This window comes from Rhodovibrio sodomensis (assembly GCF_016583645.1).
Lineage (GTDB): Bacteria > Pseudomonadota > Alphaproteobacteria > Kiloniellales > Rhodovibrionaceae > Rhodovibrio > Rhodovibrio sodomensis.
In genome coordinates, this window is the sequence record NZ_NRRL01000032.1 from 1 (window position 1) to 54,770 (window position 54,770).

The 54,770-nt window shown below is 70.1% G+C and carries 48 protein-coding genes and 1 other RNA gene; 29 read left to right on the top strand and 20 right to left on the bottom strand.

What is annotated here, in order from left to right; genetic code table 11:
• Window positions 1-106: 106 nt before the first annotated feature.
• Window positions 107-2,032 (bottom strand): ABC-F family ATP-binding cassette domain-containing protein, encoded by a 1,926-nt coding sequence (locus tag CKO28_RS12780; protein ID WP_200341174.1) that lies wholly within the window; start codon window positions 2,030-2,032, stop codon window positions 107-109.
• A gap of 208 nt (window positions 2,033-2,240) precedes the next feature.
• Between CKO28_RS12780 and ndk the strand changes: the two genes are divergently transcribed.
• On the top strand, window positions 2,241-2,663 hold the full coding sequence (gene ndk / locus CKO28_RS12785; RefSeq protein WP_200341175.1) for a nucleoside-diphosphate kinase: 423 nt from the start codon (window positions 2,241-2,243) through the stop codon (window positions 2,661-2,663).
• A 294-nt stretch (window positions 2,664-2,957) separates the two neighbouring features.
• Here the strand turns inward: ndk and CKO28_RS12790 are convergent, their stop codons facing one another.
• The 3 genes from CKO28_RS12790 to purM form a co-directional block, all read right to left on the bottom strand.
• A complete protein-coding gene (locus CKO28_RS12790; protein ID WP_200341176.1) occupies window positions 2,958-3,098 on the bottom strand; it encodes an aa3-type cytochrome c oxidase subunit IV in 141 nt (46 codons plus the stop codon).
• Window positions 3,099-3,195: 97 nt separating this feature from the next.
• The gene (gene purN / locus CKO28_RS12795; protein ID WP_200341177.1) at window positions 3,196-3,891 is read right to left on the bottom strand and encodes a phosphoribosylglycinamide formyltransferase; all 696 of its coding nucleotides are present in this window, start codon (window positions 3,889-3,891) and stop codon (window positions 3,196-3,198) included.
• Entirely contained in the window at window positions 3,879-4,982 is a 1,104-nt protein-coding gene (gene purM, locus CKO28_RS12800) for a phosphoribosylformylglycinamidine cyclo-ligase (protein ID WP_200341216.1), read from the bottom strand. Before purM ends, purN begins: the two co-directional genes overlap by 13 nt.
• Window positions 4,983-5,175: 193 nt before the next feature.
• Between purM and CKO28_RS12805 the strand changes: the two genes are divergently transcribed.
• The 6 genes from CKO28_RS12805 (at window position 5,176) to CKO28_RS29310 (ending at window position 11,224) form a co-directional block, all read left to right on the top strand.
• Entirely contained in the window at window positions 5,176-6,534 is a 1,359-nt protein-coding gene (locus CKO28_RS12805) for a DUF2066 domain-containing protein (RefSeq protein ID WP_200341178.1), read from the top strand.
• Between the two features lie 67 nt (window positions 6,535-6,601).
• Entirely contained in the window at window positions 6,602-7,780 is a 1,179-nt protein-coding gene (locus tag CKO28_RS12810) for an AI-2E family transporter (RefSeq protein WP_200341179.1), read from the top strand.
• Between the two features lie 2 nt (window positions 7,781-7,782).
• Window positions 7,783-8,544, top strand: coding sequence for an HdaA/DnaA family protein (locus CKO28_RS12815; protein ID WP_200341217.1), 762 nt, complete (start codon window positions 7,783-7,785; stop codon window positions 8,542-8,544).
• Entirely contained in the window at window positions 8,522-9,301 is a 780-nt protein-coding gene (locus CKO28_RS12820) for an SDR family oxidoreductase (protein WP_200341180.1), read from the top strand. Before CKO28_RS12815 ends, CKO28_RS12820 begins: the two co-directional genes overlap by 23 nt.
• Before the next feature lie 172 nt (window positions 9,302-9,473).
• Window positions 9,474-9,750 (top strand): CYTH domain-containing protein (locus CKO28_RS29305; protein ID WP_367575743.1); only part of this gene is annotated, 277 nt, incomplete at its 3' end.
• 13 nt (window positions 9,751-9,763) lie between these two features.
• On the top strand, window positions 9,764-11,224 hold the full coding sequence (locus CKO28_RS29310; RefSeq protein WP_367575744.1) for a CYTH and CHAD domain-containing protein: 1,461 nt from the start codon (window positions 9,764-9,766) through the stop codon (window positions 11,222-11,224).
• Between the two features lie 163 nt (window positions 11,225-11,387).
• Here the strand turns inward: CKO28_RS29310 and CKO28_RS12835 are convergent, their stop codons facing one another.
• Window positions 11,388-11,906: a SixA phosphatase family protein gene (locus CKO28_RS12835; protein WP_200341183.1), complete on the bottom strand. Its 519-nt coding sequence runs from the start codon at window positions 11,904-11,906 to the stop codon at window positions 11,388-11,390.
• Between the two features lie 337 nt (window positions 11,907-12,243).
• On the opposite strand from CKO28_RS12835, the gene CKO28_RS12840 reads away from it, so the two are divergent.
• The 4 genes from CKO28_RS12840 to gst all read left to right on the top strand — a co-directional run bounded on the left by CKO28_RS12840 (window position 12,244) and on the right by gst (window position 18,592).
• Window positions 12,244-14,376, top strand: a complete 2,133-nt coding sequence (locus tag CKO28_RS12840; protein ID WP_200341218.1) for an RNA degradosome polyphosphate kinase — start codon at window positions 12,244-12,246, stop codon at window positions 14,374-14,376.
• Between the two features lie 38 nt (window positions 14,377-14,414).
• On the top strand, window positions 14,415-15,941 hold the full coding sequence (locus CKO28_RS12845; RefSeq protein WP_200341184.1) for a Ppx/GppA family phosphatase: 1,527 nt from the start codon (window positions 14,415-14,417) through the stop codon (window positions 15,939-15,941).
• Window positions 15,942-16,256: 315 nt separating this feature from the next.
• Window positions 16,257-17,651: an esterase-like activity of phytase family protein gene (locus CKO28_RS12850; protein WP_242480536.1), complete on the top strand. Its 1,395-nt coding sequence runs from the start codon at window positions 16,257-16,259 to the stop codon at window positions 17,649-17,651.
• Window positions 17,652-17,896: 245 nt separating this feature from the next.
• The gene (gene gst, locus CKO28_RS12855) at window positions 17,897-18,592 is read left to right on the top strand and encodes a glutathione transferase, Atu5508 family (protein ID WP_200341185.1); all 696 of its coding nucleotides are present in this window, start codon (window positions 17,897-17,899) and stop codon (window positions 18,590-18,592) included.
• Window positions 18,593-18,615: 23 nt separating this feature from the next.
• Here the strand turns inward: gst and CKO28_RS12860 are convergent, their stop codons facing one another.
• Together CKO28_RS12860 and rnd are read right to left on the bottom strand one after the other, a co-directional pair.
• The gene (locus tag CKO28_RS12860) at window positions 18,616-19,527 is read right to left on the bottom strand and encodes a lytic transglycosylase domain-containing protein (RefSeq protein WP_338050123.1); all 912 of its coding nucleotides are present in this window, start codon (window positions 19,525-19,527) and stop codon (window positions 18,616-18,618) included.
• Between the two features lie 228 nt (window positions 19,528-19,755).
• Window positions 19,756-20,943: a ribonuclease D gene (gene rnd, locus CKO28_RS12865; protein WP_200341187.1), complete on the bottom strand. Its 1,188-nt coding sequence runs from the start codon at window positions 20,941-20,943 to the stop codon at window positions 19,756-19,758.
• A 208-nt stretch (window positions 20,944-21,151) separates the two neighbouring features.
• Between rnd and aspS the strand changes: the two genes are divergently transcribed.
• Complete coding sequence (gene aspS, locus CKO28_RS12870; RefSeq protein ID WP_200341188.1) at window positions 21,152-23,035, top strand: aspartate--tRNA ligase; 1,884 nt, start codon at window positions 21,152-21,154, stop codon at window positions 23,033-23,035.
• A gap of 229 nt (window positions 23,036-23,264) precedes the next feature.
• Window positions 23,265-24,260, top strand: a complete 996-nt coding sequence (locus CKO28_RS12875) for an agmatine deiminase family protein (RefSeq protein WP_200341189.1) — start codon at window positions 23,265-23,267, stop codon at window positions 24,258-24,260.
• Between the two features lie 219 nt (window positions 24,261-24,479).
• On the opposite strand, the gene ssrA is transcribed toward CKO28_RS12875, so the two are convergent.
• From ssrA to CKO28_RS12890, 3 genes are all read right to left on the bottom strand, one after another.
• Window positions 24,480-24,856, bottom strand: a transfer-messenger RNA (tmRNA) gene (gene ssrA, locus CKO28_RS12880).
• 68 nt (window positions 24,857-24,924) lie between these two features.
• Complete coding sequence (locus CKO28_RS12885; protein ID WP_200341190.1) at window positions 24,925-25,635, bottom strand: GGDEF domain-containing protein; 711 nt, start codon at window positions 25,633-25,635, stop codon at window positions 24,925-24,927.
• Between the two features lie 229 nt (window positions 25,636-25,864).
• A complete protein-coding gene (locus CKO28_RS12890) occupies window positions 25,865-26,830 on the bottom strand; it encodes a 2-hydroxyacid dehydrogenase (RefSeq protein WP_338050124.1) in 966 nt (321 codons plus the stop codon).
• 262 nt (window positions 26,831-27,092) lie between these two features.
• Between CKO28_RS12890 and CKO28_RS12895 the strand changes: the two genes are divergently transcribed.
• Window positions 27,093-27,941 carry a cell envelope integrity EipB family protein gene (locus tag CKO28_RS12895; RefSeq protein WP_200341192.1) on the top strand — a complete coding sequence of 283 codons (849 nt, stop codon included), beginning with the start codon at window positions 27,093-27,095 and terminating at the stop codon, window positions 27,939-27,941.
• 136 nt (window positions 27,942-28,077) lie between these two features.
• On the opposite strand, the gene CKO28_RS12900 is transcribed toward CKO28_RS12895, so the two are convergent.
• From CKO28_RS12900 to CKO28_RS12910, 3 genes are read right to left on the bottom strand one after another with little or no spacing between them, the layout of a single operon-like run.
• The gene (locus tag CKO28_RS12900; RefSeq protein ID WP_200341193.1) at window positions 28,078-28,527 is read right to left on the bottom strand and encodes a gamma-glutamylcyclotransferase family protein; all 450 of its coding nucleotides are present in this window, start codon (window positions 28,525-28,527) and stop codon (window positions 28,078-28,080) included.
• Window positions 28,528-28,566: 39 nt separating this feature from the next.
• Window positions 28,567-29,865 (bottom strand): DNA polymerase IV, encoded by a 1,299-nt coding sequence (locus tag CKO28_RS12905; protein WP_200341194.1) that lies wholly within the window; start codon window positions 29,863-29,865, stop codon window positions 28,567-28,569.
• On the bottom strand, window positions 29,862-30,803 hold the full coding sequence (locus CKO28_RS12910) for an ROK family protein (RefSeq protein WP_200341195.1): 942 nt from the start codon (window positions 30,801-30,803) through the stop codon (window positions 29,862-29,864). Before CKO28_RS12910 ends, CKO28_RS12905 begins: the two co-directional genes overlap by 4 nt.
• Before the next feature lie 192 nt (window positions 30,804-30,995).
• Between CKO28_RS12910 and CKO28_RS12915 the strand changes: the two genes are divergently transcribed.
• Both CKO28_RS12915 and CKO28_RS12920 read left to right on the top strand, forming a co-directional pair.
• Window positions 30,996-31,373 carry a response regulator gene (locus CKO28_RS12915; RefSeq protein ID WP_200341220.1) on the top strand — a complete coding sequence of 126 codons (378 nt, stop codon included), beginning with the start codon at window positions 30,996-30,998 and terminating at the stop codon, window positions 31,371-31,373.
• 43 nt (window positions 31,374-31,416) lie between these two features.
• Window positions 31,417-32,823 carry a PleD family two-component system response regulator gene (locus tag CKO28_RS12920; protein ID WP_200341196.1) on the top strand — a complete coding sequence of 469 codons (1,407 nt, stop codon included), beginning with the start codon at window positions 31,417-31,419 and terminating at the stop codon, window positions 32,821-32,823.
• Between the two features lie 69 nt (window positions 32,824-32,892).
• Here the strand turns inward: CKO28_RS12920 and CKO28_RS12925 are convergent, their stop codons facing one another.
• From CKO28_RS12925 to CKO28_RS12940, 4 genes are all read right to left on the bottom strand, one after another.
• Complete coding sequence (locus CKO28_RS12925) at window positions 32,893-34,077, bottom strand: 4-hydroxybenzoate 3-monooxygenase (protein WP_200341197.1); 1,185 nt, start codon at window positions 34,075-34,077, stop codon at window positions 32,893-32,895.
• A 27-nt stretch (window positions 34,078-34,104) separates the two neighbouring features.
• The gene (locus tag CKO28_RS12930; RefSeq protein WP_200341198.1) at window positions 34,105-35,493 is read right to left on the bottom strand and encodes a TRAP transporter large permease; all 1,389 of its coding nucleotides are present in this window, start codon (window positions 35,491-35,493) and stop codon (window positions 34,105-34,107) included.
• A 6-nt stretch (window positions 35,494-35,499) separates the two neighbouring features.
• On the bottom strand, window positions 35,500-36,000 hold the full coding sequence (locus tag CKO28_RS12935) for a TRAP transporter small permease (protein ID WP_200341199.1): 501 nt from the start codon (window positions 35,998-36,000) through the stop codon (window positions 35,500-35,502).
• Window positions 36,001-36,302: 302 nt separating this feature from the next.
• Window positions 36,303-37,340, bottom strand: coding sequence for a TRAP transporter substrate-binding protein (locus CKO28_RS12940; RefSeq protein ID WP_200341200.1), 1,038 nt, complete (start codon window positions 37,338-37,340; stop codon window positions 36,303-36,305).
• Window positions 37,341-37,568: 228 nt separating this feature from the next.
• On the opposite strand from CKO28_RS12940, the gene pcaD reads away from it, so the two are divergent.
• From pcaD to CKO28_RS12975, 7 genes are all read left to right on the top strand, one after another.
• Window positions 37,569-38,366, top strand: coding sequence for a 3-oxoadipate enol-lactonase (gene pcaD, locus CKO28_RS12945; protein ID WP_200341201.1), 798 nt, complete (start codon window positions 37,569-37,571; stop codon window positions 38,364-38,366).
• Entirely contained in the window at window positions 38,359-38,766 is a 408-nt protein-coding gene (gene pcaC, locus CKO28_RS12950; protein ID WP_200341202.1) for a 4-carboxymuconolactone decarboxylase, read from the top strand. Before pcaD ends, pcaC begins: the two co-directional genes overlap by 8 nt.
• Entirely contained in the window at window positions 38,763-39,482 is a 720-nt protein-coding gene (gene pcaH, locus CKO28_RS12955; protein ID WP_200341203.1) for a protocatechuate 3,4-dioxygenase subunit beta, read from the top strand. Before pcaC ends, pcaH begins: the two co-directional genes overlap by 4 nt.
• Entirely contained in the window at window positions 39,475-40,080 is a 606-nt protein-coding gene (gene pcaG, locus CKO28_RS12960; protein WP_200341204.1) for a protocatechuate 3,4-dioxygenase subunit alpha, read from the top strand. The genes pcaH and pcaG overlap by 8 nt, the downstream gene beginning before the upstream one ends.
• A 38-nt stretch (window positions 40,081-40,118) precedes the next feature.
• Window positions 40,119-40,961, top strand: coding sequence for a 3-oxoadipate:acetyl-CoA acetyltransferase (locus CKO28_RS12965; RefSeq protein WP_200341205.1), 843 nt, complete (start codon window positions 40,119-40,121; stop codon window positions 40,959-40,961).
• Window positions 40,962-40,980: 19 nt separating this feature from the next.
• Entirely contained in the window at window positions 40,981-42,339 is a 1,359-nt protein-coding gene (locus tag CKO28_RS12970; RefSeq protein ID WP_200341206.1) for a lyase family protein, read from the top strand.
• Between the two features lie 69 nt (window positions 42,340-42,408).
• Window positions 42,409-44,070 carry a PAS domain S-box protein gene (locus CKO28_RS12975; protein WP_200341207.1) on the top strand — a complete coding sequence of 554 codons (1,662 nt, stop codon included), beginning with the start codon at window positions 42,409-42,411 and terminating at the stop codon, window positions 44,068-44,070.
• A 16-nt stretch (window positions 44,071-44,086) separates the two neighbouring features.
• Here CKO28_RS12975 and CKO28_RS12980 read toward each other — a convergent pair whose 3' ends face one another.
• Together CKO28_RS12980 and CKO28_RS12985 are read right to left on the bottom strand one after the other, a co-directional pair.
• Window positions 44,087-44,320 carry a superinfection immunity protein gene (locus CKO28_RS12980; RefSeq protein ID WP_200341208.1) on the bottom strand — a complete coding sequence of 78 codons (234 nt, stop codon included), beginning with the start codon at window positions 44,318-44,320 and terminating at the stop codon, window positions 44,087-44,089.
• Between the two features lie 70 nt (window positions 44,321-44,390).
• Window positions 44,391-45,158: an SDR family NAD(P)-dependent oxidoreductase gene (locus CKO28_RS12985; protein ID WP_200341209.1), complete on the bottom strand. Its 768-nt coding sequence runs from the start codon at window positions 45,156-45,158 to the stop codon at window positions 44,391-44,393.
• Between the two features lie 276 nt (window positions 45,159-45,434).
• Here CKO28_RS12985 and CKO28_RS12990 point away from each other — a divergent pair, with 276 nt between their 5' ends.
• The 6 genes from CKO28_RS12990 (at window position 45,435) to metH (ending at window position 52,800) form a co-directional block, all read left to right on the top strand.
• Entirely contained in the window at window positions 45,435-45,674 is a 240-nt protein-coding gene (locus CKO28_RS12990) for a hypothetical protein (protein ID WP_200341210.1), read from the top strand.
• Window positions 45,675-45,678: 4 nt separating this feature from the next.
• Window positions 45,679-45,936 (top strand): DUF1289 domain-containing protein, encoded by a 258-nt coding sequence (locus CKO28_RS12995; RefSeq protein ID WP_200341211.1) that lies wholly within the window; start codon window positions 45,679-45,681, stop codon window positions 45,934-45,936.
• 121 nt (window positions 45,937-46,057) lie between these two features.
• Window positions 46,058-46,516 (top strand): hypothetical protein, encoded by a 459-nt coding sequence (locus CKO28_RS13000; RefSeq protein WP_200341212.1) that lies wholly within the window; start codon window positions 46,058-46,060, stop codon window positions 46,514-46,516.
• A gap of 829 nt (window positions 46,517-47,345) precedes the next feature.
• On the top strand, window positions 47,346-48,338 hold the full coding sequence (locus CKO28_RS13005) for an ArsR/SmtB family transcription factor (protein WP_200341213.1): 993 nt from the start codon (window positions 47,346-47,348) through the stop codon (window positions 48,336-48,338).
• 4 nt (window positions 48,339-48,342) lie between these two features.
• Window positions 48,343-49,221: a methylenetetrahydrofolate reductase [NAD(P)H] gene (metF, locus tag CKO28_RS13010; RefSeq protein ID WP_200341214.1), complete on the top strand. Its 879-nt coding sequence runs from the start codon at window positions 48,343-48,345 to the stop codon at window positions 49,219-49,221.
• A gap of 3 nt (window positions 49,222-49,224) precedes the next feature.
• Entirely contained in the window at window positions 49,225-52,800 is a 3,576-nt protein-coding gene (metH, locus tag CKO28_RS13015) for a methionine synthase (protein WP_200341215.1), read from the top strand.
• Between the two features lie 280 nt (window positions 52,801-53,080).
• Here the strand turns inward: metH and CKO28_RS13020 are convergent, their stop codons facing one another.
• Window positions 53,081-54,643: a peptide chain release factor 3 gene (locus tag CKO28_RS13020; protein WP_200341221.1), complete on the bottom strand. Its 1,563-nt coding sequence runs from the start codon at window positions 54,641-54,643 to the stop codon at window positions 53,081-53,083.
• Window positions 54,644-54,770: the final 127 nt, after the last annotated feature.

Consider the following 54,770-nt stretch of genomic DNA (forward strand, 5'->3'; position numbering starts at 1 on the left):
GTCCTGCCAACTGTACGCGGGGGTCGCGCCGAACGCCAAACGGCGCCCTGGCTTGTTCAAGGGCTAGGTTTACCCGGAGGGCGGGCAGACCTTCCGCGATCTTGCCCTAACTCGCCGCCTCCAGCTGCTCCTGCAGTTCCAGCCAACGGTCCTCCGCCCGGGCGAGCTGGTCCTTGACCTTGCCGTGGGCGACCTGGAGTTCCTGCAGGTCCGCGGTCGGGCCGTTATAGACCTTGGGGTCGGCGAGCTTGGCCTCGATCTCGCGCTGCTTTTCGTTCAGCCGTTCGATCTCGCGCTCGAGCGTCTTCGCCTCGTTGCGCAGTTGTTTGGTCTGTTCGCGCGCTTCCGCCGCCTGCTTGCGCCGTTCCTTCTTGGACAGCCCGTCGTCCTTGGCCGGCTTGCCGGCGCCCGGATCGGCCTTGCCCTTCTCGGCATCCTGCTGGCGCTTGGCGGCGGCCCGCTCGGCCCGGCGCTGCTCCAAGAGCTGCTGGCGGTAGGCCTCCAGGTCGCCGTCGAACTGCTTCGCCTTGCCGTCGGCGACGATCCACAGCCGGTCGACCACCAGCTCGATCAGGTGCGGGTCGTGGGTGATCAGCACGACCGCGCCGGCGAATTCGTTGAGCGCCTCGATCAGCGCCTGGCGCGCCTCGATGTCCAGGTGGTTGGTCGGCTCGTCCAGGATCAGGAGGTGCGGGGCGTGCCGGGTCATCAGCGCGAACAGCAGGCGCGCCTTCTCCCCGCCGGAGAGGTTGCCGACGGCGACGTCCGCCTTCTCCTGGGTGAAGCCGAACCGGCCCAGGTGCGCGCGCACCTGGGTCTTGTTGGCGCTGGGCATGACCTCCGCCATGTGCTGCACCGGCGTGTGCCCGAGGTCCAGCTCGTCCGCCTGGTCCTGGGAGAAATAGCCGATCCGCAGCTTACCGGGCGTGGTCATCTTGCCCTTGAGCGGCTGCAGCCGGCCGGCCAGCAGCCGGGCGAAGGTGGTCTTGCCGTTGCCGTTGGCGCCCAGCAGCGCGATCCGGTCGTCCTGGTCGATCCGCTGGTTGAGGGCGCTCAGGACCGGGTTCTTGGGATCGTAGCCGACGTCGACGTGGTCGAGCGCGATCAGCGGCGGCGGCAGCTCGTCCGGCTGCGGGAAGTCGAACCGGACCGCCTTGTCCTCCTGCACCTCGCCGATCGGCTGCATGCGCTCCAGCATCTTGATCCGCGACTGCGCCTGGCTGGCCCGGCCCGCCTTGGCGCGGAAGCGGTCGACGAAGCGCTGGATGCGCGCGCGCTCCTTCTCGCGCTCCTCGTGCATGTGCTGCTGGCGGCGCAGCTGCTCGCGCCGGGTCTCCTCGAACCGGTCGTAGCCGCCCTGGTAGGTGGTGACCGTGCCGGCCTGCAGATGCGCGATCTTGTCGACGCACTTGTTCAGCAGCCGGCGGTCGTGGCTGACCAGCAGCATCGTCCCCGACCAGTCGCGCAGGTAGCCCTCCAGCCACATCGTGGCTTCGAGGTCGAGGTGGTTGGTCGGCTCGTCCAGCAGCAGCACGTCGGGCTCGGAGAACAGCAGCGCTGCGAGCGCGACGCGCATCCGCCAGCCGCCGGAGAACTCCTTGCAGGCGCGCTGCTGGGCGGCGTCGGAGAAGCCCAGGCCGGACAGGATGCGCGCGGCCCGCGCCTCGGCCGAGTGGGCGTCGATGTCCGACAGACGCATGTGCACTTCGGCGATCCGGTTGGGATCCTCCGCCGTCTCCGCCTCGGCCAGCAGGCGCGCGCGCTCGGTATCCGCGGCCAGCACGGTTTCCAGCAGCGTTTTGTCGCCGGCCGGGGCTTCCTGGCGGATATAGCCGATCTGGCTGTTGGTCGGGACCTGGACGGCGCCGCCGTCCGGCTGCAGCTCGCCGGCGATCAGTTTCAGCAGCGTCGACTTGCCGCTGCCGTTACGGCCGATCAGGCCGACGTTCTCGCCGCCGTTGACGGTGACGTTGGCGCCCTCGAACAGAGGACGGCCTTCGATGCGGTAGGAAAGATCGCGGACGCTGAGCATGGCGCGCGGGTTCTAGCACGCACCGGCCGGGCGGCGGAAGGTGCCGGACACGTCCCGCGCGCCGGCCCGCCGGGCTGCGCGGTTGCCGAGCGGCGGCGGCACGTCTATAAGGCCGCCCGAATTGCACCGCGCGGCCGCCCCGGGCGCGCGCGGCACGCCGTAGCCCAGACGCCGACACCGTACTTATTCGAGGGAGCGAAAGACCGCCATGGCCGTGGAACGGACCCTGTCGATCATCAAGCCGGACGCCACCGAGCGCAACGTCACCGGCAAGATCAACCAGCGCCTGGAGGATGCCGGCCTGCGCATCGTCGCGCAGAAGCGCCTGAAGCTGACCGACGAGCAGGCGAAGGCCTTCTACATCGTCCACAAGGACCGCAAGTTCTATAGCGACCTGGTCAACTTCATGACCAGCGGCCCGGTCGTGGTGCAGGTCCTGGAGGGCGAGAACGCGATCGCCAAGAACCGCGAGGTGATGGGCGCGACCAACCCCGAGGAGGCCGCCCCGGGCACCATCCGCGCCGACTTCGCCCGCGACATCGAGGCCAACTCCGTGCACGGCTCCGACAGCCCGGAGACGGCCGCCGGCGAGATCAGGTTCTTCTTCGCCGACGTCGAGATCGTCGGCTAGAGCAAAATCGATGAAGGTCCAGTCGACCTTCATCGTGAATTTTGCTCTAAGAACCTGATATTCAGGCATAAGAAAGGGCGCGGGGAGGTGTCTCCGCGCCCTTTTTAATGCGCTGTGCCCTGCGCTGCGCCCGTCGGACACCCTTCGACACGGAGGCCTGCGGCGTTCTGCTCGGGATGACGTCTAAAACATTGAAAAGTTTGACCTCATCCTGAACAAGCTGGCGTCGCCAGCGGTGTCGAAGGACGCACGACGCTCACCCCGTCCGCGGGCGCGGCACCACCGGCGTGCACGCTAAACCAGGAACAGCGCCATCAGGGCCAGGACCACCGCGATCACCGCGGTGGACCAGGTGAGCAGCCGGGTGAAGCCACGGAAGGTCTTCTTGTGGCCTTCCATGTCGAACTTGTTGTCGTCGTTGCCGGCCATGGCCATGCCCGTCTCGCCGTCCCGTTGTTGTGCGAACTCGCCGTCATTCCGTCATCCGTCTTACCCGCCCGCCGGAAGGCCTGCAAGCCCGCACGCCCACCGGCTACCCGTCGACCGGCGGGTTCAATAGCGCGGCCCGCGGCGGCTCGGCGCCGTGGAGGCGCACCCGGTTGCCGCTGATCGTCGCCCGCCCGTCGGCGGCCAGCCGGACGCAGTGCGGGTAGAGCCTGTGCTCGGCTGCCAGCACCCGTGCGCCCAGCGTTTCGGCGTCGTCGTCGTCGTGCACCGGTACCGCGGCCTGGCCGATGATCGGGCCCTGGTCGACCTGCTCGCGCACGAAATGGACGGTCGCGCCGGTGATCCGGACCCCGGCGGCGAGTGCCTCCGCGTGCGTGTTGAGCCCCGGGAAGGCGGGCAGCAGGGACGGGTGGATGTTGATCAGACGGTCGCGCCACCGCTCGACGAAGTCGGCGGTGAGGACGCGCATGAACCCGGCGAGGCAGACCAGCCCGCAGTCGGCGGCGTGAAGCGCATCGGTCAGCGCCGCCTCGAAGCCGACCCGGCTCGGGAACAGCCGGTGGTCGACCACCTGGGTCGGGAGGCCGGCCGCCTCCGCGCGTTCCAGGCCGGCGGCCTCGGGCACGTTGGCGATCACCAGCGCGATCTCCGCCGGGTAGTCCGGATGGGCCGCCGCTTCGATCAGGGCCTGCAGGTTGCTGCCGCGCCCGGAGATCAGGACGCCGATGCGGACGCGCCCGCCGGCCTTCGGGCCGCTATTGCCAGAACTTACGCCTGCCATGCCGTCTCCCGATTCGCGATCTCGATCCGGGGGGTGTGGGGGTCCTGGGTGACGATCTCGCCGATTTGGACCGCCTGTTCGCCCTGTTCGCGGAAGTGGGCCAGCGCGTCCTCTGCCCGGTCGCGGGGCACCACGACCGCCATGCCGATGCCGCAGTTGAAGGTGCGCGCCAGCTCGGCCGGTGCCACGCCGCCCGCTTGGCTGAGCCAGCGGAACACGCCCGGCAGTTCCCAGGCGTTCGCGTCCAGGCGCGCGCCCAAACCGTCCGGCAAGACCCGCGGCAGGTTTTCCGGCAGCCCGCCGCCGGTGATGTGCGCGAGCGCACGCACCAGCCCGGCGCGCGCCGCCGCGAGGCATGCGGGGACATAGATTCGGGTCGGCGTCAGCAAGGCGTCGGCGAGGGTGGCGCTGTCGTCGAACGGGCTGCTGCCGTCGAGCGCGAGACCGAGGTCGGCGGTCACCTGCCGGACCAGCGAATAGCCGTTGGAATGCAGCCCGCTGGACGGCAGGCCGAGCACGGCGTCGCCGGGTTCGACGGTCGACCCGTCGAGCATCTGCCCGCGTTCCGCCGCGCCGACGCAGAAGCCGGCCAGATCGTAGTCGCTGCCCTGGTACAGCCCGGGCATCTCCGCGGTTTCGCCGCCGACCAGCGCGCAGCCGGCCTGCTTACAGCCCGCCGCGATCCCGGCCACGACGTCGCGCGCGGCGTCGACGTCCAGCTTGCCGGTGGCGTAATAGTCCAGAAACAACAGCGGCTCCGCGCCCTGGACGACGAGGTCGTTGGCGCACATCGCCACCAGGTCAATGCCGACCGTGTCGTGCCGGCCGCTATCGATCGCCAGCTTCAGCTTGGTGCCCACGCCGTCGGTCGCGGCGACCAGGATGGGGTCGGTGAAGCCGGCTTCCTTGAGGTCGAACAGCGCGCCGAAGCCGCCCAGCCCGCCGGCCGCGCCCGGGCGCGCGGTCGCCTTGGCGAGCGGCTTGATCCGCTCGACCAGGGTATTGCCGGCATCGATGTCGACGCCCGCGTCCTTATAGGTGCGCGCCCGGGCGTCGGGGCCGGCGTTGGTATCGTCGTCAGACCCGGTTATGGCGTTGCCCCCCGGTCGTGTCGTATGTCACTTGCCAAACGTGCTCGGGCCAAACGTGCTCGGGCCAGACTTGAGCCGGACCGCGAAAGCGGCGACCCTGTCGCCCGACGTTGACCGCGGCCCCGGCGCGCGCCGGAGCCGAAGCCTGCCGGGCGGACTCGGCGCGACCATACTTGTTCCAGGACGCTTTGCAATGCCGCTGGTTGGAGCCTTCAAACGCCTGCTGCCGTTCGTCGCCGCGCTGCTCGTCTTACCGGGCGCGCTGGCCGCGCAGGCACCGCTGTACACCGTCGAGAACGTCAAGGTGGACGCCACCGCGGAGAGCGCCACGGCGGCGCGCGCGCAAGGCCTCGATCAGGCGCACGTGAGCGCGTTCAATCGGATGGTCGAACGCCTGGTCCTGCGCTCCGAACTGAACCAGGTGCCGGAGCTGAGCGCCGAGCGGATCGCCAACCTGTTGCGCGACTTCGAGGTGTTCAACGAGCGGACCTCCAACGTGCGGTACCTGGCGGAGGTGACCTTCCGCTTCCGCCCGGAGAGCATTCGGCAGTTCCTGAAGGAGAACGACATCCCGTTCGCGGTAACCCGCAGCAAGCCGGTGGTCGTCCTGCCGGTCTGGGGCGAGGGCGAGGACGCGGTCCTCTGGGACACCCCGAACCCCTGGCGGGAGGCTTGGGCGAACCGGGCCGAGCAAACCGGATTGGTGCCGCTGACGGTGCCGCTGGGCGATCTGGGCGATATCCGCGCGGTCAGTGCGCAGGAGGCGCTGGACGGCGACCGCGGCGCGCTGAAGGCGATCGCCCAGCGCTACGGCGCGACCGACGTGCTGGTGACGCAGGCCCGTCTGGCCGGCGATCCCGAGGCGTTCACCGGTAGCATGCAGGTGATCACCTCGCGCATCGGCACGCCGGAGGTGGCGCGCACGCTGGTCGACAGCATCCAGCAGCAGCGCGACGAGCCGCTGCCCGAGATGCTGGCGCGTGCCGCCGACAGTGTCGCCCGCGACATCGAGGAGACCTGGAAGCGCGCCAACCTGCTGGACTTCGAGCAGCGCAACCGCCTTCAGGTCGAGGTGCCGATCGACGGGCTGCAGCGCTGGGTTACGGTGCGCGAGCGCCTGGACGGCATCGCCCGGATCGAGAGCTTCCGGGTGGCTGCGATGACGCGCACCGCGGCGCGGCTGAAGATGACCTATTACGGCGCGCGCCAGCAACTGGCGCTCGCCCTGCAGCAGAACGACCTGGTGCTGGAACGCACCAATCCGGACGGCAGTACGACCAAGGTCGACACCCGCCGCGGCGACGGCGACGCCGGCGGTGAGGCAAACGGTGCGGCGACCCGCGGCGTCGGCGATCTGACCAGCGACGGCAGCCTGGGGCCGGACCGGATGGGCGAGGCGGACGATCCGAACGACTGGATCCTGCGCGCGGCTGAGATGCGCGCCGCCGCCTCACACGCGGGGCAGGGCGCCAGCCAGCCGACCGAGGGTGCCCAGCCGACCGAGGGCACCCAGGCCGCCGACGGCCCGTCGGAGCAGCCGGCCGCGCAATGACTGTCTCCCGCGCAATGACTGTCTGCCGCGCCGCGCCAGCAGCAGCCGGTTCAGGGGCCGCGCGCGGATGAGTGCCCAGCGTCAACTGATCTACTGGCTGAGCGGCCTGGCGGTCATCCTGTTTTCGTTGTGGCTGCTCAGCGGCGTGCTGGCGCCGTTCCTGATCGGCATGGCGGTCGCCTACTTCCTGGACCCGCTGTGCGACCGGCTTGAGAGCCTCGGCCTGTCGCGCACGCTCGCGACCTCGGTCGTCACCGGCGGCTTCCTGTTGGCGGTGGCCCTGGTGTTCGCGGTGCTGGTGCCGATGATCGCGGGCGAGTTGACCAGCCTTGCCCGGCAGGTGCCGGGCTGGATCGATCTGCTGCGCCAGCAGGTGGTCGCCTTGGCGGAAACGCTGCGCACCGAGGTCGACCCTGCGGTGCTGGAGCGGGTACGCAGCTACGTCGAAGGCCTGCCGGGCAAGCTGTCCGGCTGGGCGGCCGGGCTGGTGCGCAACGTCCTGTCCGGCGGGGTCGCGCTGTTCAACGTGCTGTCGCTGTTGTTGATCACCCCGATCGTCGCGTTCTACCTGCTGCGTGACTGGGACGTGCTGACCGAGGCGGCGGATAGCATGCTGCCGCCGGCCTACGCCGACGTGATCCGTCTGCAGGTGCAGAAGGTGGACGAAACGCTGTCCGGCTTCGTCCGCGGTGTCGGCACGGTGTGTCTGATCCTGGGCACCTTCTACGCGAGCGCGCTGACGATCGCGGGGCTGGACTTCGGGCTGGTGATCGGGCTGATGGCCGGGCTGGTGTCATTCGTGCCGTTCGTCGGCGCCACGCTCGGCTTCATCGCCAGCGTCGGCATGGCGCTGCTGCAGTTCGACGGCTACATCATGGTGCTCGTGGTGGCGGGGATCTTCTTCACCGGTCAGTTCCTGGAGGGTAACTTCCTGCAGCCGATCCTGGTCGGCGACCGGGTCAACCTGCACCCGGTCTGGATCATCTTCGCGCTGCTCGCCGGCGGCGCGCTGCTGGGCTTCGTCGGGGTCCTGCTGGCGGTGCCGGGGGCGGCGGTGATCGGCGTTGCGGTGCGCTTCTTCGTCAACCGCTATCGGGCGACCGTGCTCGGCATCGGCGACGACCCGGGCGACCCCGACACGGCCGCGCGCCTGCGCGCCGAGGCGGCGGGCGCCAAGCCCGGCGGCGCCAAGCCCGGGGGCGCCCAATCCCGGGCCGACAAGTCCGGGGCCAAGGATACGCCGTGACCATGCCCGCCCAGCTGCCGCTCGACCTGCCGCACCGCCCGGCCCTGGGGCGCGAGGACTTCCTGGTCGCGGACGCCAACCAGACCGCCGTCGCCTGGATCGACCTGTGGCCCAGCTGGCCGCAACCGGCGCTGGTGCTGCACGGTCCGGCCGGCAGCGGCAAGACCCACCTGGCTCAGGTCTGGCGCCACACCAGCGGCGCCGCGGAAGCCGACGCCGCGCGCCTGCTGGCGAGCGATCCGCCGGATCTGCTGGGCCCGGGCACCGACCTGCTGCTGGACGACGCCGACCGCGTGATCGCGCAGGCGCACGACCGCGCGGTCGTGGAGCGGCGGCTGCTGCACCTCTACAACGTGGTCCGCGAACGCGGCGGGCACCTGCTGCTGACCGGCCGCAGCCCGCCTGCGCGCTGGGCGCTGCAACTGCCCGACCTGCGCTCCCGCCTGCAGGCGGCGACCTGCGCCGAGCTGGGCGCGCCCGACGACCAGTTGGTTCAAGCGGTGCTGATCAAGCTGTTCGTCGACCGGCAGTTGCGCGTGGCGCCGGAGGTGGTGCGCTTCCTGCTGCTGCGCATGGAACGCTCGTTCGCCGAGGCCGAGCGGATCGTCGACGCGCTCGACACCGCCTCGCTCGCCGCGCGCAAGGAGATCACCGTGCCGCTGGCCCGCCAGGTGCTGAACGCGCCCGGCCCGGACGGTGACACGGACGACGATAACGATAAGGCACCAAGGGAGAGCGACGATGGATCTGGGGATCGCGGGTAAAACGGCGCTGGTCTGCGCGGCCAGCCGGGGGCTCGGCTACGCCTGCGCGCACGCCTTGGCGCGCGAAGGCGTGTCGGTGACGATCGTGGCGCGCACCAAAGCGGACATCGAGAAGGCCGCGCAGGAGATCGCATCCGCGACCGGCAGCACCGTCACCCCGGTCGCCGCCGACGTCACCACCGCCGAGGGGCGCGCCGCCGCGCTCGCCGCCTGTCCGCAGCCGGACATCCTGGTGACCAACGCCGGCGGCCCGCCGCCGGGCGACTTCCGCGACTGGGCGCGCGACGACTGGATCGCCGCGCTGGACGCCAACATGCTCAGCCCGATCGAGCTGATCAAAGCCACCGTCGACGGCATGATCGAGCGCGGCTTCGGGCGGATCGTGAACATCACCAGCGGCGCGGTGAAGGCGCCGATCCCGATCCTGGGCCTGTCGAACGGCGCACGCGCAGGTCTGACCGGCTTTATCGCAGGGCTGTCCCGCGAGACGGTCAAGCACAACGTCACCATCAACAACCTGCTGCCCGGCCCGTTCGAGACCGCCCGGCTGGAAGGCACGCTGAAGGCGGCGGCGGACAAGCAGGGCCAGCCGGTCGAGGAGGTCCGGCGCGAACGCGAACAGGGCAACCCGGCGCGCCGGTTTGGCGATCCCCGGGAGTTCGGCGACGCCTGCGCCTTCCTTTGCGCCGCCTGCAGCGGCTTCATGACCGGGCAGAACATCCTGCTCGACGGCGGCGCCTACCCGGGCACGCTGTAAGGGGTGCGGCTGGCGAGGCGCAGAAGGCCGCGGCCTCCCACGCGGCCCACACGCACCGGGCGAACGTGCGGGCGCGCGCACCGCGGTTTGGCGCGATTGACAGCGTCGTTAACGCCCCACATCTTCCGGGCAGTGTAATCGTTTTGCAATCTTTGAAAGGCGGCCCATCGCGATGGCTGAGGAAGTCGAGCTCAAGCTCGCCCTGGCCCCCCACGATCTCGCGCGTCTGCCGGCGAGCGCGATGGTGCGGGCGCTCGCCGCCGGCAGCGGCACCACCAAGCGCCTGGACGCGACCTATTACGACACCCCCTCGCTCACCCTCCGACGCTACGGCATCGCGCTCAGGGTGCGGCGCGACGGCAACCGCCTGACCCAGACGCTGAAGGCGCCGCTGGCGTTCACCGCCGCCGCGGTGGCGGGCGACGGCCCGTCGCCCAGCCAGATCAACGNCGCCGCTACGGCATCGCGCTCAGGGTGCGGCGCGACGGCAACCGCCTGACCCAGACGCTGAAGGCGCCGCTGGCGTTCACCGCCGCCGCGGTGGCGGGCGACGGCCCGTCGCCCAGCCAGATCAACGGCAACGGCTTGCAGCACCTTCAGGAGTTCGAGGCCGAGCTGGAGACGGCGGAACCTGACCTGGCACGGATCGACGACGCCGATTTGCAGGCGCTGTTCCGGCGGGAATCGCTCGCCGACGAGCTGGAGCCGGTGTTCACCACCACCTTCGACCGCCGCACGGTGCCGCTGGAAATGGCGGACACCGCGGTCGAACTGGCGCTGGACCAGGGCTATATCCGCGGCGCCGACGACCAGGAGCAGATCTGCGAGGCGGAGCTGGAGCTCAAGGCCGGGCGGCCGTCGCGTCTGTACGAGCTGGCGCTGATGCTGGCGCGCGACGTCGGCTTCCGGCTGGAGGGCCGCAGCAAGGCGGCGCGCGGCTACCAGCTCTACGCCGCCGAGCCGCCGAAGCCCTACAAGGCGGCCAAGCCGCTGCTGGAGCCGGGCCAGACGGTGGCAGAAGCGTTCACCCGCCAGGCACGCAGCTGCGTCGACCAGGTGCGCGCGAACGAGGCCGCCGTGCTCGACGGCCGCGATCCCGAGGGCGTTCACCAGATGCGCGTCGGCCTGCGCCGCCTGCGCGCGCTGGTCACGGTCTACAAGAGCGTGTTCGCCGCGGAGCCGTACAGCTACCTGCGCACCGAGCTGCGCTGGCTGCAGCAGCAGCTGGGGCCGGCGCGCGAATGGGACGTTTTCCGGGCGGAGACGCTGGTGCCGCTGCGCAACCGCCTGCCCTCGGAAGACAGCCTGGAGCTGCTGGAGACGGAGGCGCACGGCCTGCAGCGCGAAGGTTACGAGCAGGCGCGCACCGCCGTGACCGACCCGCGCACGGCCGAGCTGCTGCTGCGTCTGGAGCTGTGGCTCGCCGAGGGCGGCTGGCGCGCGTCTTCCGTGCCGGGGCAGGACGATCAAGGCGACCAGCCGGTCGAGCCGTTCGCCCGGGCCACGCTCGCCAAGCGCGCCAAGAAGGTGACCAAGCTCGGACAGCGCCACGACACGCTGAGCGAGGGCGAACTGCACCGCTTGCGCATCCAGTGCAAGAAGCTGCGCTACGCCAGCGAGTTCTTCGCCGGCCTGTTCCCAAAGAAGGCGACCAAGCGCTACCTGAAGGGGCAGGAGGCGATCCAGGACCGCTTGGGCGCGGTCAACGACGCAGCCACCGGCCAGCGCTTGCTGGACGATCTGGACCGGCGGCTGAGCAACAAGCGCGCGCCGGAGGCCGGCGGCAGCGGCGAGGCGCTGGCCGCCAACGCCACCGGCATCGTGCTCGGCTGGCAAGCGGCGCTGATGGACCGCGAACTCGCCGCCTTCCACGCCACCTGGGACGACTTCGCCGCGCAGAAGCCGTTCTGGAAGAAGGGGTAGGGCCGACCTTTTCAAGCCCCCTCCTCCATTGGGAGGAGGGGCTCGGGAGGAGGGACTACGGGGGTCGACGCCGCGGGCCTATGCCGTGGGCAACCTCCTCTCCCCGGCTCTCTCCTCCCAGTGGAGGAGAGGGGGTGCGACAGGCGCAACTGCTCGGCCGGCGCTACTCGGCCAAGTCCTTCGGCCGGACGAACCGGGCCAGATACCCGGTGTCGCGGCCGATCGACTCCCAGGCATCGAGCTCGAAGGTGAACTCGGCCACCGCGGCGGTGGGGTACTTGCTCTGCATCGTGGCCAGCGCCTTGGTGTCGCCGCCGCCGGCCAGCAGCGCCGCGGCCTCTTCCATCGCCGGGTTGTGGCCGACCAGCATCAGGGTGTCGACGCGCGCCGGCGCCCCCTGGGCGATCGCGATCAGCTGGTCCGGGCCGGCGTCGTAGACGCTGCGGCGGATGTCGACCTCGGGCGCCGGCTGCAGCTCCCGGGCGACCAGGTCCCAGGTTTCGTGGGCGCGCGCCGCGCTGGAGCAGATCACCAGATCCGGGCGCCGGGCCTCGGTGCGCAGCCAGACCGCCATGCGCGGGGCCGCTTGGCGCCCGCGCGCCGCCAGCGGGCGGTCGTGGTCGGCGAGCGTGGGATCGTCCCAGCTGGATTTGGCGTGGCGCAGCAGATAGAGCGTCTTCATCGCCGGCTCCGTGGCGGACAGGTTGGCTGACGTCGGCTCGGGGCAACGCAGGGCGGGCACGCGCCGTGTAAACCGGATATAGGTCCGCGCCCGACGCCCTGACACCCGGGGCCCTGACTCCCGGCGCGCTGACACCGGGCCTCGGACATGCGCCCGCGTCCGCCGCGCTGTCATCGGCGGTTCATTTTGCGTTGGCCAGCGAATGCCGTAGTTTGAAAGACTTGACATCGCGAACCAGTAAGAGGCGACGTTGACCGAAAGCCAGTACCCCACGGCCCCGCAGCTTGACGACGAAGCGCGCCTGCATCTGGAAGCCGCCACCGACGGGCGCGTCGACATGGCCGCGAGCGAGGCCGACGCGGAAGGCCGCTACATCAACCGCGAGCTGTCCTGGCTGGACTTCAACGAGCGCGTCCTGGAGGAAGCGTTCAACCAGAATCATCCGCTGCTCGAGCGGCTGCGCTTCCTGTCGATCTCGGCCTCCAACCTGGACGAGTTCTACATGGTCCGCGTGGCGGGCCTGAAGGGTCAGGTGCGCGCCGGCGTGACCACGCCCAGCCCGGACAGCCTGACGCCCGCCCAGCAATTGCAGGCGATCAACAAGCGCGCCGGCGATCTGGTGCGCCGGCAGCAGGCCAGCTGGGTCGAGCTGCGCCGGCTGCTGCGTCAGGCCAATGTCAGCGTGGTCGATTCCAGCGAGCTGACCCCGGACGAGAGCAGCTGGGTGGAGCGCTACTTCAAGGAGCAGATCTTCCCGGTCCTGACCCCGATCGCGGTCGACCCGGCGCACCCGTTTCCGTTCGTCCCCAACGCCGGCTTCGCCATGGTGCTGCAGCTGCGCCGGAAGGAGGACGACGAGAACATCGACGCCTTGATGATGATGCCCCCGCAGCTGGAGCGGTTCATCCGGATTCCGGTCGAGGAGGGCAGCCAGGAGATCCGGTTCCTGCGCATCGAACAGGCGATCGAGCTTTACCTCGACGAGCTGTTCCCGGGCCTGGAAGTGATCTCGATGGGCTACTTCCGGGTGCTGCGCGATAGCGACATCGAGATCGAGGAGGAAGCCGAGGACCTGGTGCGCGTGTTCGAAAGCGCGCTCAAGCGCCGGCGCCGCGGCTCCGCGATCCGGCTGTCGATCAACGCCGAGATGCCCGACGACCTGCGCAGCTTCATCGTGCGCGAACTCAACGTGCTGCAGGAGGACGTGTTCGAGCTGGACGGCCTGATCGGCCTGCCGGACGTCAAGCAGCTGATCGTGGAAGACCGCCGGGACCTGGTGTTCAAGCCGTTCAACCCGCGCTTCCCCGAACGCATCCGCGACTTCGGCGGCGACTGCTTCGCCGCGATCCGGCAGAAGGACATCGTGGTCCACCATCCCTACGAGTCGTTCGACGTGGTGGTGCAGTTCCTGCACCAGGCGGCGAACGATCCCGCCGTGGTCGCGATCAAGCAGACGCTTTACCGGACCAGCGAGGACAGCCCGATCATCGCCGCGCTGATCGAGGCGGCGGAAGCCGGCAAGTCGGTGACCGCGCTGGTCGAGCTGAAGGCTCGGTTCGACGAGGAGCGCAACATCCGCTGGGCGCGCAACCTGGAGCGCGCGGGCGTGCAGGTCGTCTACGGCTTCATTTCGCTGAAGACTCACGCCAAGGTGTCGCTGGTGGTCCGGCGCGAGGGCTGGGGCCTGCGCTCCTACTGCCACTACGGCACCGGCAACTACCACCCGATCACGGCGAAGATCTATACCGACCTGTCGTTCTTCACGACCGACCCGGCGCTGTGCCTGGATGCCGCGCGGCTGTTCAACTACATGACCGGCTATGCCAAGCCGACCCCGATGAAGAAGATCGCGGTCGCGCCGCTCGACCTGCGGGAGAAGCTGGTCCAGGAGATCGACAACGAGATCGCGCACGTCCAGGCCGGCCGGCCGGGGCAGATCTGGGCCAAGATGAACTCGCTGGTCGACATCGGCATCATCGACAAGCTGTACGAGGCGAGCCAGGCGGGCGTGGAGATCGAGCTGGTGGTCCGCGGTATCTGCTGCCTGCGCCCGGGCGTGCCCGGCATGAGCGACAACATCGAGGTGAAGTCGATCGTCGGCCGGTTCCTGGAGCACAGCCGGATCGCCTGCTTCGGCGCGGGCTACGGCCTACCGTCGCCGGAAGCCAAGGTGTACATTTCCTCCGCCGACTGGATGCCGCGCAACCTGGACCGCCGGGTGGAGACGCTGGTACCGATCGAGAACGCGACTGTGCACCAGCAGATCCTGGATCAGATCATGATCGCCAACCTGAAGGACGCCGCCCAGTCCTGGGAGATGAACCCGGATGGCAGTTGGGGCCGCGTCACCACCGACGAGGATGCGTTCAGCGCCCATACCTACTTCATGACCAACCCCAGCCTGTCCGGGCGCGGCAGCGCGCTGCGCAAGGCCAAGAAGGCCCCGCGGCTGCAGCTGGGGCGTAACTAGCTCTCGCCCCGCGCGCGTTCCGGCGGTACCACATCCGCATGGCGCCTTCAGCTTCCAGCCCCCAATCCCTGTCCGCCGCGGACACCGTGCCCGCCGGCCTCGGCGAGGCGCGCGTCGGCGTGGTCGACGTCGGTTCCAACTCGATCCGGCTGGTCGTGTTCGACAAGCTCGACCGCGCGCCGACCCCGGTGTTCAACGAGCGCGTGCTGTGCGGGCTCGGCCGCGGCATGGACGAGACCGGCCGGCTGAACGACGACGGGGTCAAGCTGGCGCTGACCAACCTGGACCGGTTCGCCCGGATCGCGCGGGCGATGGAGGTCGGCCGGCTCGACCTGATCGCCACCGCCGCCACCCGCGACGCGACGAACGGCCCGCAGTTCGTCGCCGACGTGGAGCGGCGCACCGGCTGCAAGGTGGCCGTGCTGTCGGGCCTGTCGGAAGCCCGGCTGGCGGCGCTCGGCGTGGTTTCCTCGATGCCCGAGGCGACCGGGCTGATGGGCGACCTTGGCGGCGGCAGCCTGGAACTGGTCCGGCTCGACCACGGCGCGCTCGGCGACGCCGTTAGTCTGCCGCTCGGACCGCTGCGCCTGGCGGAGGTGTCCGGCGGCTCGCGCGATGCCGCGGTGGCGGAGATCGACCGGCAGCTGGATGCCGTCGAGTGGCTGGCCGAGGCCGGCGGCGCCGACTTCTTCCCGGTCGGCGGGGCGTGGCGCGCGCTGGCGCGCATCCACATGGAGCAGACCCAATACCCGCTGCACGTGATCCACGGCTACACGCTGCAGCGGCGCACCGCGCAGGACATGGCGCGGGTGGTCTCGCGCCTGGGCCCGCGCTCGCTCGCGCGGATCCGCGGGGTGTCGAAACGCCGGCTGGAGACGCTGCCCTACGCCGCGCTGCTGATGGGCCGGGTGCTGCGCCGGCTGCGGCCCGAGCAGGTCACCTTCTCCGCTTTCGGCCTGCGCGAGGGGCACCTGTTCGATCAGCTGAGCCCGGAGCAGCAACGGCGCGACCCGCTGATCGCCGCGGCGAGCGACCTGGCCCGGGCGGAAGGACGGTTCGGCGATCTGGGCGCGGAGATGTTCGACTGGACCGAGCCGCTGTTCCAGGACGAGACCCGCGAGGAGCGGCGCCTGCGCAAGGCGGCCGGGCACCTGGCCGACATCGCCTGGCGCGAACATCCGGACTACCGCGCGGTGCAGGCGCTCTACCGCATCCTGCGCCTCCCGCTGTTGGCGCTGAACCACGCCGAGCGGGCGTTTCTCGCCTATACCGCGTTCGTCCGCTACGGCGGCAAGCCGCACGAGGACGCCGCCCAGACCCCGCGCCAGCTGATGGACACCCGGCAGATCGAACGGGCGGAGATCGTCGGCAACGCCTTGCGCCTGGGTATCACCGTCTCCGCCGGCACCCGCGGGCTTTTGACCAACGCCCGTCTGGAATGGACCGGCGACACCCTGAACGTCCGCCTGCCCGACGACACCAGCGCCGCTCCCGGCGAGGTGGTGGAAAAGCGCCTCAAGGCGCTGGTCAAGGCGGTCGGGGCGCGGCGGGGCGAGGTGTTTTAGGGGATCGGTCGCGGCCCCCTGCGTCCCAGCCGGCGCCCGGGAATGCCTCGGGCGGTTGAGCCGGATCGTCCCGAACCATGTTTCACCGGCCAGCCGTGTCGTGCGTGCGTCCGCCGTGCCGCGCGCGTTCGCCAGCGTCCTTGGCGCGCCGGAAACGTCGCGCGCCCGGAAATTTCGCGCACTTGGAATTAATCAAGGTTAAGTAAACGAATCTTCATCTCGCCGCAATCGGCGTTTCATCGCCGTGCGTTTACCCCGTTTCGCGCCGTTCGGGAACGACGGCGATATGAAATCAATTTCGAGGGGATCGATAGGATGAAGCGCACTTCAATGGTTGCGACCATGATCTTGGCCGCGGGCGCAGTCTCCGCCGCGCCCGCATCGGCGCAGGAGGCGCACGAGGCGACCCTGGCGGGGCATGCCTACCTGGCGGCGGATACCTTCGTGCCGATCCCGGACGACGCGCCGGACGCCCTGGCGATCTCGGCGAAGTTCGCGGGGCCGAACAACCTGCGCACCGAGCAGCTGGAGACCATCGAGACCAGCTCGTTCATGTCGGCCGACGGCGCGCCGCGCCTGACCGGCGCCGACCGGCCGCACGCGGGCCAGCCGGTGCAGGGCTTCTCCGGCATCAAGCCGGCCGGCGACGGCGGGTATTACGTCATGGCCGACAACGGCTTCGGCAACAAGGCGAACTCGCCCGACGCCATGCTGATGGTGCACAAGGTCGATCCCGCCTGGGAGCGCGGCGAGGTCGAGCTGGAGGAGACGATCTATCTCAAGGATCCGAACAAGGTCCTGCCGTTCCAGCTGACCAACGAGAACACCGAGAACCGCTACCTGACCGGCTCCGACTTCGATCCCGAAAGCTTCCAGATCGTCGAGAACGCGAACGGCGAGACCCGCTTCTGGTTCGGCGACGAGTTCGGACCCTACCTGTTCGCGACGACGCCCGAGGGCGTGGTCACCGAGTTCCACCAGGTAAAGGTCGACGGCGAGATCGTGCGCTCGCCGGACCATTTCGCGCTCAAGCTGCCGACCGAACCGGGCGGCTCCGTCGACTTCTCGGTGCGCCGCAGCCGCGGTTTGGAGGGCATGGCCGCCAGCCCGGACGGCAAGATGCTCTACCCGATGTTCGAGGGGCCGCTCTACCGCAACGGCAGCTACGAGGCCGCCCAGGGTGGTCAGTTCCTCCGCATCGTCGAGTTCGACGTGTCCGAGGGTGAATTCACCGGCCGAAGCTTCAAGTACCCGCTCGCTCAGAACGGTCTGTCGATCGGCGACTTCAACATGATCGACGATAACAGCGCGCTGGTGATCGAGCGCGACTGGGGCGAAGGCCGGCCGGCCAAGGCCTGCGAGGGCGAGCCCACGCCCAACTGCTTCAACAAACCGGCGAAGTTCAAGCGCGTCTACACGATCAGCTTCGACGGCGTGAAGGACGGCGGGTTCGTCAAGAAGACCGGCTACGTCGACCTGATGAACATCAAGGACCCGAACGACAACGCGGTCCTGGGCGGCCAGGGTAAGGGCTTCACCTTCCCGCTGGTGACCATCGAGGACGTCCACATGGTCGACGACCGGCACATCATCGTCGGCAACGACAACAACTACGGCGTGTCGATGGGCCGGAAGCTCGGCCAGCAGGACCATAACGAACTGATCCTGCTGGAGACGCCGGAGCTGCTGCAGCAGGCGATGCAGAACTAGAGCAAGATGCTGCAAGGTGAGGCCACCTTTCAGCTGAATCCTGCTCTGCCTTACAGCAGATAGAGCAAAATTGACGATCAATGTCGACTCGACCGTCATCGATTTTGCTCTAGCCGAAGGGAAACCGGCCGGGTGGGCGCAACCGGCCCGCCCGGCCGGCCCGCGTCGCGGCCCAGGCGGCCTTCCGCGGTTGCGCGCCCGGCGGGGCGTCCCGGATAGTGGGCGCGTGACAGGGAGGTCGGCCGATGCGCGACTATACACTTTACTACTGGCCGGCACCGTTCCGCGGCCAGTTCGTGCGCGCCGTGCTCGCCCACGTCGAAGCCGACTGGGACGAGGCGGAGCCCGACGAGATCGTCCAGTTGATGGAGGCCGAGCCCGCTGATCAACCGGTCCCCTTCATCGGGCCGCCGGTGCTGGTCGACCACGCGGCCCAGGTGTCGCTGGCGCAGATGCCGGCGATCCTGGCCTACCTCGGCGATACCTACGGGCTGATCCCGGGCGACCTCGCGCGCGCGGCGCTGACCCACAAGGTCGTCGCGGACGCGAGCGACGTGCTCTACGAGATGACGCGCTATCACGGCGCGCAGGTGTGGACCCAAGCGGCCTGGGACAGCTACCGGCCGCGGCTGACGCGCTGGATGGCCGTGTTCGAGGCGCACGGCCGCCGGTCCGGCCTGACCCCGCGGGACGGCACCCTGCTGGGCACCGAAGAGCCGGGCCTCGCCGATCTGACCGCCCACGTGCTGTGGGGCACGATGACGGCGAAACTGCCCGCGCTCAGACCGCTGCTCGACAGCACGGCGCCGGCGGTGGCGGGGCTGTCGGACCGGATCGGCCAGCAGCCGCAGCTGGCCGACTTGCGCCGGCGCAGCGATGCCGCGTTCGGCGACACCTGGTGCGGCGGAGAGATCGAGGCGTCCCTGCGGGCGGTGCTGTAGCGCCGGTGGCGCCGGGGCGCGGCCTACCGACGGCCGCGGCCGTCGGCGTGCGACCGCACCGGCGGGCCGGCGTAGAGATCGCGGACCTTGCGCACGTAGGCCTGGGTTTCCGGGTAGGGTGGGATGCCGCCGTAGCGGTCCACCGTGCCCTCGCCGGCGTTGTAGGCCGCGAGCGCCGTGTCGAGCTCGCCGTCGAACCGGCGGATCAGCCAGGCCAGGTAGCGCACGCCGCCGGCGACGTTCTGCCGGGCGTCGAACGGGTCCCGCACGCCGAACCGCGCGGCCGTCGCCGGGATCAGTTGCATCAGGCCCTGCGCGTTCTTCGGACTGACGGCGTTGGCGTCGAACGCGGATTCCACCGCGATCACGCTCAACACCAGGTTGGGATCGAGATCGTGGCGCGCCGCGAGCGGGGCGACGATCGCCCGGATCGCGCTCGGCGCGCGCACGGACACGCCGGCGCCAACACGCGCCTCGCTGCCCGGCAAACGCCCCGGCAAACTCTTCGGCAAACTCCGGCAGGCGGCCCGCGCGGCCGGTCTAACGCTGGGGATCAGGCTGCGCAGCCCGGCGGCCGCCCGGGAGCCGTGAGCGGCGGCGTGTTCCAGCCAGGCCGCCGCCTGGCGGTCGTCCGCCGGCACGCCGGTGCCGTGCAGGAACAGCCAGCCGAGCCGGTAGCCTGCGCCCGGATGCCCGCGCGCCGCCGCCCGGCAGTATAGAGCCGCGGCCGTAGCCGGGTCGCGCCCCGGCGATCGCGCGTGTTCGGCCCGGTAGGCCGCGCGGTACAGCGCGTCCGCTTCGCCGTCGCCGGTCAGGTGCACGTGCGGGGGAAGCGGGCCGTGCAGCAAATCGGCCGACCCATTCGCCAGGGCCGCCGGCGAAAGCAGCGTGAGCGCGCAGACGACGGCGCCGGCGGTGCCGCGCAGGCGCCCCACCCTCCATCTCACGCGCAGGTTTCCCGACACCGGCCTGTCCAAGACGATCGCTCCACGCGGGCGTTACCGCACGACCCAGCTTACGGGAACGACGATAGCAACCCGCGGGCCGCCGGCGCGCCCGTGCAAGCGCGTTACGCCTTAAGCGACACTGCGCGGCCACGGGCATCAGCTGCACACGGGCAGCAGCGGCCGTACGGTGGACCAACCTGTCGGCGGAAACTGGCTCTAAAGCTCGATCAGCCTGACCCCGCGGCCCTGGGCTGCCAGGGCGAGCTTGCCGTGCTTCAGGCGCAGCGCGTCTTCGCCGAACACTTCCCGGCGCCAGCCGCGCAGCGCGGCGACGTCGGCGTCGTCGGCGGCGGCGATCTGTTCCAGGTCCTGGCTGGTCGCGACCAGCTTCTGGGCGACGCCGTGCTCCTCGCACTTGGTCTTCAAGAGCACCTTGAGCAGTTCGATCAGCGGGCCCAGCCCGGGCGGGATGTCGGGCTTGTAGGGCGGCTGCGGCCAGGCTTCCTTGGGCTGGCCGAGCGCGCTCTCGACCGCGCCCAGCACGCCTTCGCCCAGCCGGCCGCGGGCGAAGTCGGCGCCCAGGCCGCGCGTGCGGGCGAGACTGGCCTGGTCGCGCGGGGCGTGGGCGGCGATGTCCTGGATCTGCTCGTCGCGGATCACCCGGTTGCGCGGCACGTTGCGCCGCTGCGCCTCGCGCTCCCGCCAGGCCGCGACCTCGCGCAGCACGGCGAGGTACTTGCGGTCGCTCGAGCGGGTCTTGAGCCGCTGCCAGGCGAGTTCCGGGTCGGCGCGGTAGGTCGCCGGATCGGTCAGGATCGCCATCTCCTCGTCCAGCCAGCTGGCCCGGCCGGTGCGCTCCAGCTGCGCCCGGAGCGCATCGTAGATCTGGCGCAGATGGGTGACGTCCGACAGCGCGTAGTTCAGCTGCTTGTCGGTCAGCGGGCGCTTCGACCAGTCGGCGAAGCGCGAGGACTTGTCGATCTGGGCGCCGACCAGCTTCTTCGCCAGCGTGTCGTAGCCGACCTGCTCGCCGAAGCCGCAGACCATCGCCGCGACCTGGGTGTCGAAGATCGGCCGCGGCAGGTCGCCGTCCATCAGGTTGTAGAAGATCTCCATGTCCTGCCGGCCTGAATGGAACACCTTGAGCACGCCCTGGTCGCGCAGCAGGTCGAACAGCGGCTGCATGTCCAGCCCGTCGGCCAGCGCGTCGATCGCGGCGACGTTGTCGTCGCCCCCGGCGGCCGCGGCGGCGTCGTCCGCCAGCGGCCCGCCGATCTGGACCAGGCACAGCTTGGGCCAGTAGGTGGTGTCGCGCAGGAACTCGGTGTCGACCGTGATATACGAAGCGCTACGCAGGCGCGCGCAGAAGTCGGCGAGGGTCTGGCTGTCGGTGATCAGGCTCATCGTCCTCTTCTATACGCGTGTGCGCGGCACTGGGAAACCGCCGATATGGCCGCGGCGCGGGCGGTTCGCGCCGGTTCGCCAGCGCGCCGGCCAGCCGCCGTCGGCGGTCTCTTGACAGGCGGGCGGGTGCACGGTCTTTTGCCCGCGCTTTCGCGCCCAGCGCAAGGCGCGCGACACCCCGGTCATCCGAAGATTACGAGCGAACGTCATGCATCCCTACCGCACGCACACCTGCGGCGCGTTGCGCGCAGATCACGTCGGCGCGCAGGTCCGCCTGTCGGGCTGGGTCCACCGCAAGCGCGACCACGGCCAGCTGCTGTTCCTGGACCTGCGCGACGACGACGGTCTGACGCAGGCGGTGATCGACGTCTCCAGCCCGATCTTCCGCGAGGTCGAGCGGATTCGGGTGGAGAGCGTGGTCTGCGTGACCGGCCAGTGCGTGCGCCGGGATCCGGAGACGGTCAACAGCAAGCTGCCGACCGGCGAGATCGAGGTCCGGGTCGAGCAGTTCGACGTGCTTTCCGCGGCTGCGCAGGTGCCCCTACAGGTCAACAGCGACGAGGACGCCGGCGAGGAGGTGCGCCTGCGCCACCGCTATCTGGACCTGCGCCGGGAGCGCATGCACCGCAACATCCAGCTGCGCTCGGAGGTGATCTTCGCGCTCCGGGAGAAGATGGTCGAGCAGGGCTTCCGGGAGTTCCAGACCCCGATCCTGACCGCCTCCAGCCCCGAGGGCGCGCGCGACTACCTGGTGCCCAGCCGGCTGCACCCGGGGAAGTTCTACGCGCTGCCGCAGGCCCCGCAGATGTTCAAGCAGCTGCTGATGGTGGCGGGCTTCGACAAGTACTTCCAGATCGCGCCCTGCTTCCGCGACGAGGCGAGCCGCGCCGACCGTTCGCCGGGCGAGTTCTATCAGCTCGACTTCGAGATGAGCTTCGTCACCCAGGACGACGTGTTCGACGCGATCGAGCCGGTCCTGGCGGGCGTGTTCGAGCAGTTCGGCGGCGGCCGGACAGTCGACAAGCCGCCGTTCCGGCGCATCCCGTACGACGAGGCGATGCTGACCTACGGCTCCGACAAGCCGGACCTGCGCAATCCGATCCTGCTCGCCGACGTGACCGAGGCGTTCCGCGGCTCCGGCTTCGGCATCTTCGCCAAGGCGGTCGACAAGGGGTCGGTGGTGCGCGCGGTCCCGGCCCCGGGGGCCGGCGGCCGGGCGCGCAGCTTCTTCGACAACTTCAACACCTGGGCGCAGCGCCAGGGCAAGGCCGGGCTCGGCTACATCATCTTCGCCGACGATGGCACGCCCAAGGGCCCGATCGCCAAGAACCTGGAGACCGAGCGCCTGGATCGGATCAAGCAGGCCGCCGGCCTCAAGGCCGGCGACGGCGTGTTCTTCGTCTGCGACAAGGCGAGCGAGGCCGCGGCGTTCGCCGGCACGGTGCGCACCGAGGTCGCCAACGCCCTCGAGCTGATCGAGCCGGACTGCTACCGCTTCTGCTGGGTCGTCGACTTCCCGATGTACGAGTTCGACGAGGAGACCGGGGAGATCGCGTTCTCGCACAACCCCTTCTCGATGCCCCAGGGCGGCATGGAGGCGCTGGAGACCCAGGACCCGCTGACCATCAAGGCCTCGCAGTACGACATCGTCTGCAACGGCGTCGAGCTGTCCTCCGGGGCGATCCGTAACCACCTGCCGGAAGTCATGTACAAGGCCTTCGGGATCGTCGGCTACAGCCAGCAGGAGGTCGACGACCGCTTCTCCGGCCTGATCAACGCGCTCAAGTACGGCGCGCCGCCGCACGGCGGCTGCGCGCCCGGCATCGACCGGATGATCATGCTGCTGGCCGACGAGCCGAACATCCGCGAGGTCATCCCGTTCCCGATGACCCAGCGGGCCGAGGACCTGATGATGGGCGCCCCGGCCGACGTCCCGGAAGACCGGCTGAAGGAACTGCACCTGAAGCTCAGTCTGCCGAAAAAGAAGGCCCAGCCGACCGAGGGCGCAGGCCAGGGCGGCGGCAACAGCGGCAGCGGAGCGCCCGAAGCCGGCAAGGCCGGGGAACCGGGCAAGACCGGCACCGGCGGATGATCCGGGCGCCGCGGGCGCAATTGCACCGCTCGGGCGAACCGGCTTCGAGCGAAATGCGTGAAGGCTGGATCGGCCTTCTGGCTGAAGTTCGCTCTAACCTTTCGAAGAGAGGGCACGATTCAGCTGGAAGGTGTTTCCACCTTTCAGCATCTTGCCCTAGTCTGCCGGGCCGACCGGCAGATCGGAGGACGAGGTGGTTTCCCGTACCCCGCGTGAGGAAGGCTTCCGGATGCCCCCCGAGTGGGCGCCCCACGCCCGCACCTGGATGGCGTGGCCGGTGCGCGAATCGCTCTGGGGCAAGCGGATGGAGAGCGCCCGCGAGAGTTACGCCGCGGTCGCCCGCGCGATCGCCCGGTTCGAACCGGTCACCGTGATCGCCGAACCGTCGAGCGTGGCCGACGTCTCGCTGTACTGCGGCAGCGGGGTCGGCTGCCTGCCGATGGAGCACGACGATTCCTGGATGCGCGATGCCGGCCCGACCTTCCTGAGCGACGGCGCGGGCAACATCGCCGGGGTCGACTGGGTATTCAACGGCTGGGGCGAGCGCTACACGCCCTACGACAAGGACGCCGAACTCGCCCGCCGGCTGTGCGAGCACCTGGATGTCGAGCGTTACGAGTCCCGCATGGTGCTGGAAGGCGGGGCGATCCACACGGACGGCGACGGCACGCTGCTGACCACCGAATCGGTGGTGTTCGACCCCGAGCGAAACCCCGACATCAGCCGCACCGACGCCGAACGCGAGTTGTGCGCGATGCTGGGGTGCGAACACGTGATCTGGCTGGGCGACGGGCTGACCGACGACGACACCGGCGGCCACGTCGACAATCTGGCCTGTTTCGTCGCCCCGGGGGTGGTGCTGGCGCTCTCGACCCGGGATTCGCGCGACAGCAACTACGCCGCCCTGCAGGACAACATCGACCGACTGAAAAAGGCGCGCGACGCCAAGGGCCGGCAGCTGGAAGTGATCGAGATCGAGCAGCCCAAGGCGCGCAAGGGCGACCAGGGCGGGCGGCTCGCGCTGTCCTACCTGAATTTCTACCTGACCAACGCCGGCGTGATCGTCCCGCAGTTCGAGGACGCCCGCGACGACGCGGCGCTGGAGACGATCGCCAGGGCCTTCCCCAGGCGCGAGGCGGTCCCGGTGGTCGCCACCGACCTGGTCCACGGCGGCGGCGGCCTGCACTGCATCACCCAGCAGCAGCCCACGGGCGTTATGGAGTAGGGATATCCCCTCTCCCATGAGGGGAGAGGGCGGGGCCCGCGCGCCGCTTGGCGCGTGGGCGGGTGAGGGTGGCACTCCTCGCCGTAGGCCGGGGAGTTGCACCCGCAACGTCCTCTCCCCTCAAGGGAGAGGGACCCGCCGAAACGACCGCTTAACGCCCGCGATCGGATGCGGACCTTTGCGCGGCAACTCGTACACATCTGTCGCAACAGGGAAAGTGGCGGGGCATTCTGTTGCGAGGGGCCCCGCCGGAACCCCACCAGCGGATGCTAAACCCGCTGGGATTAGAGGTGGAGTTCACCTCCGCTGCTTACGCAGCGGCGGCCATCTCCGGAGCAGCGTTATCGTTCGCAACTCTCTGATGGTCCGATGACGGCGGTACCATGCCGGGTACAAACCTGACCTTTTCCCGCCTGTCGAGCCTGTTTCGGCCCCATGGGGCCGGCGCCGCCCGAGGCGGGCGCCGGCGTGTCTGGTGGAGCCGCCGGGTACTGCCCCCGGGTCCAGTACGAGTAGTTAGTGAGGCGTTCAGCACCATCACCCGGTGCGACCGGGCACTTTCATAGATGCGTCATCCGGCGCGCGAATTCAAGCCCGCAGTCGAAGGGCGGGCGCAGATCGGGCGACGCATCTTCGTATCGGCGCATCAGGGCGGGGCGCGGGGTCAGGCGGTCTTTTGCCGGTAGAGGTCGAGGTCGGCTGTCCGCAGCAGCGCCTCGACCTCGCTGCCGGGCTCGTAGCGGGCCTGACCCAGGGTGGCGCGGACCGGGATTCGGCAATTCTGATGCTGCACCACCAGCTGCGAGAGCGCGGTGCGCAGGCGTAGGACGCGCGGCTGCACCGCCACGGGATCGGCGTTCGACAGCAGCACGGCGAACTCGTCGCCGCCGAGCCGGCCGGTGGCATCGTTCTGCCGCACCGCGCCGTTGAGGACCCCGCCGATAGCGGCCAGCACGGCGTCGCCCGCGCCGTGGCCGTAGGTGTCGTTGATCCGCTTGAAGTGGTCCAGGTCGACCAGCATCAGGATGCCGGTCTCGCCGTCGCGCTCGGCGCGCGCCAGCGCCTTGGACAGCTCGCGGCGGAACCCCCGGCGGTTGTGCAGACCGGTCAGCTCGTCGGTGACCGACAGGCTCTCCAGATGATCCAGCCGGGCGGCGTGCTCGGCCAGCGTCGCCTCGACGTGTTCGGCCGCTTCGCTCAGGCGGGCAAGGGCGGTTTCCCATTCGCTCTGTCCGTGCAGGCCGGCCTGCCGGGTCAGGCGCATCAGATGATCCAGCGTTTCCCCGAGCTGCGATTGGCTAGTCGGTGCTTCGTCCTTCAGTTGTCGAAAGGCATGGATCGTCGCGGTCGCAGTCGCGGCGTCGTTCGCTGCCATAGCCGATTCACCCCGTTTGGTTCGCCCCCGGCCCAACCCCCGGCGGCCTCACGCGTCCGGTTGGTTAAGCAAACGCCGTGCCAGGCCAGAAAGCGGCATTAAGGGTTAATAGGGGGTATACCTGGGCAATTCTTGCCGCGGCGGACGCGGGAACTGGAAACGACTTGCCGACCATGGCAGGCAACCCACCGGCGTCGCGTTGCGACAAAGCGGGGCCCGACCTCGCGGCTCAGGCGACCCGGTCGGGCGCTTCGCGGCCGGTGAACAGGGCGTCCAGGTTGTCCAGGCACTTGAAGCCCATGGCGTTGCGCGTCTCCACGGTGGCCGATCCCAGGTGCGGCAGCAGGTAGGCGTTGTCCAGGTCGTAATAACCCGGATGCAGGTCCGGCTCGCCGGCGAACACGTCCAGCCCGGCGGCGGCGACCCGCGCGCGCTTGAGGGCGTCGATCAGGGCCGCGTCGTCGACCACGTCGCCGCGCGAGGTGTTGATGACCACGCTCGGCGCCGGCAGCGTCTCGATCCGCTGGGCGTTCAGGAAGCCCTGCGTTTCCGGGGTTGCCGGGCAGTGCAGCGACAGCACGTCGGCGACCTCGAGCAGCTGGTCGGGCGTGTCGTGGTAGACCGCCCCCTGTTCCTGGTCGGCCGGCAGGCGCGTGCGGTTGTGGTAATGGATCTCCATGCCGAAGGCGCGCGCCCGCGCCGCCGTGGCCTGGCCGATCCGGCCCATGCCGAAGATCGCCAGCCGCCGTCCGCTCAGCTCCAGGCCGATCAGCTGGGTCGGCTTCCAGCCGTCCCATTCGCGCCGGCGCAGCAGCTTCTGGCCCTCCCAGGCGCGCCGGCAAGCGCCCAGGATCAGCAGCATCGCGATCTCGGCGGTGGCCTCGGTCAAAACCCCCGGGGTGTTGGTGACCGCGATCCCGCGCTGCTTCGCCGCGTCCAGGTCGACGTGGTTGGTGCCGACCGAAAAGCAGGCGATCGCGCGCACGCTGTCGGGCAGGCGCTGGATCAGCTCCGCGCCCATCTTGTCCGGCGGGGTCACGATCAGCGCGTCCATCCCGTCGGCGTGCGCGACCAGTTGGTCGGCGCTGAGCGCGCTGTCGGCGGTGTTGACGGTCGCGTCGTAGTCGCGCTGCAGGCGGTCGGTGACGGCCTCGGGCACGCGGCGGGTGACGAAGATGCGCGGCTTGGCGGACACGGGCGGTCGCTCCACTTTTGTCAACGCTGCCCGGAGGCGGGCGCATGGCCGCGCGCCGAATCGGCCTGGTACCGGCATCGGCCGCGCGGCGTGTCGCTTGGCCCCCGGGTCTGCTAGGGTCCCGCCTACCTTAGCTGCGGTGGGCCGGGTGGCGAAAGACGCGAACCGGGCCCGGCCCAGGTGCCGCGCCGGCCCGGCCACGGGCGAGGGCCGTCAAGCCAGGCGATCGCAGGCGCCGACCGTTCACAGAGATCCGGGTGTCATGACCGACCACGCGACCGTTTCCAGCCTTCCGCTCCGCCGCCGTCTTCGCGCCTGGACCGCCGGCGCCCTGGCCGCCGCGCTCGCCGTCGGCGCGGGTGTGCCGGGGGCGCAGGCGATGGTGCCGCACAAGGCCGTCTACGAGCTGAGCCTGGCGAAGGCGCGCAGCTCGCAGGCGGTCAACGCGATCTCGGGCACCATCGTGTTCACCTGGCGCGACGTGTGCGATGGCTGGTCGGTCGATTACAAGGCGGAGATGCGTGTCTCGTTCGGCGCGCGCGGCACCCAGCAGACCGCCTGGCAGTACAGCGCCTGGGAAGGCGACGATGGCAAGCGTTTCCGCTTCTTCACCCGCCGCGCGACCGCCGGCGGGGAGCCGGAGCGCAGGCGCGGCAGCGCCCGCATCACGCCGGGGGAAGGCGGCACGGCGACCCTGGAACAGCCGGAGGCGCGCACCGTCGACCTGCCGGCCGACACGATGTTCCCGAAGGCGCACAGCGAGGCGATCCTGGAGCGGGCGAAGGCCGGCGAGACCTTCTTCTGGCGCTACGTGTTCGACGGCACCGGGGACGGCGACGGTCTGTTCGGCGTCAACGCCATTATACTCAAGGAACTTGAGGCCAACACGGCGCTGCCGATCGACCATCCGCTGGTGCGCGATCAACGCTCCTGGCGGGTCCAACTCGCCTACTTTCCGAGCGGTCAGGAAGAAAGCACGCCGGAGAGCGAGCAGGTGACCCGTCTGTTCGCCAACGGGGTGGCCGGCTCGATCGAGATCGATTACGGCGACTTCGTGGTCGACGCCGAGCTTTCCGAGCTGACGGAGCTGCAGGCGGAGGCGTGCGAGTAGGCTGCCCAGTTCCTAGGCAGTCCAACAGGTTTTCCGGCTGTTGGCGAGTCGCACCTGGTCATCCACAGGACTGTCCACCGCTTCCGGGGACGCGTGCCGTGGATCGTCAGGGCGGCCCACGTGACCCGCTCTCGCTCTACACGCGGCCGCGCGCCGGCCGGCTTGCGCCGCGCCGGCCGCCGGTCCAGCAGGCGGTGCCGCGGTCGGTAATCCGGTAGCGCGGCACGCCCGGCAGGATCGGGTGCAGGTAGATCCACGCCTGGCGGCCGTCGGCCAGGCTGACGACCTCCCGCCGGTACCAGTCCGGGTGGCCTTCCAGCTGGTCCATCCGCGCCAGTTGCTCGCCGCTGACCGCGACCAGTTCGCCCTTGATCCGGGCGTCGCCGCCGCGGTCGACCGCCGGGATATCGCCGTGCAGCAGCCGGAACCCGGGCGCGGTCTCGCACGGGCCGTGGCGCGCCGCGTCCGCGATCAGGCGGTGGTTGCGCTCGCCCGGCTTGAGCGTGCCGTAGACCAGCGCCAGGGGGCAGCGGCGGACCGCGGCGAACGGCGTGTCGGCCTCGGCGTTCCAGGACGTGCGGGTCATCGCCGGGGTGCCCCCCATCTCGAGCTGGCCATGGTTTCGCTATCGGCCCGGCTTGAAGCCGCGCCCCTTGGTGATGGCGTGGTCGCCCAGGCGTTGGCGGACCGCGTCGATCGCGCTTTCCACTTGCTTGCGCCTTCCGCGGTCGGGGTCCAGCAGGTCGGGCGGGTCGGCGAACACCCCGGCTGTCAGGTCGCCCGCGCCGATCCCGATCAGCCGGAACTTCCGGCCGTCGCATGCGCGCCGCAGCATCGGTTCGGCCGTGCGGTACAGGCGGTCGGCCATGTTGGTCGGGTCGCTCAGCTTGTGCGCGCGGGTGATGATTTTGAAGTCGCGGGTCTTGAGCTTGAGGGTGACCGACTGGCCGGCGAGGTCGGCCGCCTTGAGCCGTCGGGCGACCCGTTCGCACTGCGGCCACAGGCGGCGCAGCAGTTCCGCCGGATCGTCCACGTCGTCGTCGAAGGTGGTCTCGCCGGAGATGCTCTTGGCCGGCTCGTTCGGCGCCACCGGGCGCGGATCGCGGCCCCAGGCGAAGGCGTAAAGCCGCCGGCCCATGGCGCCGTAGCGTGCCATCAGCTCGGTCTCCTCGTAGCGGCGCAGATGGCGGATCAGCGTGATGCCGTCGCGCGACAGCGCGGTCTGCAGCCGGTCGCCGACGCCGGAGATCGCGCCCACCGGCTGTTCGCTCAGGAAGTCGAGGGCTTCCGCCTCGCCGACCACGGCGAAACCGCGCGGCTTGTCGAGTTCCGAGGCGATCTTGGCCAGGAACTTGTTGTAGCTGAGGCCGATCGACGCGGTGACGCCGACCTCCCGTTCGATCCGGCGGACCAGCGCGGCCAGCGTGCGCGCGGGCGGGCCTTGGTGCAGCGCCTCCGTGCCGCTCAGGTCCAGGAACGCCTCGTCGATCGAGATCGGCTCGACCAACGGCGTGCTCGCCTCCATCATCTCGCGGATGCGGTGGCCCTCGACACGGTAGCGCGCCATGTCCGGCTTGATCACGGTCGCGTCGGGGCAGCGCTCGAGCGCCTTGAACATCGGCATCGCCGAGCGCACGCCATAGATCCGCGCGACGTAGCAGCAGGCCGCGACCACCCCGCGCCGGCCGCCCCCGACGATCACCGGCCGGTCGGCGAGTTCCGGGCGGTCGCGCTTTTCCACACTGGCGTAGAAGGCGTCGCAGTCCAGGTGCGCGACCGACAGGCTGGCGAGTTCCGGGTGGCCGACCACCCGCGGCGACTGGCAGTGCGGGCAGCGGCCGTCCGCCGGCTTGCCGTCGAACAGCACCAGGCAATCCCGGCACAGCGCCGTCGGCCGGCGCGCGGGTTCGGACCGTTCGGTCATGGCCGCCCCCGGTCCGCCGGCCAGAGCCAGGCCGCGCCGCGCACGCCGCTGTCGTCGCCGTGCTCGGGCGGCACCACGCGGGTCGCCACCTGGTCGGAGAACACGTAGGCGGGCAGGCGGACGGGCAGCGCGTCGTAGAGCGCCTGGATGTTGCCGACCCCGCCGCCGAGAACGATCCGCGCCGGGTCGAGCAGGTTGATCACGCTGCCGAGCGCGCGCGCCAACCGGTCGATGTAGCGTTCCAGGGCGGCCCGCGCGGCCGGCTCGCCGTCGCGCGCCCGGCGCGCCACCAAGGCGGCGTCGGTGGCTTCGTCGACGGCCGCGGCATCGCCGCCGTCGCGGGCGTAGTCCTGCGCCAGGCCGGGGCCGCTCAGGAACGTCTCGATGCAGCCGGCCCGGCCGCAGTAGCACGCCGGGCCCGGACGCTCGGCGTCGTCCAGCTGGGGCAGCGGGTTGTGGCCCCATTCGCCGGCGATCGCGTTGGCGCCGGTGACCAGCCGCCGGTCGATCACGATGCCGCCGCCGACCCCGGTACCCAGGATCACCCCGAACACCGGGCTGTGGCCCGCGCCCGCGCCGTCGCAGGCTTCCGACAGGGCGAAGCAGTCGGCGTCGTTCGCCAGCCGCACCGGCCGGTCGAGCGCCGCCGCCAGGTCGCGGTCCAGCGGCTTGCCGATCAGCCAGGTCGAGTTGGCGTTCTTCACCAGACCGGTGGCCGGCGAGATCGTGCCCGGAATGCCCACCCCGACGCGCGCCCGCGGCGCCCCAGGCGCCAGCAGGTCGTCTTCCAGCGCCTGCACCAGACCGCGGATCGCGGACAGGGTGGCGGCGTAGTCGCCGCGCGGCGTCTCGATCCGCCGGCGGGCACGCACGCACCCGTCGACGTCGAGCGCCAACGCCGAAATCTTCGTCCCGCCGAGGTCGATCCCCAGTCGCATGGCCAAACGCGGGTGGTGGTTACGAATCGTTAAGGCTATGATCCTAACTTGTTAACCCGGAACGCTGTGCTAAGCGCGTCCGTTTCTAAACGGAGTCCCATCCCGGGCATGGCGATCCGGGAGCACAATCGCAGAGAGCCCAGGAGCATGCTAGAAAGCCCCGCCTCAAACCACGCGGAGTCGGAAACCAAAATGGCCTCGGGCGGCACGAAGACGGTGCTCGTCGTCGAAGACAACGAGCTGAATATGAAGCTCTTCCACGATTTGTTGGAGGCGCACGGTTACGGCATTCTGCAGACCAAGGACGGGATGGAAGCCCTGCAGATCGCCCGCGATCACAAGCCCGACCTGATCCTGATGGATATCCAGCTGCCGGAAGTCTCCGGGCTGGAGGTCACCAAGTGGATCAAGGAGGACGACAACCTGAAGTCGATCCCGGTGATCGCGGTGACCGCGTTCGCCATGAAGGGCGACGAGGAGAAGATCCGCGAGGGCGGCTGCGAGGCCTATATCGCCAAGCCGATCTCGGTGGCGAACTTCCTGCAGACGGTGCAGAAGTTCCTGAACTGAGGCGAAACGGATAAGGGGGGCGGCCCGGAACCGACCCGATCGCATGACCGCACGTATCCTTGTCGTCGACGACATCGCCGCCAACGTCAAGCTGCTGGAAGCCAAGCTTTCGGCCGAATACTACGATGTGATCACGGCCGACAACGGCCGGACGGCGATCGAGGTTGCGGAAAAGCAGGCCCCGGACATCATCCTGCTCGACGTGATGATGCCGGGGATGGACGGTTTCGAGACCTGCTGCGAGCTGAAGGCCAACGCCAAGACCGCGCACATTCCCGTCGTCATGGTGACCGCGCTGTCGGACGTGTCCGACCGGGTGCGCGGCCTGGAATCGGGCGCCGACGATTTCCTGTCCAAGCCGGTCAACGACGTGGCGCTGTTCGCGCGCGTGCGCTCGCTGGTCCGGCTCAAGATGATGATGGACGAATTGCGCGTGCGCCAGGAGACTTCCGGCCGCCTGGGCGCGATCGCGAGCGAGTTCGAGCTCGCCGATTCGCCGGCCAAGGTGCTGGTGGTCGAAAAGAGCCGCTTCACCACCCAGCGGCTGAGCGAATACCTGTCGGAAGCCGAGCACGATGTGGTCTGCGCCGACACTGGCGAGCGCGCCCTCGAGCTCGGCCGGGAGCAGACGTTCGACCTGGTGATCGTCGGCATCGACCTGGGCGGGGAGGACGGCCTCCGGTTGTGTTCGCAGTTCCGCTCCCAGGAGGAGACGCGCCACCTGCCGCTGCTGCTGCTGCTGGAGGACATGGACCTGCCGCGGCTGGCCAAGGGCCTGGACCTGGGGGTCACCGATTACCTGGTGAAGCCGCTCGACCGCGGCGAGCTGCTGGCGCGGGTGCGCACCCAGGTGCGCCGCCGGCGCTACCACGACCGCCTGCGCGAGCGAATCCAGGCCTCGATGTCGATGGCGTTCACCGACAGCCTGACCGGGCTGTACAACCGCCGCTATCTGATGACCCATCTGGATCGCAAGCTGATGGGGATCGCCGAGACCGGCAAGCCGGTGTCGGTCATGCTGTTCGACGTCGACCACTTCAAGGCGGTCAACGATACCCACGGCCACGGCCTGGGCGACGACGTGCTGGTCAAGCTGGCCGAGGTCGCGAGCAACAACCTGCGCTCGGTCGATCTGGTCGCCCGCCTGGGCGGCGAGGAATTCGTCGTGGTGATGCCGGAATCCAACGCGGCCACCGCGATGCAGGTGGCCGAGCGGCTGTGCGCCCTGGTCGCCGAAAGCTCGATCGATCTGCCCGACGGGACGCCGCTCAGCGTCACCATCTCGATCGGCGTGGCGGCCTCGGACAACGCCGAGGAAATGGCCGACGACCTGCTGGAGCGCGCCGACGCCGCGCTCTACGCCGCCAAGAACGCCGGCCGCAACCGGGTGAAACTCGCCGACCCGCCGGCCGCCACGCAACGCTCGTCCGCCGCCGGCGGACACTATTAGGCGCGGCGGGCTGGCACGGTCCCGTTGCCGCGCCACTTTTCGTGACCGCGACCCGGTACCGCTCGGACGTTACTCGGGGACCTCCAGCGGCAACCCGACATAGTTCTCCGCCAGGTGGCGGGCGGCGCTGTCGCTCGCGGCCACGCTGTCCAGCTCGGCCTGCTGCAGGCGCTGCTCGAAGCCGTCCGCGTCCGGCTGGGCGTGCAGCATCCGCGTCATCCAGACCGAGAAGCGCTGGACCTTCCAAATCCGCTTGAGACAGGTGTCGGAGTAGGCGTCGAGCCCGGTTTCATCGGCGCTGTCGAACCAGCGGGCGAGCGCGGGCGCCAGCACCTGCACGTCGGCGAGCGCCAGGTTCATCCCCTTGGCCCCGGTGGGCGGGACGATGTGCGCGGCGTCGCCGGCCAGCAACAGCCGCCGGTAGCGCATCGGTTCGGCGACGAACGAGCGCATCGGCGCGATGTTCTTCTGCAGGATCGGCCCTTCGTTGATGGTCCAGCCATCGCCGGTTTCCAGACGGCGGTGCAACTCGTCCCACAGCGCCCGGTCCGACCAGGCATCCGGATCCTCGTCCGGCCGGCACTGGAGGTAGAGGCGGGTGACCTCGGGCGAGCGCATGGAGTACAGCGCGAAGCCGTTGTCGTGGCGGGCGTAGACCAGCTCGTCGCTGGTCGGCGCGGCTTCCGCCAGCACGCCCAGCCAGGCGTAGGGATAGCTGCGCGCGTGCGTTACGATCTGGCCGGCGGGCACGCTCGCCCGGCTGACGCCGTGGTAGCCGTCGCAGCCGGCGACGAAGTCGCAGGTCAGCGTCTGGTTCCGGCCGTCGTGGGTGTAGCGGATGATCGGCCGGTCGCTGTCCAGTCCCTCGATCCCGCTCACGTCCGCCTCGAACAGGATCTCGCCGGCATCGGCCAGGCGCTGGGCGATCAGGTCCTTCACCACCTCGTGCTGGCCGTAGACCATGATCTTTTTGCCGGTCAGGCGCGCCAGCTCGATCCGGTGGTGGGCGCCGGAGAAGGCGAGATCGATGCTGGTGTGTTCCATGCCCTGGCGGTCCATGCGCGCGCCGACGCCCGCCGCGCGCAAGGCAGCCGCGCTATGGTGCTCCAACACGCCCGCGCGGATCCGGCTTTCGACGTAGTCCCGGCTGCGCCGCTCCAGGATCACCGTGTCGATCCCGCGCGCGGCCAGCAGGTGCGACAGCATCAGGCCCGCGGGCCCGGCGCCGATCACGGCGACTTGGGTACGCTTCATGTCTGGCCTTTCACCTCGCGTGCCGCGCTAACCGGACAGCAGGTGCGGCAGGCCCAGCGTGAGCGCCGGGAATGCCAGCAGCAGCGCCACCCGCAGGATCTCGACGCCGAAGAAGGGAACCACGCCGCGGAAGATCTCCTTCATCGGCACGTCGTGGGCGAGCGCGTTGATGATGAACACGTTCATGCCCACCGGCGGCGTGATCAATCCCAATTCCACCACGACCAGCGCCAGAATGCCGAACCAGATCTTCAGATCGGCGGTGCTCATGCCGAACGCGGCGGTCTCCGCGACCGCGTAGTCGCCGCCGTTGATCGCGACCAGGGTGGGCCACAGGAACGGGACCACGACCAGGATCATCGACAGGCTGTCCATGAAGCAGCCGAGCACGATCAACAGCGCCAGCACCGCGATCAGCACCAGCCACGGGTCCAGGCTGCTGACAGATGCCCAGTTCGCCAGCGCTTCCGGCAGGCCGGCGCGGGTGAAGAAGCCCTTCAGCACCTCCGCGCCGAACAGGATGAAGTAGATCATCCCGCTGGTGACGGCCGAATCCTTGAGCGCGCGCACGATGCCGGACCCGGTCAGGCCGTCGCCGAAGGCGCGCAGGATCAGGCCGTAGACGAGCACGGCGAACACCCCCACGGCCGCCGCGGGGGTCGGCGTGAACAACCCGAAGCCGAGCCCCAGGATGATCGCGGAGAACAGCACCAACACCGGGATCAGCCGGAGCAGGGCGTGCCGGCGCGCCGCCGGCTCCATCGCCCGGGCGGCCGGGGCGACCGACGGCTTCAGCCGCACGGTGAGCGCGATCACGCCCATGAAAAACAGCACCGCGATCCCTCCCGGGACCACGGCGGCCTGGAACATGTCGATGATCGAGGCTTCGACGATGATGGCGTAGATCACCAGCGCCACCGACGGCGGGATCAGGATGCCCAGCACCCCGCCAGCGGCGAGCGAGCCGGTGGCGAGCCGGGGGTGGTAGTCCAACCGGCGCAGTTCCGGCAGCGCCACACGGCCCATCGTCGAGGCGGTCGCGAGCGACGAGCCGCAGACCGCGCCGAAGCCCGCGCACGCGCCCACCGCCGCCATCGCGACGCCGCCGCGCATCCGCCCGAACAGCGCGTTGACCCCGCGGAACAGGTCGCGGCTGAGGTTGGCTTCGGAAGCCAGATAGCCCATCAGCACGAACAGCGGCACGACCGACAGGTCGTAGTTCGCGACCGTGCCCCAGAGCAGCGTCTTGAATTGGTCCAGGTAGGGTCCGAAGCGCAGGTAGGGCGCCACCAGCGACAGCGCGTAGTTGCCGCCGATCCCGACCGCCACCATGGCGAGCCCGACCGGCATGCGCAGCGCCAGCAGCCCGAACAGCACCGCCAGCCCGCCGATCCCGATCGCTTCCAGGGCGCCCATGGCGGTCTAGGCCTCGACCGGCTTGGGGCGCAGGTCGGCCAGCGCGACCGCCGCCCACAGCCCGAGCGAGGCGATCCCCGGGAGGTAGAACGGCCAGACCGGCCAGCCCAGCACGCGGGACAGCGCATGGTCGCTGTAGGTCTCCAGCATGCCGAGCGTCATCTTCCAGGCCAGGAAACCGGCGAGGACCGCGATCAGCAGTTGCCACAGCGTATCCAGGACGCGCTGCACGGCGCGCGGCATCACCGTCTCCGCCAGGATGTCGACGGCGACGTGCCCGCGCCGCGCCTGGCAGTAGGGGAACAGCATCAGCGCGGCCGAACTGACCGCCAGCCGCACGAAATCCTCGTAGCCGGGCAGGCCGCTGACGTCGCGGCCGACCAGGCCCGCGATCCGGTCGAGCGTGAACGCCGCCACGTTGGTGACGGTCACGCCCACGATGGCGAACAGGAGCACGCCGCCCAGGATCGCCCAGGCCGCGGCGGCACGGTGGAGAGCCTGCTGCATGTCGGCGAAACGGGTTCCGCGTGGCGGGGGAGGGCGGCCGGTCTCGGTCCGGCCGCGTCGCGCGCAGTCTAGGACAGGCGAAGCGCGCGCGCATCCGTAGCGGTTAAGGGGTAGGGCGAGCCGCTGATCCCCTCTCCCTTGAGGGGAGAGGGGACCCGCCGGGACGGCCGGGAAGCTAGCTCGGCGCCGTAGGGTGGGGTCGCGCAAGCAACCCACCGTGCGGGGGCGCAATCGGCACGCCCGGGGCGATGGATTGCCGCGTTCCGCGGCGACTCCACCCTACGTCCGGACAGCGGGCGCGCTTACGACCCGCCGTCCTCGTACTTGGCGATCGCTTGCTTGGCGGCTTCGACCAGGGCTTCGCCGGGGATGCCGCGCTGCTTGGCCTGGTCGACCCAGCGCTGGGTCACCGACTGGGTGATCTCGTTGAACGCCTGGGTCTGCTTGGGGCTCAGCTGGATCACCGTGCCGCCGGACTCGCGCTGCAGTTCCTTGCCGGTCTGCTCCACCCGGTTCCACAGCTCGCCCATTTCGCGCGCGAAGGCGCGGTCGGTGGTCTCGTCGATCACCTGCTGCAAGCCGGCCGGCAGCTGTTCGTAGCGGTCCTTGTTCATGGCGAAGAGGAACACGCTGGTGCCGAAGCGGTTGCCGTCGGCGCCCTCGACCGAAAACTCGGTCAGTTGGTGCAGCTTGAGCGGCGCCATGATTTCGAACGGCACCAGTGCGCCGTCGACCGTGCCCTTGGAGAGCGCCTGCGGTAGCGCCGGAACCGGCATGCCGACCGGCTCCGCGCCCCAGGCCTCGATCATCCAGGCGCCGGTGCGCGACGGCGTGCGCAGTTTCAGCCCCTTCACGTCGGCCGGCTTGGTCACCTTGGTCTCGCGCAGGTGCAGGGCGTTGCCGGCGTGGACGTGGACCAGCAGCGGCTTGATCTCCTCGAAGTCGGCTTGCAGCCGGTCGAAGGTGTCCTGGATCGCGAGATTGGTCGCGCGCGCGTCGCCGGTGTGGACGTTGGGCAGCTCGAACACCTCGGTGCGCGGGAAAACGCCCGGGGTATAGCCGATCAGGGTCCAGATGATGTCGGCCGTGCCGTCGCGCGCCTGGCGGTACAGTTCCGGCGGCGTGCCGCCGAGCGACATCGACGGGAAGATCTTGATCTCGATCCGCCCGTTGGAGCGTTTCTCGACCTCCTGGGCCCAAGGCTCGATCATCCGGGTGTGGGTCACCGAGTTGGGCGACAGGAAGTGGTGCACCGTGAGCGTGACCTCCTGCGCCTGCGCGCTGCCGGCGATCAGGGCGCCGGCGCACACACCCGCCGCGCGCTTGAGCAGCCGTGTCATGGGTTGCCTCCCCGTTAGAAGCGTGTCGTGTCGTGCTGGGTCGGACCGGTTCGGCCGGCCTCGTGGCTTGGCAGCGGGTGGCAGCTTAAGCGCTCGCACGGCGGCTGTGAATTGCCGATGGCTGCCGGCTTTACAGCCGCGCCCGCCCGGCGCAGGCTTGGTCCCCGGGGATTGACCCCCGGGATCCGACGGTAATCGACCCGGCCCAAAGGACGGACCCAGCGGACCATGCAGGTGGTGGAAGCGAACGGCACTTACCTGAATAGCCGCCGCGACGGCACCCGCGGCGGTCCCACGGTCGTGTTCGCCAACGCGCTCGGGACGGACCTGCGGCTGTGGGACGGCACGGTCGCCGCGTTGCCCCCGGGCCTGGATGTGCTGCGCTACGACACGCGCGGCCATGGCCTGTCGGGCGCGCCGGAACCGCCCTATGCGATGGCCGACCACGCCCGCGACCTGATCGGCCTGCTGGACGCGCACGGCATCGACAAGGCGGTGGTCTGCGGCATTTCGATCGGCGGCATGATCGCCCTGCAGGCCGCGCTCGACGCGCCGGAACGGATCGTCGGGGTGGTGGCGATGGACACCGGCCACAAGATCGGCTCCGCCGACGGCTGGCAGCAGCGCATCGACAGCGTGCTGGCGGAAGGGCTGGGCAAGCTCGCCGACAGCATCGTGCTGGGCTGGCTGAGCGAGGGCTACCGCCGCGACAACCCCGGGGCGGCGCAGGCGTGGCGCCACATGATCGCGCGCACGCCCGACCCGCGCGGCTACACCGGCAGCTGTGCCGCGCTGCGCGACACCGACCTGACGCCGCGGCTGTCGGAGCTGCGGCAGCCCGCCCTGGTGCTGTGCGGCAGCGACGATCCCTCGACCCCGCCGGACCTGAACCGGGCGCTCGCGGGGCTGCTGGCGAACGCCCGCTACCGGGAGATCGCGGACACCAAGCACCTGCCGTGCATCGAGAAACCGCACGAGGTCGCGGGCCTGATCGCGGCGTTCGTGCAGGAGACGACCGGTGGCTGACCAGCGCTACCAGCAAGGCATGCAGGTCCGCCGCGCGGTGCTGGGCGACGCCCACGTCGACCGGGCGCAGGCGAACACGACCGAAATCGACGCCGACTTCCAGCAGTTCATCACCGAGGTCGCCTGGGGCAGCGTGTGGACGCGCGCGGGCCTGAGCCGGCCGCGGCGCAGCCTGCTGACCATCGCCATGCTGGCCGCGCTCGGCCACCACGACGAACTCGCGATGCACCTGCGCGCCACCGCCAATACCGGCGTTAGCCGCGAAGAGGTCAAGGAAACCCTGCTGCAGGTCGCGGTCTACGCCGGCGTGCCCGCCGCCAACGCGGCCTTCGCCGTCGCCAAGCGGGTGTTCGCGGAGATCGACGCCGGGGCGCACGGCGGGACGGAGGGCGGGTCGTGAGCGTCGGCAGGTTCAGCGCGCGCGACTGGGACAGCCACCCCCCGCTGATCGCGCCGGACTACAAGTCGACCCGCCAGCGCGGGCCCGGCCAGCCGCTGGTGCCGCTCGACGGCGACCTGCCGGAGGCCGCCGGTCCCAGCTTCGACGCAGGGACGATCGACGCCGTCCAGGCCGACCTGACCGCCAACGCCCGGGTCAACGCCGAACCGATCGGCGAGCGCATCGTGGTCGCCGGCCGGGTGCTGGACGAGGCCGGGCGCGGCGTGCCGCACACCCTGGTCGAGGTCTGGCAGGCCAACGCCGCCGGCCGCTACGTCCACACCCGCGACCAGCACGACGCCCCGCTCGACCCGAACTTTCTGGGCGCGGGTCACGCGTTGACCGACGCCGACGGTCGCTATGCCTTCCGCACGATCAAGCCGGGCGCCTATCCGTGGGGCAACCACCCCAACGCCTGGCGGCCGAACCACATCCACGTCTCCGTGATCGGCCCCGCGCTGGCGACCCGGCTGGTGACCCAGATGTACTTCCCGGGCGATCCGCTGCTGGACGCCGACCCGATCTTCCTGGCGACGCCGCGCGCCGCCCGGCCGCGCCTGATCGCCCAGTTCGACTGGTCGCTGACCGAACCGGGCATCGCGCTCGGCTACCGCTTCGACGTCGTGCTGCGCGGGCGCGACCGGACCCCGCCGGACGCAGGGCACGCCGATGGCTGACGGCGGTTTCCCCGGGCAGACGCCGTCCCAGACGGTCGGGCCGTTCTTCGCCTACGGCTTGGTGCCGGGGCAGTACGGCTATCCGCTGCCCGATCCGGTGGGCGCCGACCTGACCGGATCCGACGTCGCCGGGCCGCGGATCTGGCTGACCGGCCGCGTGCTGGACGCAGACGGCGCCCCGGTCGACGATGCGCTGGTCGAGATCTGGCAGGCCGACGCCGACGGCCGGTTGCCGACACGCGCGGGTCTCGGCGGCGGCAACCGGCCGGGCTTCCGCGGCTTTGGGCGCTGCGGGACCGGCACGGACCCGGAGAGCCGGTTCGTCTTCCGCACCGTCAAGCCGGGCGCGGTCGCGGCGGGCGCCGCCCCGCACGTCAGCCTGGTCGTGTTCGCGCGCGGCCTGCTCAACCATCTGTTCACCCGGGTCTACTTCGCCGACGAGGCGGCGGCCAACGCCGCCGATCCCGTCTTGGCCCAGGTGCCGGCCGACCGTCGCGAGACCCTGACGGCGGAGCGCCAGGAGACGCCCGACGGAGCCGTCTACCGGCATGACATCCGGCTTCAGGGGCCGGGCGAAACGGTGTTCTTCGACCTCTGAGCGCGGGTCCCGAGACCCGAGCATCCAAAGGCGGCTTCATGACCGATCCCTGCATCATCACCGTCGCGATCACCGGCTCGGTTCCGCGCAAGGAACACACCTCCGCGGTGCCGATCACGGTGGCCGAGCAGGTCGAGAGCACCCACGCCGCCTGGGAGGCCGGGGCTTCGATCGCCCACGTCCACGTGCGCGACGACGACGAGAGCCCGTCGTCGGATCCCGACAAGTTCGCCCGCTACCAGGACGGCGTGCGCAAGCACTGCCCGGGCATGATCGTGCAGTTCTCCACCGGCGGGCGCGGCCGCGCGGCGGCGGAGCGCGGCAGCATGCTGCAGCTGGCGCCCGACATGGCCTCGCTCGCCACCGGCAGCTGCAACTTCCCGACCATGATCTACGAGAACCACCCCGATCTGGTGGCCGATCTGGCGGCGGCGATGCAGCGTCACGGCGTCAAGCCGGAGATCGAGGTGTTCGACCTGTCGATGCTCTACACCGCGTTCGACATGGCCGCGCGTGGCGAGCTGAGCGCGCCGCTGCACGTGCAGTTCGTCCTGGGGATCAAGAACGCCATGCCGGCCAACCGCGAGGTGCTGGAATTCCAGATCGACCAGCTCGACAAGCACATGCCGGAAGCGACCTGGACCGCCGCCGGGATCGGCCGGCACCAGCTGACCGTCAACCACTGGGCGCTGGAGTTGGGCGGACACTGCCGCACCGGGCTGGAGGACAACATCCGCTTCGACAAGGACCGGCTGGCGGCCAGCAACGCCGAACTGGTGCAGCGCGTCGCCCAGCTCTGCGGCGACTACGGCCGGCACCCGGCGAGCTGCGCGGAAGCGCGCCGGTTGCTGTCGCTGCCGCAAACGGTCCCGGCCGGCTGACGACGGCCGGGAGGTGAGTGTGTCCGCGTTCGATTCCGCCCTGACCGGCGACCTGCTCGCGGACGCGGACGTCCGGGCGCTATTCTCCGACAGCCGCAGGATCGCCGACATGCTGCGGGTCGAGAGCGGGCTGGCGTGCGCCCAGGCCCGGCTGGGCGTGATCCCGCCCGGGGTGGCGTGCCGGATCGTCGATGCCGGCACCGCGCTCCAGCCGGACCTTGCCGCGATCGGCGCGGCGACCGCGCGCGATGGCGTGCCGGTCCCGGAATTGGTCCGCCAGCTGCGCGCCGCGCTGGACGCCGAGGCCGCGGCCTACGTGCACTACGGCGCGACCAGCCAGGACATCGTCGACACCGCGGGCGTGCTGGCCCTGCGCGACCTGTGCGATCTGGTCGACCGGCGGGCCCGCGATCTGGTCCAGCGGCTGGCCGCGCTGGCTGCCCGGCACCGGGCGACCCTGTGTCTGGCGCGTACGCGGACCCAGCCGGCGGTGCCGACCAGCTTCGGGCTGCGGGCGCTTGCCTGGGCGAGGCCGCTGTCGCGCGAACGCGCGCGCCTGGCGGCGCTGCGCGGCGAGGTCCTGTGCGTGCAGTTCGGCGGGGCGGCGGGGAACCTGTCGGCGCTCGGCGATCGTGGGCCGGCGGTGGCGGACGCGCTGGCCGGCGAGCTGGGCCTGGCGCCGTCGGTTCCCGCCTGGCACGGCGAGCGCGACGGACTGCTCGCGCTGACCGACGCCCTGGCGCGGATCGCCGGCGCGCTTGGCAAGCTGGGCCAGGACGTCGCCCACGGCTGCCAGGCGGAGGTCGCGGAACTGCGCCTGTCGAGCGGCGGCGGCTCGTCCACCATGCCGAACAAGGCCAACCCGGTGGCCGCGGAAACGCTGGTCGCGCTGGCCCGGCACGCCGCCGGCAGCCTGGCCGCCGCGCACCAGGCCCAGCTGCACGCGCTGGAGCGCGACGGCGCGGCCTGGACGCTGGAATGGCTCAACCTGCCGCAAGTGGCCATGGCCGCCGGTGGCGGCCTGGCCCGGGCGCGCGCGGTGCTGGACGCGCTTACGGTCGATACCCACCGGATGGCCGCGGCGGTGACCGGCGGGGCCGGCCTGCCGATGGCAGAGGCCGCCAGCTTCGCCCTCGCCGAGCACGTGCCGCGGGTGGACGCCCAAGCGACCGTCGCCGCAGCGTGCCGTACGGCAAGCGACGCGGGCGAACACCTGCTGGACGTGCTGGCCCGGCAGAGCGACGCCGCGGTGGACTGGGCCGACCTGCGCCGAGCGGAGCGCCTGCTCGGCCCGGCGCCGGATCTGGTCGACCGCGCCCTGAGCCAGCTGGCGTCCGACGAGCGCCAAGGCGAAACCGGCAAGCCGCGCACGAAGTGAACGATTTGTTAACGCCCGCGGCGCTACCGTGACGCGCTGCGGCAGGTAGATCGAGCGGGGCGAGACAGGGTGACGGCCACACACCTTTTCGGGGTGATCGCCGTCGCGGTGATGGTAGCCGCGGCGCTGCTGCTGGTCGGCGTCAGCTATCTCGGTGCGACCGTGGCCAGGCTCGGCCGGCAGCACGCCGAAGCGCGTGAAACCCGGCAGCGGCTGGCCGACGTGGTCGAGCTGGCGGCCGACTGGGTCTGGGAAACCGACACCGACAACCGCTTCACCTATTTTTCCCACCGTTTCGAACAGGTGACCGGCCTGTCGCGCGAGCTGTTCGTCGGCTTCAACCGCGAGGGTCTGGCCGCGCGCGATGGCTTCTTCGCCAACGAATGGACCGATCACCTGGAGACGATCCGGGCGCGCGCGCCGTTCTACGGATTCCGCTACAGCTATGTCCACCAGGACGGCCGGCGCTACGTCTTCCAGATCAACGGCAAGCCGCTGTTTGACCGCAAGGGCCGGTTCCTCGGCTACCGCGGCACCGGCACCGACCTGACCGAGACGGTGACCGCCCGGGCCGACGCCGACGCCGCGGAGGCGCACGCCCGCGACGTGCTGGACTCGGCGCTTGACGCGTTTTTCTCGATCGATTCCGACGGCGTGGTCGTCGACTGGAACCAGGCCGCCGAGCAGATGTTCAACTGGTCCCGCGAAGAGGTGCTGGGCCGGCCGGCGGCCGCCCTGATCGTGCCCGGCGCGGAGCTGGATGCGCATTGGTCGATGATGGCGCAGCTGCGCGCCGGCGACGCCTGGTTCCTGAACACCCGGGTCCGCACGACCGCCCGCCGGCGCGATGCCACCGTATTCCCCTGCGAGCTGGCGATCACCGAGACCTGGACGCCGCGCGGGCGGACCTTCAACGCGTTCATGCGCGACATCACCGACCGCGAGGCGCACCAGCAGGCGATCGAGCACGCGCGCTACGAGGCCGAGGTCGCGAGCAAGTCAAAATCCGAGTTCCTGGCGGCGATGAGCCACGAGCTGCGCACGCCGCTCAACGCCGTGATCGGCTTTTCCGACCTCTTGGTCAGCTGTCCGCATCTGCCCGAGGAACAGCGCCTGGAATACCTGTGCGACATCCGGGAGAGCGGCAACCATCTCCTGGAGCTGATCAACGACGTCCTCGACCTGTCCAAGATCGAGGCCGGCCGCCTGGACCTCAGCGAGGAGCCGGTCGACCTGGCCGACCTGGCGAACGCCTGTATCCGGCTGTTGGGCGAGCGGGCGCAAAGCGCGCTGCTCGAACTGCGCCACGACGTGCCCGAGGACCTGCCGCCGGTGCTGGCCGACAAGACGCGGATCAAGCAGGTGCTGATCAACCTCTTGTCCAACTCGATCAAGTTCACCGAGCCGGGCGGGCAGGTCAGCCTGTCGGCCCGGCTGGACCCGGAGGGCCGGATGCGCCTGAGCGTGGCCGACAGCGGCGTCGGCATGGCGCCGGAGGAACTTGCGCGGGCGTTCGAGCCGTTCGCGCAGCTGGACAACGTCTACAGCCGCCGGCAGCAGGGCACCGGACTCGGCCTCGCCCTGGTGCGCACGCTCAGTCAGCTGCACGGCGGCAAGCTGGAGGTCGACACCGAACCCGGTGCGGGGACCACGGCGACCTGCGTCCTGCCGGCGACACGGGTGATGCTGGACCCGGAAACCTACGAAGCGCCGCGGCGCGCGGCCGGGTAGGGGAGGCCCGCGGCCGCTACTGCTGATCGCCCGGGGCCCCGGGGTCCTTCGGGCCGGCGCGTCCGGCTGGCTGCTCCGCGAACGCCATCAGCATGGCGAGGAACCAGCCGACCACCGTCCAGCCGGCGAGGATATTGACCAGCGCGATCGCGCGGGTGCGCCGGTGCTTGAAATAGAGCGCGACGCCGAGCGGCAGCAGGTAGCCGACCATGGCGATCGCCATCACGCTGTAGAACTCCACGACGGGCATGCCTGCCGACCTCCGGTGAATCGCGCTCGATCTGGTTGGATGCTGCTCTGAAACGGGGTTGGGCAGCCGGTCAGCGCAGCATCGCGCCGCCGTTGACCTCGATCACCTGACCGGTGACGTAGCCCGACAGGGCAGGGCTGGCGAGGTAGAGGAAGGTCCCGACGAGGTCTTGCGGCGCGCCCAGCCGGCCCAGCGGGATCTTGCCCTTGGCGCTTTCCAGCTGCTGCGGGGTCGAGGCGACCTCGTGGAAGCGGGTGTCCACCGTGCCCGGCGACACCGCGTTCACCCGGATCGCCGCGTCTGCCAGTTCCTTCGCCAGCGACCGGGTGAACGACACCACGAACCCCTTGGTCCCGGCATAGACGGCGATGCCGCCGCTGCCCCCGGACAGCGCGGCGATCGAACTGGTGGTGATGATCGCCCCGCCGCCGGCCGCGCGCAGGTAGGGCACCGCCGCCTGGCTGGCGACGAACACCGAGCGCTGGTTCAGGTCGACCAGACTGTCGTAGTGCGCGTCGTCGATCTGTTCGATCGGCGTCCGGCCGTGGGTGCCGCCGGCGTTGTTGATCAGGACGTCCAGCCCGCCCTCGGCCCCGGCGAACTCCGAGACGACCGCGCGCAGGGCGGCGGGATCGCGCACGTCGGCCTTGAGCAGGCGGGCGCGGCCGCCGGCGGCCTCAACGTCCTGCGCGACCGCCTGCGCGGGCTCGGCGCTGGCGTTGTAGTGCACGCCGACGCGCGCGCCCTGGGCGCCGAACGCCCGCGCCACGGCGGCCCCGATGCCCGTGCTCGCACCGGTGATCAGCACCCGTTTGTCGCGCAGATCTTCGAACGACATGACCGCTCCCTAGCGTGGCGATGTTGCGGCCGGAGCCTAACCGACTCGGACCCGCGTGTCAGGCCGATGCTCGGGCGGCCTCCGATTGACAGGCCGCGCGTCCCGCCGCTATCTTGCAGGTGAGAATGATCTGCAATTACAGGAGCCGGGCGTGAAACCGACGCCACCCTGGAACGGCAGGCATCCGGGCCGTGGTGACGGTCCTTGGCAGACGCGGCAACCGCGTAACGATGCGCGGCGGCCGCAGGGTTCTCCGGTATGAGGCGCGCGCGCGACATGACCGCAACGCTGGGCGAAACCTACGCGAGCCGCGACGGCCAAACGACCGGCGCGGCCGCCGGACAGACGGCGCCGTACGCGGGCGCGCGCCGGTCCCGGTCGGTGCGTCGGGTGCGGCGGGACCTGACGACCGGGCTCGCGCAGACCGCGGGCAGCCACCGGGTCGCCGCGGCGATGGTCGGCCTGCTCGCCGGGGTCGCGCTCGCCGGCGCGTGTGTCCAGGCCGTCGCGGGGTAGCGGCGTGAGCGGTCTCCTGACGAAGAATCCCTGCGTCGACATCTGCGACTTCGACAAGAAGAAGATCTGCAAGGCATGCGGCCGGACCAAGGCGGAAGAAAAGGGCTGGAAAAAGCTCAGCCCGCAGGAAAAGCACGCCGTCTGGCTGCGTATCCTGGAAACGCACGCCAAGCCGGACAGCAAGAAAGGCCGTAAGCTGATCGCCCGGCACGAGCACGCCAAGGCGCGGGCCAAACCGCTGCCGGACGGTGAGGCCGCCTGATCCGGCGTTTCGGATACATCCCGCGCCACGCGCCCGACTCGTCACCGACGCGCGTGCGACACCTCGCCTGGACAGGCCGCCGCGCCATCTGTACGCCCGGCCGCCAGAGCCTGAGGGCGCCATGACCGATTGCGGTTCCGACCAAACCTGTCACCCGGCCGGCCCGCTCGACGCGGAGGGGCTGCTCACCCTGGCCGTCCTGATGGCGGTCGACGGCGGGCCGTTGAGCGGCTCGGCGATCGCTGCGCGCGTGCGGCGTCTGGCGGCCCCCGGCTTCGATACCGACCACAACCGCGTGGGGGCGGCGGTCGAGCGGCTGCACGCCGACGGCTACCTGGATGCCGACGGCCTGGACCCGGCGGGCGAGGTCACCTGGCGGATCGCTGGGCCCGGACGCGAGCTGGCGACCGAACTGGGCGGGCGCGCGCCGGGGCAGGCCTGCGATGCCACCCGCACCTGCCTGCTGCTGCGCCTGTGTCTGGACGGCACGATGCCGGAGCCCAACCGGCGCGTCCTGGTGGCGAGCCTGCTGCGGCAGGCAAGCGGCGCCGGGCCGGCCCAACTCCCACAAAGCCGTTAACGCGATTAACCGAAAGCCATGCAATCGGGGCAGGGCCGGCGGGCGCCGATTGCAGTTGTCCACAGGTCCCGGGAAGCGCACTTATACGCGTGCCCGGTCGGGTCGGCGCAAGCCGTACCGGCAGGTCACCGTAACCGCATAGCTGGGAGCCCGCGCGCCATGACCCCGTTCAACATGATCGGCGTTTCTTACGTCGTCGCGATCGCGCTCTTGACCCTGGGGGCCATGGCCGTCTGATGATGCCACAACCCACCCGTCGGAGCGCCCGCTAGAAGCCCCGGCACCGGCATTCCCGGTTCCGGGGTTTCGTCTGTCTGGGCCGCAGCGCGCTGGACCTGCCCTCAGGCCGCCGCTCTCTGGGCCGCCGCTCTCTGGGGCCCGCTCTCTGGGCCCCGCGCGCTCTGGGCCCGCTTCCGCACGGTTTCCGCCGCCGCACTTATCGATATCCAATAACCGCCGACAGGTGTCCCGGGCGGGAACTTTTGCGTGTTCCGGGCGTAGGTTGTGCAAGAGCGCTATGCCTCAAGGCCGGGTCGGCGGGGGGCTGAAGCTCGCCCGAGAGGCGCGTTCGCAGATCGGACCCAGCCAGGCGGTGTCTTGAACGTTCCGCATCTGGCTTTGCAGCGGTGCGCCGCCGGCCCCCGTGTACGCGGCCGCGCGGCGCAGTTTCCCAGGCCGTCGCGCCTGCTTCGGCAGCCAGGTGTTTTGCCGGGATGTTGACTCCGCCGGTCCGATAAGACATAACGACATAAGGATATTGTTATGTCGTTATGGCGCGGGCCCTTGGGGCGCCGCGCAAAACCTTGAGATCGAAGGGGCAGCCAAGCCGATGGACGACCTGTTGCAAGGCCTGCGCGCCGTGGCCGAGCCGACCCGGCTCCGGATCCTGGGTCTGTGCGCGCATGCCGAGCTGACGGTCAGCGACCTGACCCAGATCCTGGGGCAGTCGCAGCCGCGGGTCTCCCGCCATCTCAAGCTGATGGTGGAGGCGCGGTTGCTGGAGCGGTTCCGGGAAGGCCAGTGGGCGTTCTACCGGATCGCGCAGGACGGCCCGGCGTCGAAGCTGTCGAACGTGCTGGTCGACCTGCTGCCCGACGGCGACGAGGCGCACGCCCGGGACCTGGAGCGCCTGGAGCAGGTCAAGCGCCAGCGCGCGGAAATGGCCGATGCCTATTTCCGCAAGAACGCTCCGCAGTGGGACGAGCTGCGCAAGCTGTACGTCGACGACGCCGAGGTCGAGGCCGCGCTGCGCCGGCTGGTGCCGCAGGACGAGGTCGGCCGGCTGCTCGACATCGGGACCGGCACCGGCCGGATGCTCGAGGTGTTCGCCGACCGCTACAAGCGGGCGGTCGGGATCGACCGGTCGCGCGAGATGCTGGCGGTGGCCCGGGCGAACCTGGAGCGCGCGGGCATGCGCGACTGTCAGGTCCGGCAGGGTGACATGTACGCGCTGCCGACCCCGGGAGAGTCGTTCGACACCATCACGGTGCACATGGTGCTGCACTACGCCGACGACCCCGCGGGCGCGATCGGCGAGGCGGCGCGCGCCCTCAAGCCCGGCGGCCGGCTGATCGTGGTCGACTTCGCGCCGCACCACGAGGAGTACCTGCGCGAACAGCACGCGCACCGTCGGCTGGGGTTCGCCGACGAGGAACTGGAACGTTGGTTCCGGGCGGTCGGCTTGGTGCCCACCGCGACGGACCGTTTGCCCGGCCGATCGCTGACCGTGTGCCTCTGGTGCGCGCGCCGGCCGGCCAACGACGCCGCCAACGACACATCTTCGGACAACAGCCGTATCACGGCTCGAGCAGGGAGCGCCTGAGATCATGAGCAAGCTTCACGACGGCGACATCAAGGTCAGCTTTGAGTTCTTCCCGCCGGCCGACGACAAGGGCGAGGCCCGGCTGTGGGAAACCATCGAGAAGCTGGCCCCGTTGGAGCCGGAATTCCTCTCGGTGACTTATGGCGCCGGCGGCTCCACCCAGGACCGGACCGAGCGGATCGTCACCGACATCCTGCAGAAGACCAACCAGACGCCGACCGCGCACCTGACCTGCGTCGGCCAGAGCAAGCAGGAAATCATCGAACGTGCCGACCGCTGGTGGGAGCAGGGTGTGCGCAACATCCTGGCGCTGCGCGGTGACCCGCCGAAGGGCGAGACCGAATGGCAGCCGCACCCGGACGGCTTCGGCCACGCCGCCGAGCTGGTCGCGGCGCTGAAGGAGATCGCGCCGTTCAACATCGCGGTCGGCGCCTATCCGGAGATCCACCCGAACAGCCCCTCCGAAGAGGCCGACACCGAGAACCTGAAGCGCAAGGTCGACGCCGGCGCGGACCGGATCGTCACGCAGTACTTCTTCGAGACGGACGACTTCCTGCACTTCCGCGACCGCTGCGCGAGGGCCGGCATCGACGTGCCGCTGATCCCCGGGATCATGCCGATCTTCAACTACGGCAAGGTGAAGCGCTTCTCGCAGGGCTGCGGGGCCAAGATCCCGCAGTGGTTGGAAGACACCTTCGTCGGCCTGGACGAGGACCCCGAGACCCGGCAGCTGGTCGCCGCCTCCGTCGCGGCCGACCAGTGCAACCGGCTGCTCAACGAGGGCGTCCATCACTTCCATTTCTACACGCTCAACCGGCCCGAGCTGACCTACGCGGTCTGCCGCCGGATGGGCGTCAAGCCGCGCCTTAAGGAGGCCGCATAAATCATGAGCGACTTCCTCAATGCGATTAAGGACCGCGTGCTGCTGTGCGACGGCGGCATGGGGACGGCCGTGCAGTCCCTCGACCTGGAGCTGGAACGCGACTTCCGCGGCGCCGAGAACTGCACGGAGATCCTGAACCTGAGCCGCCCGGATGCGGTGCAGACGATCCACCGCGGCTTCCTGGAGGCCGGCTCGGACATCATCCAGACCAACTCGTTCGGCGGGTCGTCGATCACGCTGGCCGAGTTCGACCTGCAGGACCAGGCGAACGAGATCAACCGCAAGGCCGCGGAGCTGGCCTGGGCGACCATCGAGGAGTTCAAGGACGACGGCCGCGCGCGCTTCGTGCTCGGCTCGATCGGCCCGGGCACCAAGCTGCCCACGCTGGACCACATCGACTACGACAGCCTGGAGAAGGGCTTCGCCGACCAGGCCTACGGTCTGCTGGAGGGCGGCATCTCGGCGTTCCTGATCGAGACCTGCCAGGACCCGCTGCAGGTCAAGGCGGCCGTGAACGGCGCGCGCGACGCGATGCGCAAGCTTAAGCAGGACGTGCCGATCATGGTGCAGGTCACGGTGGAGACCACCGGGACCATGCTGGTCGGCACCGACATCGCGGCCGCCGGGACGATCCTGGACTCGCTCGACGTCGACACGATGGGCATGAACTGCGCCACCGGTCCCCAGGAGATGGCCGAGCACCTGCAGTGGATTTGCGAGAACTGGCCCAAGGAGATCTCGGTCCAGCCGAACGCCGGCCTGCCGGAGCTGAAGGACGGCCAGACCGTCTATCCGCTGACCGCGGGCGAGCTGTCGGACTGGCTGCGCCGGTTCGTCGCCGAGGACGGCGTCAACATGATCGGCGGCTGCTGCGGCACCACCGGCGACCATCTGCGCGCGCTCGACCGGATGCTGCGCGAGGTCGCCCAGGAGCAGGGGGACACGGACGCGATCCGGCCCAGGCCGGTCGACCGTCAGATCACCTGGGAGCCGTCGCTGGCCAGCCTGTACACCCAGGTGCCGCTGCGCCAGGAGAACACCGTCCTGGCGGTCGGCGAGCGCTGTAACGCCAACGGCTCCAAGCGGTTCCGCGATGCCCAGGACCAGAACGACTGGGACGCCTGCATCGACATCGCCAAGGAGCAGCAGCGCGAGGCGAGTCACGCGCTCGATGTCTGCACCGCCTTCGTCGGCCGCGACGAGGTGTCGGACATGCACGAGGTGATCAGCCGTCTGCGCGGCCAGGTCACCCCGCCGGTCGTGTTCGATTCGACCGAGCTCAAGGTCCTGGACTCGGCGATGAAGCTCTACGGCGGCAAGGGCGCGATCAATTCGATCAACTTCGAGGACGGCGAGGAGCCGCCCTCCGAGCGCCTGAAGCTGGCCAAGAAGTACGGCGCGGCCGTGATCGCCCTGACGATCGATGAAGACGGCATGGCCAAGGAGGTCGACAAGAAGCTGGAAGTCGCCAAGCGTCTGCGCGACTTCGCCGCCGACCACGGTCTGCCGGAAAGCGATCTGATCTTCGACCCGCTGACCTTCACGATCTGCACGGGTAACGACGAGGACCGCAACCACGGCATCAACACCCTGGACGCGATCGAGCGGATCCGCGCGGAAATCCCGAACGCCCAGGTGATGCTGGGGCTGTCGAACATCTCGTTCGGTCTGAACCCGGTCGCCCGCCACGTGCTGAACTCGGTGTTCCTGCACGAGGCGGAGAAGCGCGGCATGACCGCGGCGATCCTGCACATCTCCAAGATCAAGCCGCTGCACGCGATCCCCGAGGAAGAGGTCAACGCCGCGCTCGACCTGATCTACAACAAGCGGACCGAGACCCACGATCCCCTGCACGCCTTCATCGACCTGTTTAGGGGCCGCGAAGGCGAGGCGCAGGAGAAGAAGGCGCGCTCGGAGAACGTCGACGAGCGGCTCGCCCAGCGGATCGTCGACGGCGACCGCAACGGCCTGGAGGAAGACCTCGACGAGGCGCTGCAGTCGTACGACCCGCTCGACATCATCAACAACCACCTCCTGAACGGCATGAAGGAGGTCGGCGAGCTGTTCGGCGCGGGTAAGATGCAGTTGCCGTTTGTGCTGCAGGCCGCCGAGACGATGAAGCAGGCGGTCTCCCACCTGGAGCCGCACATGGAAAAGCAGGAAGGCTCCGAGAAGGGCACGATCGTGCTCGCCACGGTCAAGGGCGACGTCCACGACATCGGCAAGAACCTGGTGGACATCATCCTGACCAACAACGGCTACAAGGTCGTGAACCTCGGTATCAAGCAGCCGCTCAACGACATCATGAAGGCGGTCGAGGAGCACGGTGCCGACGCCGTCGGGATGTCCGGCCTGTTGGTCAAGTCGACCGTGATCATGCGCGAGAACCTGGAGGAGATGTCCCGCCAGGGCTTCAAGGTTCCGGTGATCCTGGGCGGCGCGGCGCTGACCCGGCAGTACGTCGAGGAGGACTGCGCCCAGGCCTACGAGACCGGGGCGGTCGCCTACGCCCGCGACGCGTTCGACGGCCTGACCCTGATGGACCAGGTCAAGAAGGGCACGATCGGTCAGCGCGCCGAGGCGGAGCGGGCGACCGGGACCGACGGCGCGTCCGCCGGCTCCGGGGGCTCCGGCCAGGGCCAGCAGGGCAAGTCCGGCGACAAGGGCAGCAAGGGCAAGAAGCGCCGCGAGCGCGAGGCCCAGGCGGCGAACGACGCCTACGCCACGATGGAGCCGGAGGAGCTGCGCCAGCGCCGGATCGAGCTGGCCGGCGAGGAGGCGCCGCCGGAGCCGCCGTTCTGGGGCCCGACCGTGCTCGCCCGCGTGCCCGCGCGGACCGTGCTGCCGTACCTGAACGAGCGGATGCTCTACCAGTTCCAGTGGGGCTACCGGAAGCAGGGCCGCAAGCTCAACGAGTACATGAAGTGGGCGAAGACCGAGCTGCGGCCGATCATGAAGCGGATGATGGACATCTGCGAACAGCAGGACATCCTGCTGCCGCAGGCGGTCTACGGCTACTGGAAGGCCGCGGGCGAGGGCAACGACCTGGTCCTGTTCCAGCCCGACGGCGAGACCGAGGCGCACCGCTTCAAGCTGCCCCGGCAGCCGAACAAGGACCGCAAGTGCATCGCCGACTACGTCCGCGACATCTCCGAAGGTCCGGAGAACCGCGACGTGATCGGGCTGCAGGTGGTCACCATGGGTCAGAAGGTCTCCGAGGTCGCCCGGCAGTGGTTCAACGAGGACCGCTACCAGGACTACCTCTACCTGCACGGCCTGGGCGTGGAGATGGCCGAGGCGATGGCGGAATACGTCCACAAGCGCATCCGCGCGGAGTGCGGCTTCGCCAGCGAGGACGCCAAGGACATCGACAAGCTGATGCACCAGCACTACCGCGGCAGCCGCTACTCGTTCGGCTATCCGGCCTGCCCGGACCTGAAGAGCCAGGAGCCGCTCCTGAACCTCTTGGGTGCCGACAAGATCGGGGTGGAGATGTCCGACGAGGACCAGCTCCACCCGGAGCAGAGCACGAGCGCGCTCGTGCTGCTGAACAAGCACGCCAAGTACTTCTCGATCTAAGGCGTGCGGGCCGTCGGCAGGGACGGCCGGCCAACGACCGCCGGCCCGCACCGCCAACCGGCCAGCCGACGACGCCCCGGGCGGCCCCTAGGCTGGCCGCCCGGGCGCGGCCCCTGCCTCACGGCGCTCGCGCCGGAGCGTCTCGATCCGGGCAGGGACCGATCCACCGGTGCGGCGTTACGCTTTCCGCCCCACCGGCGCCTCCAGCCTCAACGCGCCCCGCGCGTCCGCACAATAAGGACGGCGGGGCATTTTTTTGTTCGGTGGTTGCGCGCGGGGATTACGTCCGCTCGCGCGTCGCGGAGAAGGTAATGTCCGGCCAGTCCTCCTGGATCCGGCCCAGGTCCCAGAAGTTGCGGGCCATGTAGACCGGCGCCTCGTCGCGGTCCTGGGCGACCGCGGAGCGGTTGCGGTCCAGGAAGCGCTTCAGCTTGTCGGCGTCGTCGCAGGAGACCCAGCGGGCGGTGTCGTAGGGCGCGGGCTCGAAGTGCGCCTTGACGTTGTATTCGCTCTGGATGCGCTGCTCCAGGACGTCCAGCTGCAGCTGGCCGACCACGCCGACGATGTAGGAGCTGTCGATCACGGGGCGGAACACCTGGGTCACGCCCTCCTCGGCCAGGTCCTCCAACGCGCGGTTCAGGTGCTTGGCGCGCATCGGATCGTCCAGGCGCACGCGGCGCAGGATCTCGGGCGCGAAGTTGGGGATGCCGGTGAACTTGGTGTCGCCGCTCTCGACCAGCGTGTCGCCCACCCGCAGGGTGCCGTGGTTGGGCACGCCGATCACGTCGCCGGGCCAGGCCTCCTCCGCCAGATCGCGGTCCTGGGCGAAGAACATGATCGGGTTGTGCACCGCCATGGTCTTGCCGGTGCGCGCCTGTTTCAGCTTCATGCCGCGCTTGAAGTGGCCGGAAACCAGGCGGACGTAGGCGATCCGGTCGCGGTGGTTGGGGTCCATGTTGGCCTGGACCTTGAAGACGAAGCCGCTGACCTTGTCGCTCGCCGGCTCGACCGGCTTGGGCTGCGCCGGCTGGGTGCGCGGCGAGGGGGCGATCCGGCCCAGGTTCGCCAGCAGCTCCTCGACCCCGAACTCCTTCAGCGCGGAGCCGAAGAACACCGGGGTGAGGTGCCCCTCCCGGTAGGCCTGCAGGTCGAATGGCGGGCAGGCCTCCTGCGCCAGCTCGGCCTCCTCGGCGAGCTGGGCGGCCTGTTCGTCGGCGACGTATTGGCCGAGCTCGGACGGCTCGGCCGCGATCGGGTCCGGGTGCGCGCCCTGCTTGGCGTAGGGCAGGAAGCGCCGGCCGGCCAGGTCGTAGACGCCGGACAGGATGCCGCCCATGCCGACCGGCCAGCTCATCGGCGCGGTGTCGAGCGCGAGCGTCTCCTGGATCTCGTCCAGGATCTCGAAGGGGTCGCGGCCCTCCCGGTCGATCTTGTTGACGAAGGTCACGATCGGCACGTCGCGCAGCCGGCAGACCTCGAACAGCTTGCGGGTCTGGCTCTCGATGCCGCGCGCGGCGTCGATCACCATGATCGCGCTGTCGACGGCGGTCAGCGTGCGGTAGGTGTCCTCCGAGAAGTCCTCGTGGCCGGGCGTGTCGAGCAGATTGTAGGTCACGCCGTTGTATTCGAAGGTCATCACGCTGGTGGTGACCGAGATGCCGCGCTGCTGCTCGATCTGCATCCAGTCCGAGCGGGTGCGCCGGCGCTCCCCGCGCGCCTTCACCTGGCCCGCCATGTGGATCGCGCCGCCCAGCAGCAGCAGCTTCTCGGTCAGCGTGGTCTTGCCGGCGTCCGGGTGGGAGATGATCGCGAACGTCCGCCGGTTCGCCGCGGCGCGGCCCACGGGCGTGTCCGGCGCGCTGCTTGGATCGGTCGGTACGGTCGGCGCTGCGTCGGCCAAGGGGGTCTCCTGTCTCTCGCGTACGCGTCGGCTCTCAGGCTGGCCCAGATATGGGACGCGGAGCGGGTGG

Bases quoted from the DNA above. Each gene is read 5' to 3' on its own strand.
- CKO28_RS12940 (WP_200341200.1), bottom strand. From the start codon at position 37,340: ATGACACGGCTGCTCAAGCGCGCGGCGGGTGTGTGCGCCGGCGCCCTG.
- CKO28_RS13000 (WP_200341212.1), top strand. From the start codon at position 46,058: ATGACCGATTGCGGTTCCGACCAAACCTGTCACCCGGCCGGCCCGCTC.
- CKO28_RS12810 (WP_200341179.1), top strand. From the start codon at position 6,602: ATGAGTGCCCAGCGTCAACTGATCTACTGGCTGAGCGGCCTGGCGGTC.
- purN (WP_200341177.1), bottom strand. From the start codon at position 3,891: ATGGCAGGCGTAAGTTCTGGCAATAGCGGCCCGAAGGCCGGCGGGCGC.
- CKO28_RS12980 (WP_200341208.1), bottom strand. From the start codon at position 44,320: ATGCCCGTCGTGGAGTTCTACAGCGTGATGGCGATCGCCATGGTCGGC.
- CKO28_RS12835 (WP_200341183.1), bottom strand. From the start codon at position 11,906: ATGAAGACGCTCTATCTGCTGCGCCACGCCAAATCCAGCTGGGACGAT.
- rnd (WP_200341187.1), bottom strand. From the start codon at position 20,943: ATGAGCCTGATCACCGACAGCCAGACCCTCGCCGACTTCTGCGCGCGC.
- CKO28_RS12935 (WP_200341199.1), bottom strand. From the start codon at position 36,000: ATGCAGCAGGCTCTCCACCGTGCCGCCGCGGCCTGGGCGATCCTGGGC.
- CKO28_RS12845 (WP_200341184.1), top strand. From the start codon at position 14,415: ATGGCGCCTTCAGCTTCCAGCCCCCAATCCCTGTCCGCCGCGGACACC.
- metF (WP_200341214.1), top strand. From the start codon at position 48,343: ATGAGCAAGCTTCACGACGGCGACATCAAGGTCAGCTTTGAGTTCTTC.
- CKO28_RS12790 (WP_200341176.1), bottom strand. From the start codon at position 3,098: ATGGCCATGGCCGGCAACGACGACAACAAGTTCGACATGGAAGGCCAC.
- CKO28_RS12895 (WP_200341192.1), top strand. From the start codon at position 27,093: ATGACCGACCACGCGACCGTTTCCAGCCTTCCGCTCCGCCGCCGTCTT.
- CKO28_RS12885 (WP_200341190.1), bottom strand. From the start codon at position 25,635: ATGGCAGCGAACGACGCCGCGACTGCGACCGCGACGATCCATGCCTTT.
- CKO28_RS12805 (WP_200341178.1), top strand. From the start codon at position 5,176: ATGCCGCTGGTTGGAGCCTTCAAACGCCTGCTGCCGTTCGTCGCCGCG.
- CKO28_RS12920 (WP_200341196.1), top strand. From the start codon at position 31,417: ATGACCGCACGTATCCTTGTCGTCGACGACATCGCCGCCAACGTCAAG.
- CKO28_RS12925 (WP_200341197.1), bottom strand. From the start codon at position 34,077: ATGAAGCGTACCCAAGTCGCCGTGATCGGCGCCGGGCCCGCGGGCCTG.
- pcaG (WP_200341204.1), top strand. From the start codon at position 39,475: ATGGCTGACGGCGGTTTCCCCGGGCAGACGCCGTCCCAGACGGTCGGG.
- ndk (WP_200341175.1), top strand. From the start codon at position 2,241: ATGGCCGTGGAACGGACCCTGTCGATCATCAAGCCGGACGCCACCGAG.
- aspS (WP_200341188.1), top strand. From the start codon at position 21,152: ATGCATCCCTACCGCACGCACACCTGCGGCGCGTTGCGCGCAGATCAC.
- CKO28_RS12905 (WP_200341194.1), bottom strand. From the start codon at position 29,865: ATGACCGAACGGTCCGAACCCGCGCGCCGGCCGACGGCGCTGTGCCGG.
- CKO28_RS12815 (WP_200341217.1), top strand. From the start codon at position 7,783: ATGCCCGCCCAGCTGCCGCTCGACCTGCCGCACCGCCCGGCCCTGGGG.
- CKO28_RS12875 (WP_200341189.1), top strand. From the start codon at position 23,265: ATGCCCCCCGAGTGGGCGCCCCACGCCCGCACCTGGATGGCGTGGCCG.
- CKO28_RS12985 (WP_200341209.1), bottom strand. From the start codon at position 45,158: ATGTCGTTCGAAGATCTGCGCGACAAACGGGTGCTGATCACCGGTGCG.
- CKO28_RS12900 (WP_200341193.1), bottom strand. From the start codon at position 28,527: ATGACCCGCACGTCCTGGAACGCCGAGGCCGACACGCCGTTCGCCGCG.
- CKO28_RS12910 (WP_200341195.1), bottom strand. From the start codon at position 30,803: ATGCGACTGGGGATCGACCTCGGCGGGACGAAGATTTCGGCGTTGGCG.
- CKO28_RS12990 (WP_200341210.1), top strand. From the start codon at position 45,435: ATGACCGCAACGCTGGGCGAAACCTACGCGAGCCGCGACGGCCAAACG.
- CKO28_RS12965 (WP_200341205.1), top strand. From the start codon at position 40,119: ATGACCGATCCCTGCATCATCACCGTCGCGATCACCGGCTCGGTTCCG.
- CKO28_RS12840 (WP_200341218.1), top strand. From the start codon at position 12,244: ATGGCCGCGAGCGAGGCCGACGCGGAAGGCCGCTACATCAACCGCGAG.
- CKO28_RS12930 (WP_200341198.1), bottom strand. From the start codon at position 35,493: ATGGGCGCCCTGGAAGCGATCGGGATCGGCGGGCTGGCGGTGCTGTTC.
- CKO28_RS12850 (WP_242480536.1), top strand. From the start codon at position 16,257: ATGAAGCGCACTTCAATGGTTGCGACCATGATCTTGGCCGCGGGCGCA.
- CKO28_RS12820 (WP_200341180.1), top strand. From the start codon at position 8,522: ATGGATCTGGGGATCGCGGGTAAAACGGCGCTGGTCTGCGCGGCCAGC.
- pcaD (WP_200341201.1), top strand. From the start codon at position 37,569: ATGCAGGTGGTGGAAGCGAACGGCACTTACCTGAATAGCCGCCGCGAC.
- CKO28_RS12780 (WP_200341174.1), bottom strand. From the start codon at position 2,032: ATGCTCAGCGTCCGCGATCTTTCCTACCGCATCGAAGGCCGTCCTCTG.
- gst (WP_200341185.1), top strand. From the start codon at position 17,897: ATGCGCGACTATACACTTTACTACTGGCCGGCACCGTTCCGCGGCCAG.
- CKO28_RS12915 (WP_200341220.1), top strand. From the start codon at position 30,996: ATGGCCTCGGGCGGCACGAAGACGGTGCTCGTCGTCGAAGACAACGAG.
- metH (WP_200341215.1), top strand. From the start codon at position 49,225: ATGAGCGACTTCCTCAATGCGATTAAGGACCGCGTGCTGCTGTGCGAC.
- CKO28_RS13005 (WP_200341213.1), top strand. From the start codon at position 47,346: ATGGACGACCTGTTGCAAGGCCTGCGCGCCGTGGCCGAGCCGACCCGG.